Origin of the sequence: Kitasatospora sp. MAP5-34, from assembly GCF_029894335.1 — a bacterium.
GTDB lineage: Bacteria > Actinomycetota > Actinomycetes > Streptomycetales > Streptomycetaceae > Kitasatospora.
Map to the genome: position 1 here is coordinate 113,467 of NZ_JARXZC010000010.1, position 49,074 is coordinate 162,540.

The 49,074-nt window shown below is 71.7% G+C and carries 51 protein-coding genes and 2 pseudogenes (1 of these 53 only partly in view); 34 read left to right on the forward strand and 19 right to left on the reverse strand.

Features of this window, described 5'->3' with window-relative positions; all coding sequences use genetic code 11:
* On the forward strand, positions 1–406 hold the 3' portion of the coding sequence (locus tag P3T29_RS11870) for an SUKH-4 family immunity protein (RefSeq protein WP_280716320.1). 914 nt of this gene lie to the left of the window's left edge; 406 of the gene's 1,320 nt are visible here — the last part of the coding sequence; its start codon lies off the left edge, out of view; it ends in the stop codon at positions 404–406.
* A 184-nt stretch (positions 407–590) separates the two neighbouring features.
* Positions 591–1,601, forward strand: a complete 1,011-nt coding sequence (locus P3T29_RS11875; RefSeq protein ID WP_280716321.1) for a cytochrome c oxidase assembly protein — start codon at positions 591–593, stop codon at positions 1,599–1,601.
* Positions 1,602–1,626: 25 nt separating this feature from the next.
* Here the strand turns inward: P3T29_RS11875 and P3T29_RS11880 are convergent, their stop codons facing one another.
* The 3 genes from P3T29_RS11880 to P3T29_RS11890 all read right to left on the reverse strand — a co-directional run bounded on the left by P3T29_RS11880 (position 1,627) and on the right by P3T29_RS11890 (position 4,907).
* Entirely contained in the window at positions 1,627–3,207 is a 1,581-nt protein-coding gene (locus tag P3T29_RS11880; protein ID WP_280716322.1) for an LCP family protein, read from the reverse strand.
* Positions 3,200–3,820 carry a DUF6542 domain-containing protein gene (locus P3T29_RS11885; RefSeq protein WP_280716323.1) on the reverse strand — a complete coding sequence of 207 codons (621 nt, stop codon included), beginning with the start codon at positions 3,818–3,820 and terminating at the stop codon, positions 3,200–3,202. Before P3T29_RS11885 ends, P3T29_RS11880 begins: the two co-directional genes overlap by 8 nt.
* A gap of 334 nt (positions 3,821–4,154) precedes the next feature.
* Positions 4,155–4,907 carry an alpha/beta hydrolase gene (locus tag P3T29_RS11890; RefSeq protein WP_280716324.1) on the reverse strand — a complete coding sequence of 251 codons (753 nt, stop codon included), beginning with the start codon at positions 4,905–4,907 and terminating at the stop codon, positions 4,155–4,157.
* Between the two features lie 192 nt (positions 4,908–5,099).
* Here P3T29_RS11890 and P3T29_RS11895 point away from each other — a divergent pair, with 192 nt between their 5' ends.
* The 5 genes from P3T29_RS11895 (at position 5,100) to P3T29_RS11915 (ending at position 10,831) form a co-directional block, all read left to right on the forward strand.
* Positions 5,100–6,056 (forward strand): Ppx/GppA phosphatase family protein, encoded by a 957-nt coding sequence (locus tag P3T29_RS11895; protein WP_280716325.1) that lies wholly within the window; start codon positions 5,100–5,102, stop codon positions 6,054–6,056.
* A gap of 378 nt (positions 6,057–6,434) precedes the next feature.
* Positions 6,435–7,238 (forward strand): sugar phosphate isomerase/epimerase, encoded by an 804-nt coding sequence (locus P3T29_RS11900; RefSeq protein WP_280716370.1) that lies wholly within the window; start codon positions 6,435–6,437, stop codon positions 7,236–7,238.
* 27 nt (positions 7,239–7,265) lie between these two features.
* Positions 7,266–8,018, forward strand: a complete 753-nt coding sequence (locus P3T29_RS11905) for a class I SAM-dependent methyltransferase (RefSeq protein WP_280716326.1) — start codon at positions 7,266–7,268, stop codon at positions 8,016–8,018.
* A 221-nt stretch (positions 8,019–8,239) separates the two neighbouring features.
* Positions 8,240–10,084, forward strand: coding sequence for a dihydroxy-acid dehydratase (ilvD, locus tag P3T29_RS11910; protein ID WP_280716327.1), 1,845 nt, complete (start codon positions 8,240–8,242; stop codon positions 10,082–10,084).
* Positions 10,085–10,315: 231 nt separating this feature from the next.
* Positions 10,316–10,831 (forward strand): hypothetical protein, encoded by a 516-nt coding sequence (locus P3T29_RS11915; RefSeq protein WP_280716328.1) that lies wholly within the window; start codon positions 10,316–10,318, stop codon positions 10,829–10,831.
* A gap of 58 nt (positions 10,832–10,889) precedes the next feature.
* Here P3T29_RS11915 and P3T29_RS11920 read toward each other — a convergent pair whose 3' ends face one another.
* The 3 genes and pseudogenes from P3T29_RS11920 to P3T29_RS11930 all read right to left on the reverse strand — a co-directional run.
* Positions 10,890–11,387 (reverse strand): hypothetical protein, encoded by a 498-nt coding sequence (locus tag P3T29_RS11920; protein ID WP_280716375.1) that lies wholly within the window; start codon positions 11,385–11,387, stop codon positions 10,890–10,892.
* A gap of 100 nt (positions 11,388–11,487) precedes the next feature.
* A complete protein-coding gene (locus P3T29_RS11925; protein ID WP_280716329.1) occupies positions 11,488–11,922 on the reverse strand; it encodes a hypothetical protein in 435 nt (144 codons plus the stop codon).
* Positions 11,923–12,071: 149 nt separating this feature from the next.
* Positions 12,072–12,233 (reverse strand): annotated as a pseudogene (locus P3T29_RS11930) (VapC toxin family PIN domain ribonuclease); the annotation flags it as partial.
* A gap of 70 nt (positions 12,234–12,303) precedes the next feature.
* On the opposite strand from P3T29_RS11930, the gene proC reads away from it, so the two are divergent.
* From proC to P3T29_RS11980, 10 genes are all read left to right on the forward strand, one after another.
* On the forward strand, positions 12,304–13,131 hold the full coding sequence (gene proC / locus P3T29_RS11935; protein WP_280716330.1) for a pyrroline-5-carboxylate reductase: 828 nt from the start codon (positions 12,304–12,306) through the stop codon (positions 13,129–13,131).
* A 33-nt stretch (positions 13,132–13,164) separates the two neighbouring features.
* A complete protein-coding gene (locus tag P3T29_RS11940; protein ID WP_280716331.1) occupies positions 13,165–13,818 on the forward strand; it encodes an HAD family hydrolase in 654 nt (217 codons plus the stop codon).
* Between the two features lie 112 nt (positions 13,819–13,930).
* A complete protein-coding gene (locus P3T29_RS11945; protein WP_280716332.1) occupies positions 13,931–15,124 on the forward strand; it encodes an MFS transporter in 1,194 nt (397 codons plus the stop codon).
* A 22-nt stretch (positions 15,125–15,146) separates the two neighbouring features.
* Positions 15,147–16,352, forward strand: a complete 1,206-nt coding sequence (locus P3T29_RS11950; RefSeq protein ID WP_280716333.1) for an acetoin utilization protein AcuC — start codon at positions 15,147–15,149, stop codon at positions 16,350–16,352.
* Positions 16,349–17,188: a phosphatase gene (locus tag P3T29_RS11955; RefSeq protein WP_280716334.1), complete on the forward strand. Its 840-nt coding sequence runs from the start codon at positions 16,349–16,351 to the stop codon at positions 17,186–17,188. Before P3T29_RS11950 ends, P3T29_RS11955 begins: the two co-directional genes overlap by 4 nt.
* A gap of 116 nt (positions 17,189–17,304) precedes the next feature.
* On the forward strand, positions 17,305–17,514 hold the full coding sequence (locus P3T29_RS11960) for a helix-turn-helix domain-containing protein (RefSeq protein WP_280696416.1): 210 nt from the start codon (positions 17,305–17,307) through the stop codon (positions 17,512–17,514).
* 156 nt (positions 17,515–17,670) lie between these two features.
* The gene (locus P3T29_RS11965; protein ID WP_003948845.1) at positions 17,671–17,769 is read left to right on the forward strand and encodes an AURKAIP1/COX24 domain-containing protein; all 99 of its coding nucleotides are present in this window, start codon (positions 17,671–17,673) and stop codon (positions 17,767–17,769) included.
* Between the two features lie 341 nt (positions 17,770–18,110).
* Positions 18,111–19,193, forward strand: coding sequence for an NAD-dependent epimerase/dehydratase family protein (locus P3T29_RS11970; RefSeq protein ID WP_280716335.1), 1,083 nt, complete (start codon positions 18,111–18,113; stop codon positions 19,191–19,193).
* Between the two features lie 7 nt (positions 19,194–19,200).
* The gene (locus P3T29_RS11975; RefSeq protein ID WP_280716336.1) at positions 19,201–20,262 is read left to right on the forward strand and encodes a lysophospholipid acyltransferase family protein; all 1,062 of its coding nucleotides are present in this window, start codon (positions 19,201–19,203) and stop codon (positions 20,260–20,262) included.
* Between the two features lie 106 nt (positions 20,263–20,368).
* Positions 20,369–21,028, forward strand: a complete 660-nt coding sequence (locus tag P3T29_RS11980) for a zinc ribbon domain-containing protein (protein ID WP_280716337.1) — start codon at positions 20,369–20,371, stop codon at positions 21,026–21,028.
* 131 nt (positions 21,029–21,159) lie between these two features.
* Here P3T29_RS11980 and P3T29_RS11985 read toward each other — a convergent pair whose 3' ends face one another.
* The 3 genes from P3T29_RS11985 to P3T29_RS11995 form a co-directional block, all read right to left on the reverse strand.
* Positions 21,160–22,389: a DUF5667 domain-containing protein gene (locus tag P3T29_RS11985; RefSeq protein WP_280716338.1), complete on the reverse strand. Its 1,230-nt coding sequence runs from the start codon at positions 22,387–22,389 to the stop codon at positions 21,160–21,162.
* A gap of 250 nt (positions 22,390–22,639) precedes the next feature.
* Positions 22,640–23,500 (reverse strand): ECF subfamily RNA polymerase sigma factor, BldN family, encoded by an 861-nt coding sequence (locus tag P3T29_RS11990; RefSeq protein WP_280716339.1) that lies wholly within the window; start codon positions 23,498–23,500, stop codon positions 22,640–22,642.
* Between the two features lie 434 nt (positions 23,501–23,934).
* Positions 23,935–24,969, reverse strand: a complete 1,035-nt coding sequence (locus P3T29_RS11995; protein WP_280716340.1) for an HAD-IB family hydrolase — start codon at positions 24,967–24,969, stop codon at positions 23,935–23,937.
* Between the two features lie 89 nt (positions 24,970–25,058).
* Here P3T29_RS11995 and P3T29_RS12000 point away from each other — a divergent pair, with 89 nt between their 5' ends.
* The 7 genes and pseudogenes from P3T29_RS12000 to hemB all read left to right on the forward strand — a co-directional run bounded on the left by P3T29_RS12000 (position 25,059) and on the right by hemB (position 32,558).
* The gene (locus P3T29_RS12000) at positions 25,059–25,343 is read left to right on the forward strand and encodes a glutaredoxin family protein (RefSeq protein WP_280716341.1); all 285 of its coding nucleotides are present in this window, start codon (positions 25,059–25,061) and stop codon (positions 25,341–25,343) included.
* 148 nt (positions 25,344–25,491) lie between these two features.
* A pseudogene (locus P3T29_RS12005) lies at positions 25,492–25,920 on the forward strand (3'-5' exonuclease); the annotation flags it as partial.
* A 462-nt stretch (positions 25,921–26,382) separates the two neighbouring features.
* Positions 26,383–27,267, forward strand: a complete 885-nt coding sequence (locus P3T29_RS12010; RefSeq protein WP_280716371.1) for a redox-sensing transcriptional repressor Rex — start codon at positions 26,383–26,385, stop codon at positions 27,265–27,267.
* 34 nt (positions 27,268–27,301) lie between these two features.
* Positions 27,302–28,690 carry a glutamyl-tRNA reductase gene (locus tag P3T29_RS12015; RefSeq protein ID WP_280716342.1) on the forward strand — a complete coding sequence of 463 codons (1,389 nt, stop codon included), beginning with the start codon at positions 27,302–27,304 and terminating at the stop codon, positions 28,688–28,690.
* 41 nt (positions 28,691–28,731) lie between these two features.
* On the forward strand, positions 28,732–29,703 hold the full coding sequence (gene hemC, locus P3T29_RS12020; RefSeq protein ID WP_280716343.1) for a hydroxymethylbilane synthase: 972 nt from the start codon (positions 28,732–28,734) through the stop codon (positions 29,701–29,703).
* Positions 29,703–31,340, forward strand: coding sequence for a bifunctional uroporphyrinogen-III C-methyltransferase/uroporphyrinogen-III synthase (locus tag P3T29_RS12025; RefSeq protein WP_280716344.1), 1,638 nt, complete (start codon positions 29,703–29,705; stop codon positions 31,338–31,340). Before hemC ends, P3T29_RS12025 begins: the two co-directional genes overlap by 1 nt.
* 237 nt (positions 31,341–31,577) lie before the next feature.
* Positions 31,578–32,558 carry a porphobilinogen synthase gene (gene hemB / locus P3T29_RS12030; protein WP_280716345.1) on the forward strand — a complete coding sequence of 327 codons (981 nt, stop codon included), beginning with the start codon at positions 31,578–31,580 and terminating at the stop codon, positions 32,556–32,558.
* A 110-nt stretch (positions 32,559–32,668) separates the two neighbouring features.
* On the opposite strand, the gene P3T29_RS12035 is transcribed toward hemB, so the two are convergent.
* The 3 genes from P3T29_RS12035 to P3T29_RS12045 all read right to left on the reverse strand — a co-directional run bounded on the left by P3T29_RS12035 (position 32,669) and on the right by P3T29_RS12045 (position 34,026).
* Positions 32,669–32,926 (reverse strand): hypothetical protein, encoded by a 258-nt coding sequence (locus tag P3T29_RS12035; protein ID WP_280716346.1) that lies wholly within the window; start codon positions 32,924–32,926, stop codon positions 32,669–32,671.
* Positions 32,927–33,190: 264 nt separating this feature from the next.
* The gene (locus P3T29_RS12040; RefSeq protein WP_280716347.1) at positions 33,191–33,538 is read right to left on the reverse strand and encodes a rodlet layer protein; all 348 of its coding nucleotides are present in this window, start codon (positions 33,536–33,538) and stop codon (positions 33,191–33,193) included.
* Positions 33,539–33,681: 143 nt separating this feature from the next.
* Positions 33,682–34,026, reverse strand: a complete 345-nt coding sequence (locus tag P3T29_RS12045; RefSeq protein WP_280716348.1) for a rodlet layer protein — start codon at positions 34,024–34,026, stop codon at positions 33,682–33,684.
* A 441-nt stretch (positions 34,027–34,467) separates the two neighbouring features.
* Here P3T29_RS12045 and P3T29_RS12050 point away from each other — a divergent pair, with 441 nt between their 5' ends.
* Positions 34,468–35,130, forward strand: a complete 663-nt coding sequence (locus P3T29_RS12050; RefSeq protein ID WP_280716349.1) for a hypothetical protein — start codon at positions 34,468–34,470, stop codon at positions 35,128–35,130.
* 125 nt (positions 35,131–35,255) lie between these two features.
* Here the strand turns inward: P3T29_RS12050 and P3T29_RS12055 are convergent, their stop codons facing one another.
* The 4 genes from P3T29_RS12055 to P3T29_RS12070 form a co-directional block, all read right to left on the reverse strand.
* Positions 35,256–35,642, reverse strand: a complete 387-nt coding sequence (locus P3T29_RS12055; RefSeq protein WP_280716350.1) for a hypothetical protein — start codon at positions 35,640–35,642, stop codon at positions 35,256–35,258.
* A 265-nt stretch (positions 35,643–35,907) separates the two neighbouring features.
* A complete protein-coding gene (locus tag P3T29_RS12060; protein WP_280716351.1) occupies positions 35,908–36,174 on the reverse strand; it encodes a chaplin in 267 nt (88 codons plus the stop codon).
* 96 nt (positions 36,175–36,270) lie between these two features.
* Positions 36,271–36,513, reverse strand: coding sequence for a chaplin (locus P3T29_RS12065; RefSeq protein ID WP_280716352.1), 243 nt, complete (start codon positions 36,511–36,513; stop codon positions 36,271–36,273).
* A 311-nt stretch (positions 36,514–36,824) separates the two neighbouring features.
* The gene (locus tag P3T29_RS12070; protein WP_280716353.1) at positions 36,825–37,076 is read right to left on the reverse strand and encodes a chaplin; all 252 of its coding nucleotides are present in this window, start codon (positions 37,074–37,076) and stop codon (positions 36,825–36,827) included.
* A 275-nt stretch (positions 37,077–37,351) separates the two neighbouring features.
* Here P3T29_RS12070 and P3T29_RS12075 point away from each other — a divergent pair, with 275 nt between their 5' ends.
* Positions 37,352–37,591 (forward strand): chaplin, encoded by a 240-nt coding sequence (locus P3T29_RS12075; protein ID WP_280716354.1) that lies wholly within the window; start codon positions 37,352–37,354, stop codon positions 37,589–37,591.
* 299 nt (positions 37,592–37,890) lie between these two features.
* Positions 37,891–39,579, forward strand: coding sequence for an RICIN domain-containing protein (locus P3T29_RS12080; RefSeq protein WP_280716355.1), 1,689 nt, complete (start codon positions 37,891–37,893; stop codon positions 39,577–39,579).
* A gap of 96 nt (positions 39,580–39,675) precedes the next feature.
* Here P3T29_RS12080 and P3T29_RS12085 read toward each other — a convergent pair whose 3' ends face one another.
* Both P3T29_RS12085 and P3T29_RS12090 read right to left on the reverse strand, forming a co-directional pair.
* A complete protein-coding gene (locus P3T29_RS12085) occupies positions 39,676–40,257 on the reverse strand; it encodes a DUF4291 domain-containing protein (protein WP_280716356.1) in 582 nt (193 codons plus the stop codon).
* A gap of 361 nt (positions 40,258–40,618) precedes the next feature.
* A complete protein-coding gene (locus P3T29_RS12090; RefSeq protein WP_280716357.1) occupies positions 40,619–41,107 on the reverse strand; it encodes a hypothetical protein in 489 nt (162 codons plus the stop codon).
* Between the two features lie 529 nt (positions 41,108–41,636).
* On the opposite strand from P3T29_RS12090, the gene hemL reads away from it, so the two are divergent.
* The 7 genes from hemL (at position 41,637) to P3T29_RS12125 (ending at position 48,642) form a co-directional block, all read left to right on the forward strand.
* Positions 41,637–42,971 carry a glutamate-1-semialdehyde 2,1-aminomutase gene (gene hemL, locus P3T29_RS12095; protein WP_280716372.1) on the forward strand — a complete coding sequence of 445 codons (1,335 nt, stop codon included), beginning with the start codon at positions 41,637–41,639 and terminating at the stop codon, positions 42,969–42,971.
* A 68-nt stretch (positions 42,972–43,039) separates the two neighbouring features.
* Entirely contained in the window at positions 43,040–43,690 is a 651-nt protein-coding gene (locus tag P3T29_RS12100; RefSeq protein ID WP_280716373.1) for a histidine phosphatase family protein, read from the forward strand.
* 162 nt (positions 43,691–43,852) lie between these two features.
* Positions 43,853–44,452, forward strand: coding sequence for a TlpA disulfide reductase family protein (locus P3T29_RS12105; RefSeq protein ID WP_280716358.1), 600 nt, complete (start codon positions 43,853–43,855; stop codon positions 44,450–44,452).
* Positions 44,449–45,219, forward strand: a complete 771-nt coding sequence (locus P3T29_RS12110; protein WP_280716359.1) for a cytochrome c biogenesis protein CcdA — start codon at positions 44,449–44,451, stop codon at positions 45,217–45,219. Before P3T29_RS12105 ends, P3T29_RS12110 begins: the two co-directional genes overlap by 4 nt.
* Positions 45,220–45,221: 2 nt before the next feature.
* Positions 45,222–46,910 (forward strand): cytochrome c biogenesis protein ResB, encoded by a 1,689-nt coding sequence (locus P3T29_RS12115; RefSeq protein WP_280716360.1) that lies wholly within the window; start codon positions 45,222–45,224, stop codon positions 46,908–46,910.
* 3 nt (positions 46,911–46,913) lie between these two features.
* Positions 46,914–48,050: a c-type cytochrome biogenesis protein CcsB gene (gene ccsB / locus P3T29_RS12120; RefSeq protein ID WP_280716361.1), complete on the forward strand. Its 1,137-nt coding sequence runs from the start codon at positions 46,914–46,916 to the stop codon at positions 48,048–48,050.
* A gap of 187 nt (positions 48,051–48,237) precedes the next feature.
* A complete protein-coding gene (locus P3T29_RS12125) occupies positions 48,238–48,642 on the forward strand; it encodes a hypothetical protein (protein ID WP_280716362.1) in 405 nt (134 codons plus the stop codon).
* Positions 48,643–48,674: 32 nt separating this feature from the next.
* Here P3T29_RS12125 and P3T29_RS12130 read toward each other — a convergent pair whose 3' ends face one another.
* Entirely contained in the window at positions 48,675–48,884 is a 210-nt protein-coding gene (locus P3T29_RS12130) for an acyl-CoA carboxylase subunit epsilon (protein ID WP_280716363.1), read from the reverse strand.
* Positions 48,885–49,074: the final 190 nt, after the last annotated feature.

A 49,074-nucleotide genomic window follows, 5' to 3' on the forward strand; every position in this document is an offset into this window, starting at 1 on the left:
CACCAGGACGGCAGCCGCCCTGCCGGACGTGGTCTCCCACCTGGCCGGGGACGACGGCCCCTGGCGGGCCACCGAGCACGCCCGGCAGAGCCTGCTCGGCCAGCACGTGATCGGCACCGACGGCTGGGCGCTGATCACCGTCGACGCCGCCCGGGGCCAGGTCCGCGCGATCGACCCGTACGACGCCACCGCCCGCTACTGCAACGCCGACGTCACCGCCTTCACCCGCTGCCTCGCCCTCCTCGCCGACCGGCTCCCGCGCCTGCGGGACCTGCACCCGTACGCCGCAGGCCCCGCCGTGGCCGAGCTGCAGTGGGCCCTGGCCGGGCTGGACCGTACGGTCTTCGGCGACCCGGAGAACTGGTGGGCCGTGATCGTCGAGCAGCTCTGGCACGGGTTGCTCTAGCGAGCGGCGGGGGTGGGGCTCGCGCAAGTGCGCGAGGCGGGAGGGTGCGGGTCGTTGCCTTCCGTTTCGCGCAGTTCCCCGCGCCCCTGGGGTACCCCTTGGGCGGGGGTGAGGGGTAAAGGGGGGCACAATCGTGGGCGGGTGCGGCTGGTGCCGTGCCGTTGATCGCGAGGGTGTGGTGGGTGTGAAGCTGGCCGGTGGGTACGGGATGCCGCCGGAGTGGACCTTGGGCCGGGTCTTCACCGAGTGGACGTTGGAACCGGTGGTGGCCGCCGTGGCGGTGCTCGCCCTGGCGGGGTACCTGCTCGGGGTGGCGCGGCTGCGGCGGAGTGGTGAACCGTGGGCGCGCGGGCGGACGGTGGCCTTCGGGTCCGGTGTCGCGCTCTGGGTGTTCACCACCTGCTCGGGGATCGGGGTCTACGAGCGGGTGCTGTTCACGGACCGGGCCGTGCAGGCGGTGGTGCTGCTGATGGTGGTGCCGCTGCTGCTGGCGATGGGCGCGCCGGTCACCGTCCTGGCCGAGGGCTTCGGCGGGCGGCACCGGGACCGGCTGCTGGCGGCGCTGCGCGGGCGGGTCTCGAAGGTGCTGATGTTCCCGCTGGTGTCGACGGTGCTGCTGGTCGTGCCGCCGTGGCTGCTGTACTTCACGTCCTGGTACCGGCTCTCGCTCACCACGGACCTCTACAACGTCCTGTTCCACGTGGGGTTCGTGGCGTTCGGGCTGGCGTACTTCTGGCCGAGGCTGCAGATCGACCCGGTGGGGCGGCACTACCACCCGATGATCGGTGTGGTGATCACCGTCGCCGAGGTGATCTTCGACGCGGCGCTCGGCTTCATCCTGGTCTTCGGCTCGCACCTGCTGGTACCGGACTACTGGGCCGCGCTCGCCCGCCCCTGGGGCATGTCCGCGCAGCAGGACCAGTCCTGGGGCGGAGCCGTCCTGTGGGGGCTCGGGGACATCGCCGGTATCCCGTTCATGGTCGCGCTGATCGTCCGGGTGATCCGCGAGGAGCGGGTGCGGACCGTCCAGGTGGACCGGGAGCTGGACGCCCAGGAGGCGGCCGAGGCGGCGGCGGAGGTCGTGGTCGCTGCGGCAGGCGTAACCGAGAAGACCGACGCGGCCGAGGCGCCTGCCGAGCAGGAGCGACCCTGGTGGGAGACCGACCCCCGGTTCGCCGGCCGCTACGGGAAGTAGCGGCCCGTAGGCCGGTCTCCGCTCGTCAGTTGACGCAGGGGATGCCGCCGGCCTTCACGGCCGGCCCCTGCATCGGGAGGGCGCTGTCCGGCTCGGGGGAGCCGCTGCCGCTCGCCGGGCCGCCGGGGGGCGGTGGAGCGGCGTAGTTCGCGCCGAGGACGACCACGATGTGCCCGGCGGGTGTGCCGCCGGACGCCGTCGCCGACACGCCGTACCGGGCGGCGACCTGCTCGGCCGAGGCCCTGGCACCGCTGCCGTAGCTGACCGTGGTGCTCCTGGGGTGGCTGCTCGCCGTCCCGATCCGGCCCTCGGTGAGGCCCAGCGCGACCAGCGCCCGGGACTCCGTCCCGGCGGCGTGGCCGACTGCGGAGGCGTTGAACACGTCGACCGTCCCGGTGAGCTTCTCGCTGCTCGGCGCGGCTGCCGCCGGCGTGCTGGGCGCGTCGGTGGCGGCGTCGGCCGTGGGGGGCGGCGGCGCCGGGTCGTGCCCGGTCAGCTGCATGACGATGCGCTTGATCAGGACCGGGTCGACGGTGTTGACGTCCTCGCCGCCGATGGTCTTGAACCCGGAGATCGGCAGCGTGTTGAACTCGACGTTCCCGCCCGTCAGGTTGGGCGCCTGCTGCGCGAAGTCCAGGATGTTCCACGAACTGTCTATCACCACGTCCTTCTTGACCACGTCGAACAGCGACTGCATCTTGCCCAGGTCGCCGAAGATGCCCTGCTGCTTGAGCTTGTACTCCACGGAGGAGATGAACGCCTGCTGCCGGTGGGTCCGGTCGAGGTCGCCGCCGGGGAGGTTGTGCCGCTGGCGGACGAACGAGAGCGCGTCCGAGGCGTTCAGGGAGTTGATCCCGGCGGGCAGCTTGAGCCCGGTGCCGCCGCCCTCGTGGGTGGCGGTGCGGGCGACGATCGGGTCGCTGACGGCGTTGTTCAGGCAGACCTGGATCGGCTCCAGCGCCTTGGCGATGTCGTAGAAGCCGATCAGGTTGACCTCGGCGAAGTGGTCGATCGGGATGCCCAGGAACTGCTGCACGGTGGCCAGGGTGGACTTGCGGCCGGCCTCCCGGGTCTGCCGCTCGAAGTCGGACTTGGACAGTTTCCGGCCGGCGAGCTTCTGCTCGGCCGCGTCCTTGGCGATCGCGTACGCCTCCTTGATCTTGTGCATCCGGCCGTCGGCGCCGACGGTCTGCACGTAGTCGTCGCGCGGGATGGAGAGCGCGGTGACTTTCCCGCCGTTCGCCGGGATGTGCATCACGATCAGGGTGTTGGTGTTGTAGCCGCCGATGTCGCTGCTGCTGCCCGCGTGCAGCTCGTCCGAGACGACGTTGTCGGGCAGCGGGTTGCCGTCCATGTCGAACCGGCTGTCGAGGCCGATCAGCAGCAGGTTGACCGAGTTGTCCAGGTGCGGCGGTGCGCCCTTCCGGATGTCGTCCACCGCCTGCGAGGTGGACATGCCGTCGGTCAGCGAGTGGTAGGCGTACCAGACGAAGCCGCTGGTGCCGAGCACAACGAACGAGGCCGCGCAGGCGGCGGCCCGCCCGGCGACGAGCAGCGGGGAGACGCGGCGCCTGCTCCGGTTGCCCGGCTGCTGCTGCTCACCCATGACGGTGCCTCCTGCCACGCCCGATCCGCACCAGCACCACGGTCAGTGCCGCCGCGAGCGCCACGATCATCACCGGGAAGCCGGTGATCGTCCAATGCGCCGCGCCGGTCGCCAGGGATCGGACGTTCCGGTACTTGCCGGGGTTCGCGAGCAGCTCGGCGACGGCGGTCACGGCCAGTACGACCGGCGGCCCCGCCGGTACCACCCACCACCAGCCGCCCCGCCCGACCAGGGCGGCGGAGCCGCCGCAGCCGAGGACGGCACAGACCGCGAAGAACAGCCCGACCCCCGGGCCGAACGCCTCGTCGGCACCGGCTCCGAGCAGTGGCAGCCCGATCAGCAGCACGGTCGCGCACCGACCCCGGCCGCCGGACGGACTCCGTCTGCAATGCGACCGGCGCACCGGACGGGCCGTTGTATCCGCCCGGTCGGTCGCGGCCGCCCGGTCCGTGGTGCCCGTCCGGTCCGCCGTGCCGGCCCGGTTCGCCGCGTTCACGCGGCACGCCACGTCCGCCCGGGGCCCGTTGTCCGCGCCCCGGGACGGTGGGGGCACCTGCTCGTTCCGCCGGAGATCCCTGTCCCCGACGGTCACGCCCGTCGCCTGCTCTGCCATGCGCCTCACCCTTGTCCGGTCGTCCTGTCCGGTCCTCCGCCTGCGCCGCCCGGGTCGCGGCGGCCCGGCGGTCAGGACCGGGAGTGCGCCGGTCCCCGCGTCGGGCGTCTCACGACCCGCCGTCGGTTACGGCGGCCACGTGATTAACGACCCCGGGCACGGTTGGTATCAGCACGGGTCGTCCGGCCCGGTTCTCCGGTACGTCCGCGTCCGGGGGTGGGGCCCGCGACGCCGCCGTCACCTGGTCGAAGGGGAGCGGGCAGGGGTTCGCCGTCGAAATCCTGCCCGCCGACGGTGCGGGCGTTCGAGTGCGGCAGGGGCGGGCGGCTCGGCGTCAGGCGCGCAGGAAGGCCTCCAGCGCGGTCGCGAAGGCCACCGGGATCTCGTGCATCGGGTAGTGGCCGGAGTTGGGCATGATCTCCAGCTCGGCCTCCGGGTAGTGGGTGAGCCAGGTGGCGCGCATCAGCTCGGCGGAGAGGGCCGGGTCGTACTCGCCGACGAAGACCTTGACCGGGAGACGGGACCCGCTGATCTTGGCCGCGAAGTCCAGGGTGGTCCACTCGTCCAGGTAGGCGGCGACGGCCTCCGGGCGGGAGCCGGCGACCGACCGGGCGGTCATCCGGTCCAGCCAGACGCCCGTAGCCCGGCTGCCGGTGGCCATGTCGAGGATGGCGCGGCGGTTGGCCGGCCGGCCGGGGGCGCCATGGAACAGGTCGTACGCGTCCGCCTCCAGCGGGAAGGCGGCGGCGGGCACCGGGGTGACCCCGACCAGTTTGCGCACCCGGTGCGGCGCCTCGGCGAGCACCCGCTGCGCCGCCTTGCCCCCCATCGAATGCCCGACCAGCGAGAAGCGCTCCCAGCCCAGCTGGTCGGCGAGGTCCAGGGCGTCCCGGGCGATCTCGGCGAGGGTGAACTCCCCAGCCACGTCGGCCCGTTCGCCGTAACCCCGGTAGTCCAGGAAGGCGTAGGTGAAGGTGTCGCCGTCCAGGTGGTCGAGGAACGGCCCCCAGCCGGTGCTGGTGCCGAACCAGTCGTGCAGCACGATGACCGCGTGCTCGCCGGTGCCGATCGTGCGGTGGCTGATCATGTGCAACTCCCGGTGAGTGGTTTGGGGGCAGCCTGCCCACTCGTCACGGACGGCGAACCAGCCAGGAGCGCGCGGGCCCCTGGGACGCAGGGGATATGACCGACTGTCAGTCGATCCGGCCGGAATCCCCGGTCGCGGAGCTGTGTGCAAGGGGGACGGGCGAGCGGGCCGGATCGCGTAGCGTGGAGAGTTATGCGACTCGGTGTGCTCGACGTAGGTTCCAACACCGTCCACTTCCTGGTGGTGGACGCCCACCCCGGTGCTGCCCCGCTGCCCGCCTACTCCCACAAGGCCGAGCTGCGGTTGGCGGAGCTGCTCGACGCCGACGGCGCGATCACTGACGACGGGGTCGACAAGCTGGTCGGCATGGTGGCGTCCTCGATAAAGGTCGCCGAGGACAAGGGCGTGGTGGACCTGCTGCCGTTCGCGACCTCCGCCGTCCGGGAGGCCGTCAACGGCGAGGCCGTGCTGCGCAAGGTGGCGGAGGAGACCGGGGTGGAGCTGCGGGTGCTCTCCGGCCAGGACGAGGCCCGGCTGACCTTCCTCGCGGTGCGCCGCTGGTTCGGCTGGTCCTCCGGGCGGCTGTTCAACCTCGACATCGGCGGCGGCTCGCTGGAGATCGCCTGCGGCATCGACGAGCAGCCCGACATCGCCTGCTCCCTGCCACTCGGCGCCGGACGCCTCACCGCCCGGCTGCCCGGTGACATCGCCGACCCCGAGGACGTCCGCGAGCTGCGGCGGCACATCCGGGCGGAGATCGCCCGGGCGGCGGGTGAGTTCGCCCGGCTCGGCCCGCCCGACCACGCCGTCGCCACCTCCAAGACCTTCAAGCAGCTGGCCAGGATGACCGGCGCGGCCGGAGCGGACGCGGGCCCGCTGGCGGCCCGGCGCCTCACCAAGGCCGGCCTCGCCGCCTGGGTGCCCCGGCTCGCCGCGATGACCGTCGCCGAGCGGGCCCGGATCCCCGGCGTGTCGGAGGGGCGGGCGAGACAGCTGCTGGCCGGCGCGCTGGTGGCGGACGCCGCGATGGACCTGTTCCGCCTCGAAGAGCTGGACATCTGCCCCTGGGCGCTGCGCGAGGGCATCATCCTGCGCCGCCTCGACGCCCTGGACGGCTCCTCCGAGCGGCGGCCCGCGCTCGCCGGCTGAGGCCAGGCACCCGCCGGGTGAGCATGCTCACGGTCGGCCGAGGCGCGGCCCCATTCCGCCGTCCGGCCGCATACGCTGTGTCCCGTGGCGGAACCAGCGGACGAGGACGGAACGCAGGCGGGCCGCGCTGCCAGTACCGGTGCCGGGCAGCCGCGGGCGGCCGGGACGCGCCGGGCCAGGGCGAAGGCCGCCGAGCCGGTTAAGGCCGGGCCGGCCGCCAGGACGACCGGTAGACCCCCGAAGGTCGCCAAGCCCACGAAGGTCGCCAAGGCCGTCAAGGCCGTGAAGTCCGCGAAGGCCGTGAAGCAGGCCAAGTCCGCGAAGGCCGCCCCGCTGCTGCGCACCACCGACCGGCTGGTGCTGCCCCCGCACCCGGAGCTGCACGTCCCGGACACCAAGGTGCTGCTCTCCACCGCCTCCGTCTACCCCGAGACCACCGCCACCGCCTTCGAGCTCGCCGCCAAGCTCGGCTACGACGGGGTCGAGGTGATGGTCTGGAACGACCCGATCAGCCAGGACATCGAGGCGCTCCGCCGGCTCTCCGACGCCCACCGGATGCCGATCCACGCCGTGCACGCGCCCTGTCTGCTGATCACTCAGCGGGTGTGGACCACCGACCCGTGGACCAAGCTGGTCCGGGCCCGGGCGGCCGCCGAGAAGCTGGGCGCGGACACCGTGGTCGTCCACCCGCCGTTCCGCTGGCAGCGGCAGTACGCCCGGGACTTCGTCGAGGGGATCGGCCGGATGGCGGGCGAGACGGACGTCCGGTTCGCGGTCGAGAACATGTACCCCTGGCGGTACCGCGACCGCGAGGTGCTCGCGTACGCCCCCGGCTGGGACGTCACCGAGGAGGAGTACCGGCACTTCACCATCGACCTCTCGCACGCCTCGACCTCGCGGATCGACGCCTTCGAGATGGCCGACCGGATGGGGGAGCGGCTGGCCCACATCCACCTCGCGGACGGCTCCGGCTCCGGCAAGGACGAGCACCTCATCCCGGGACGCGGCGACCAGCCGTGCGCCGAGCTGCTGGAGCGGCTCGCCCGCACCGGTTTCGGCGGGCACGTGGTGCTGGAGGTCAACACCAGGCGCTCGGTCTCCCCCGCCGAACGCGAGGCCGATCTGGCCGAGGCGCTGGCCTTCACCCGTCTGCATCTGGCCACGCCGGCCCGCGTACGCTGACGGCAACAGTCGTTCTGAGGGGGAGACATGACGGACCTGCAGGAGCTGGCTTCATCCTTCGGATCGGTCGCGGCGGAGTACGACCGGGCCCGGCCCTCGTACCCGGGGGAGCTCTTCGACGAGCTGGAGCGCCTGGCCGGGCGCTCGCTCAAGGGCGCGAACGTGTTGGACGTCGGCGCGGGCACCGGCATCGCCACCCGCCTGCTCGCCGGGCGCGGAGCCCGCGTCACCGCAGTGGAACCCACCCCCGGCATGGCCGCACAGTTCCACGCGATCACCCCGGAGCTGCCGCTCGTCCGGGGCAACGGCAACGACCTGCCGTTCCACGACGGCACCGCCGACCTGATCACCTACGCCCAGGCCTTCCACTGGACCGACCCGGCCCGTTCGATCCCCGAGGCGATCCGGGTGCTCCGCCCCGGCGGCTCGCTCGCCCTCTGGTGGAACGTCAAGGACCGCGACGTCGACTGGGTGCAGGCCCAGGAGGACCGCCTCGCGGCCGCGCTGTCCAGGTACCACGCGTACGGCGCGGTGAACGCGGTCGCCGACCAGTTGGAGCCGTACGGCCTGCGGGTCGGTACCGCCGTGCTGCGCTGGGAGCGCCGGGTCACCGTCGACAACGTGATCACCGACCTCGTCTCCCGCTCCTACCTGGCCTCCCTCACCCCGGAGCAGCGGGAGCCCGTACTCACCGCCGAGCGGGCGGCCCTGCTCGCCGAGTTCCCCGACGGGCAGATCACCGAGCCGTACGTCCTCGACCTCACCGTCGCGACCAAGTAGGGCGGCGAGTTTTTCAGGGGCGCGGGGAACTCCGCGAAACCGGAAGGCTCCCGGCCCGCAGCTTCCTGCCTCGCTCAGTCTCGCGGCGCCCCCAGGTCTGCCCGAATCGCGGACGGAACGTCCATCGGCTGGACCGGAGGCGTAGGCTCGAGAGCCTCAGCGGCCCCGCATCTTCCAGCACCGCAGGCGGCCGCGAACAGCCTCCGAAGGAGTGGAGCACAGTGCCCGAGCTGAAGTCCCGTACGGTCACCCACGGTCGCAACATGGCAGGCGCCCGGGCGCTTCTCCGGGCGGCCGGCGTAGCCCGCGAGGACTTCGGCAAGCCGATCATCGCGGTGGCGAACTCCTTCACCGAGTTCGTGCCGGGCCACACCCACCTCCAGCCGGTCGGCCGGATCGTCTCCGAGGCGATCCAGGCCGCAGGAGGCATCCCGCGCGAGTTCAACACCATCGCGGTGGACGACGGCATCGCGATGGGCCACGCCGGGATGCTGTACTCGCTGCCTTCGCGCGACCTGATCGCCGACTCGGTCGAGTACATGGTCAACGCGCACTGCGCGGACGCGCTGGTCTGCATCTCCAACTGCGACAAGATCACCCCGGGCATGCTGATGGCCGCGCTGCGGCTCAACATCCCGGTGGTGTTCGTCTCCGGTGGCCCGATGGAGGCCGGTCAGGCCGTGCTGGTGGACGGTACGGTCCGCAAGCTCGACCTGATCAACGCGATCTCCGACGCCGTGAACGAGAACGTCTCGGACGAGGACATCGCGATCATCGAGGAGAACGCCTGTCCGACCTGTGGGTCGTGTTCCGGGATGTTCACCGCGAACTCGATGAACTGCCTGGCCGAGGCGATCGGCCTCGCGCTGCCCGGCAACGGCTCGGTGCTCGCCACCCACACGGCCCGCAAGGACCTCTACCAGGCGGCCGGCCGGAACATCGTCGAGATCACCAAGCGGCACTACCACGAGGACGACTACTCCGTCCTGCCGCGCAACATCGCCACCCGCGCCGCGTTCGAGAACGCGATGGCGCTGGACATCGCGATGGGCGGCTCGACCAACACCATCCTGCACCTGCTGGCCGCCGCGCAGGAGGCCGAGCTGGACTTCGACATGCGGGCCATCGACGCGATCTCGCGCCGCGTCCCGTGCCTCAGCAAGGTCGCGCCGAACGGCAAGTACTACATGGAGGACGTCCACCGGGCTGGTGGCATCCCGGCGATCCTGGGCGAGCTGTACCGGGGCGGCATGCTCAACGAGGACGTGCACACCGTGCACTCGCCCTCGCTCGCCGACTGGCTGAAGACCTGGGACATCCGGGGCGGCTCGCCGTCCCCCGAGGCCGTCGAGATGTTCCACGCCGCCCCCGGCTGCGTCCGCTCCGCCACCGCGTTCTCGCAGTCCGAGCGCTGGGACACCCTGGACACCGACGCGGCGGGCGGCTGCATCCGCAGCGTCGAGCACGCGTACTCCACCGAGGGCGGCCTCGCCGTGCTGTACGGCAACCTCGCCGAGGACGGCTGCATCGTGAAGACGGCCGGTGTGGACGAGTCGATCTGGACCTTCAGCGGCCCGGCGGTGGTGGTCGAGTCGCAGGAGGACGCGGTGGACGCGATCCTCACCAAGCGGATCAAGGAGGGCGACGTCGTCGTCATCCGCTACGAGGGCCCCAAGGGCGGCCCCGGCATGCAGGAGATGCTCTACCCGACCTCGTTCCTCAAGGGCCGGGGCCTCGGCAAGGCCTGCGCGCTGATCACCGACGGCCGGTTCTCCGGCGGCACCTCCGGCCTCTCGATCGGCCACGCCTCGCCCGAGGCGGCCTCCGGCGGCACCATCGCGCTGGTCGAGGACGGTGACGTCATCTCGATCGACATCCCGGGCCGCTCGGTCAACCTGGAGGTCTCGTTCGAGGAGCTGCACGAGCGCCGGCTGAAGCTGGAGGCGGAGACCGGCTACCGCCCGAAGAACCGCGACCGCCAGGTCAGCCAGGCCCTCAAGGCGTACGCCGCGATGGCCACCTCCGCCGACAAGGGCGCCGTCCGCGACGTGAGCAAGCTCGGCTGACGCACACTGGTGTTGGAGGGAGCCGCCCCGGCGAGGGGGCGGCTCCCTTCTGTGACTCGCCCGCTCGCCTCCGGGCGCTTTGACCCGCTGCCGACACTCCTCGCTCCGGCACTCTCCCCCAGCCTCCGGCCGGGGGTGCCCCCACCGCTCGCTTGTCGGTCGTACCTTTCGGCAGCGGCGTGCCCTTCGGCTCGGGGCGGGAGGATCGCGGGCCGGGTCATAATCGGACCCGTGACCGAGCAGAGCACCCCCAAGCCTCAGCCCAAGCCCGCCGGAGCCCCCGAACCGGAGGCCATCCGCTGGTTCGGTACCAGCTGGGTCGATCGCGGGTCCGGCTACTGGCTGCGGCGCGTCCTCGTCGCGGTCGGCGCGCTGGCCGCCGCCGTCGCGGTGGCCCTCGTGCTGCGCTTCGGCGTCGGCGGGGTGAAGGTGTCCAACTCGGGCGGCTTCGTCTACGGGCTGCTGCTCGCCGCCATCGCGGTCTGCTCCTGCCTCGCCGCCGTACGCACCTGGCGGCTGCTCGGTGAGGGCCGCGACGCCCTCACCGGCTGGATGGCCGAGGACAGGTCGCTCGGCGCGGTCTGGCTGATCGGCTGCGTCGGCGCGTTGATCGCGTACTTCGTCCGCAGCCTCATCGAGGCCCCCGGCGAGTCCGTCGCGCGGGCCCGGTACGAGCAGGCCACCGAGAGGTACGAGAGCCGCCGCCCCGGCCGCCCAGGCCGTCAGGGCCGGAAGCGGAAGGGCTGAGCTCACCGCCGCGAGGCCGTTCTGCGGTCCCGCACGCGCACGCGCCGCGAGTCGGCGGTTACTTGGTCCGTCCGCTCGGCCAGGCGAGCGCGGGGGAGACGGGCCAGGGGCTGTCGGGGGCCGGTGTGCCGGCGGTGGTGGCCGGCGACGCGGTGGGGGAGGGGGTGAGGGACGTGGTGGGCGACGCCGTCCCGGTCGGCCGGACGACCGGCCGCTGCGGCGCCTCGGCCTTGCCGCCCAGTTGCAGGCCGAGCAGGGCCAAGCCGCAGACGCAGAGCACGATCAGCGCGGTCTGCCGGCTCCGCCCCAGCCCGGCGCCGATCCGCCGGAGGGCGCGGGCACGGCGTCGGCCGCTCAGCTTCACCACTTGGGCGTCGGCCCGGTGGGGGACGGGCTCCGGGGGTTCGCGCTGCCACTTGGCGGCGAGCATCCGGGCGCGGCCGGACTGCTCCTTCACGGTGGCGGCCCGGACGAAGTCCTCGTCCAGGACCAGCCCGTCGAACGGGTCGTCCTGCGGCCCGTCGGAGGGGTGTTCCGGATCTTCGGCAATCGGCACGCGGTCAGTATGCAGATCCGCGCCGACAGCCCCTCAGTCGGGTGGCCGAACTGCGGGGCTTCGGTGCTCACTCTGTGGCGATAGCACCTGTTTCGTACCGTCAGCCCTCGCGCCGCGCCCGCTTCACCGAGCCGACCACCCCGGCCACCACCAGCAGGAGTCCGGCCGGCAGCAGTGAGGTGAAGAGTGCGCCGAACAGGCCCCAGCTGCCCAGGATCGTCAGGGCCAGCGTGTTCAGCACCAGCAGCGCACCCGCCGCCGGCAGCGCCGACTGCCAGGGGTGCTCGTCCACCCAGCGGCGCAGTCGGCGATCGCCGGTGTCCCGCCGGAGCCGGCCGCCGACGGTGCCCACCAGGAAGAAGAAGAACAGTGCCAGCCCGACCGGCCCGGCCAGGATGTCCAACGACCAGTGCCCGGTGACGAGGTCGACCCCGAGCGCCGCAGCGCCCACCACGGTGCCGACGGCCGCAGCCGTCCGCCAGGGCCCGAGCGTCGCCGACGCGACGGCGAGCTGCCTGCTATCACTTCGCGACAAATCTCCGTGTCCCATGCCTCCACGGTGCTCCGCCGCAGGCCCGGACGCCATAGGGGTGACCCCTGAGTTTCCCCTTAGGCCGGTCGGTCCAAGGAGCATGATCGCCGCAGCTGGGAGCACGACGAAGCAGCAGGGGGCTTCGCGCCGGGTCAGGTCAGCGGGCTGCGGATGTCCTGCTCGCGAAGCCCTGTGATGACCCGCGTGACCGTGGGGTAGTCGTCGGCAACGTGGAGGACGGTCAATCCGTGGTGGACAGCGGTCGCGCACACGAGCAGGTCGATCGGACCGGGCGCGCGGTGTTGACCGCAGCGTGGACATCCCCGCTCCGGGGACCTTGCTGGTGCGAGGATGACGGCACAGCGGACCGACGAAGGAGTGGCCATGAGCGGCAGCGGCGCAACCGGACAGAAGATCGCCTTCCTCGGCACCGGCAAGATCGGGGAGGCCCTGCTCTCCGGCCTGCTGCGCTCGGGCAAGGACCCGGCCGACGTACTGGTCACCACCCGCCGCCCCGACCGGGCCGCCGAACTCACCGCCAGGTACGGCGTCGCCGTCGTCGGCAACGCCGAGGCCGCCAAGCTCGCCGACACCCTCATCCTGGCCGTGAAGCCGCAGGACATGGGCACGCTGCTGGACGAGCTGGCCCCGCACATCAGCCCCGACCGGCTGGTCATCTCGGCCGCCGCCGGAATCCCGACCGCCTGGTTCGAGGAGCGCCTCGCCGCCGGTACGCCGGTGGTCCGGGTGATGCCCAACACCCCCGTCCTGGTGGACGAGGGCATGAGCGTGATCTCCGGCGGCTCGCACGCCGGTGAGGCGCACCTGGAGCGCGCGGAGGAGATCTTCCGCTCGGTCGGCAAGGCGCTCCGGCTGCCCGAGTCGCAGCAGGACGCGGCCACCGCGCTCTCCGGCTCCGGCCCGGCGTACTTCTACTTCCTGGTCGAGGCGATGACTGACGCGGGCATCCTGCTCGGCCTGCCCCGGCACGTGGCGCACGACCTGATCGTCCAGTCGGCGATCGGCGCCTCGGTCATGCTGCGGGACTCCGGCGAGCACCCCGTCAAACTGCGCGAGGCCGTCACCTCCCCGGCGGGCACCACCATCGCGGCCATCCGCGAGTTGGAGAACCACGGCGTCCGCGCGGCCCTGCTCAGCGCCCTGGAGGCGGCCCGCGACCGGTCCCGGGAGCTGGCCACCGGCGGGAGGTAAGCGGGAAGCAGGTCGGCAAGTAGCCTGGGGCGGGTGACCTATGACCTGGTGATATTCGACAACGACGGTGTGCTCGTGGACAGCGAGCCGATCTCGAACCGGGTGCTCGCCGAGTACCTGACCGAACTCGGCTACCCGACCACGGTCGAGGACTCGTACCGGGACTACATGGGCTGCGCCGCGCACACCGTGCACGACGTGATCGGCGAGCGCCACGGTGCCCGGCTGCCCGAGGGCTTCGACGGGCTGTTCCACGCCCGGGTGTTCGCCGCCTTCGGGCGCGAACTGACGCCCGTACCGGGGGCGGAGGAGGTGCTGAAGACCCTGCAGCAGCGCGGTGTCCCGTACTGCCTGGCCTCCTCCGCACACCACGCCTGGATCCGCACCGCGCTCGACCTGACCGGCCTGCGCGGGTACCACCCGGAGGGGCGGATCTTCAGCGCCCAGGACGTCGGCATCGGCAAACCCGCCCCGGATCTCTTCCTGCACGCCGCCCGCACCCTGGGCGTCGACCCGGCCCGCTGCCTGGTGGTCGAGGACAGCCGCAACGGCGTCCTGGCGGCCCGCGCCGCCGGCATGGACGTGTACGGCTACGCGGCGCTCACCGACCCCGCCAAGCTGACCGGAGCCGGGGCCACCGGGCTGCTCACCGAACTGCCGGAGCTGCTCCGGTTGGTAGCAGCCTGAGCCGGCCGGTCCGAGATCGGTTCGGTCGCACCCCTCCCGCAAAGCCGTCCCAGCACCTACGCTCTCGCCAACATCCACGTACCGGCGAGTAGCGAGGGCGTCCATGCGGGACATGCCGGACCAGAGCACGGCACGACTGCGGCAGGCCCGAGCGGCCCTGGCGGTCAGCTTCCTGCTGCAGGGCACCACTTTCGCCCTGCTGGTCACCTGTATCCCCGAGATCCAGCAGCAGTACGGGCTCAGCGACGGGCTGCTGCCGGTCTTCCTGGCCGCCGTGCCGATCCTGGCCGGGGTCGGCTCGATCACCTCCGAGCGGCTGGTCCGGCGGACCAGCGCCCGGACGGTGCTGCGGGTAGTCCAGCCCGCCGTCTGCCTGGCCCTCGCGGGGGCCGGTCTCGGCGGTACGCTCTGGCAACTCGCCATCGCGCTGGGGGTGTTCGGGCTACTGGTCGGCGCGCTGGACGCCAGTATGAATATGCTCGGCGTCGGCCTGCAGCGCCGGTACGGGCGCAGCATCATGCTCGGCTTCCACGCCGCGTTCAGCCTCGGCGGCATCGCCGGCGCTGCGATCGCGGGCCTCGGCTCGCACTACCACCTCGGCCTGCGGACCCTCTTCGGCGGCGCGGCGGCCGTGCTGATCCCGCTCGCGCTGCTGGCCGGCACCCGGTTCGCCGGGCGGGCCGAACTCGGCGACGCCGTACGGGAGGCCGCCGAGGCCGCCGCCCGCTCCATCCCGTGGAAGCCGCTGCTGCCGCTCTGCCTGGCGATGGCCTTCGCCTACATCGCGGACGCCTCGGTCTCCAACTACAGCGTCAAGTACCTCACCGACGGGCTCGGCAGCCGGGCGGACCTCGCCAAGCTCTCCTACCTCGGCTACATGGTCGCGCTGCTGCTCGGCCGTACGGTCGGCGACCGGGCCGTGCAGCGCTGGGGCGCCGTCCCGGTGGTCCGGACGGGCGCCGGGGTGGCCGCGCTCGGCTTCGTACTGGCCGCCGCCGCGCCGGGGCCGTGGGCCGGGATCGCCGGGTTCGCGGTGCTCGGCCTGGGCATCTGCGCGATCATCCCGCAGGTCTTCGCGGCGGGCGGCCGGCTCTTCCCCGACGACTCCGACGCCGCCGTGGCCCGCCTCAACCTGTTCAACTACGTCGGCTTCCTGGTCGGCTCGCCCCTGGTCGGCGCCATCGCGGACGCCAGCTCGTACCGGCTCGCGATGCTGGCCCCGGCGGCCCTCGTCCTCGCGGTCCTCCCGCTCGCCGGTCACTTCGCCCCCACCCGCACCCCGGAGCTCGCGTACACGACCGGCTGACCCCGGGGGCTACGGTTGGACCATGTCCGAAGCCCTGCGCGCCGCCCCCTGCGGCCTCGACCTGTACTGGGACGAGGGCGTCACCGCGTACGACTTCGGCCCGGGCCACCCGATGGACCCGGCCCGGCTGGCGCTCACCATGCGCCTGGTCGAGTCCTTCGGCCTGACCGAAGCCCCCGGCGTGACCGTGCGGGCCGCGCCACCCGCCGGGGAGTCCACGCTGCGACTGGTGCACACCGGTGAGTACGTCGCGGCGGTCAAGCGGGTCGCCGCCGATCCCGCCCTGACCGACCGGCGGCACGGGCTCGGGACGGACGACAACTGGGCCTTCACCGCCCAGCACAGCGCCTCCGCCCTGATCGCCGGGCAGTCCGTGGCGGCCGCCGAGGCGGTCTGGCAGGGCGGGCACGGCCACGGGCACGCCGTGAACTTCGCGGGCGGGCTGCACCACGCGATGCCCGACCGGGCGGCCGGGTTCTGCGTCTACAACGACGCCGCGCTGGCCGTCGCCCGGCTGCTGGAGCTGGGCGCCGAGCGGGTCGCGTACGTGGACCTGGACGTGCACCACGGCGACGGCGTGCAGCGGGCGTTCTGGGACGACCCCCGGGTGCTCACGGTCTCGATACACGAGCACCCCGCCACCCTCTTCCCCGAGACCGGCTGGGCCACCGAGAGCGGCGGCCCGGACGCGCCGGGCTCGGCCGTCAACCTCCCGCTGCCCGCCGGTACCGGCGACGCCGGGTGGCTGCGGGCCGTCCACGCGATCGTCCCGGAGCTGCTCTCGGCCTTCCGGCCGCAGGTGCTGGTCAGCCAGCACGGCGCCGACACCCACGCGGACGACCCGCTCGCGCACCTCGCGGTGAGCCTGGACGCGCAGCGGCTGGCGGCGGAGACCGTGCACGAGTTGGCGCACCGGTACGCCGACGGCCGCTGGGTGGCGCTCGGCGGCGGTGGGTACGCCGTGGTAGACGTCGTCCCCCGGTCCTGGACCCACCTGGTCGCGACCGCCGCCGGGCAGCCGGTCGACCCGGCCGCCGAGACCCCCGAGGAGTGGCGCACCGAGGTCCGCCGGCTGACCGGCCAGCGTGCGCCGCTGCGGATGACGGACGGCGCCGAGCCGGGCTGGCGGGACTTCCACGACCACGGCTACGACCCGGGCGACCGCCTCGACCAGGCGATCCTGGCCACCCGCCGTGCGGTCTTCCCGCAGCACGGCCTGCTGCCGTGAGCCGTGCCGCCCTCCGGGAGCACCTGATCCGCCGTCGGCTGGCGGGCCCGGACGTCCCGACGCCGCGTCAGAAGAACCTGCGCAGTTACCGCCTGTTCGGCCAGGGCGACCCGGCCGCGCTGATGGGCCTGGACCCGGAGCGCCGCTGGGGCGCCGGCGCGGTGCTCGAGCTGATGGCCGAACGCTGCGGTGTCCGGCCCGAGTTCGGGTACGGCAGCGGGCCGGACACCATCGACCCCGAACGCACCCTGGACGCCCTGGACCGGCTCGCCGACCTGGTCCGCCGGACCGCCCGCAGCCGGGGCACGGTCCTGGCGGGCACCGGCCACCCCACCCAGCTCACCGCCTTCCACACCTCGCTCGCCCGGGCGCTCGAAGCAGCGGGCTGCACCCTGCGCACCCCCGCGCGGGGCGCGCGCTTCCGCGAGCCCACCCCCGACGGGAACCGGGCCTGCACCCTCGACTACGTCGGCCCGGTGGCGGTCGTGCGCTCGCTTGACGGCGGCCCCGCGAAGGCGGGCAGAATCTCCTCCGGCACCCTGCTGCACACCCACTCGGCGCAGCCCGTACGGCTCGCGCTGGCCGCGCTGGCCCAGGCAGGCGAACCCCTGCCCGACCTGGTGCTGGGCGACCACGGGTGGCTCTGCGGCGCGGGGCGCCTCGGCGTCCCGGCGGGCGGGCTCGCGGACTCCAACGACCCGGCGCCGTTCGTCGGCGAGGCGGAGGGCACCGTCTCGGTGGTGGTGCCGGTGGACGACGGTGCGTACCAGGAGTGCTACAAGCCGCTGAGTGATTACGTACTGCAACGGGCGGATCTCGCACCGTACAAGGACTGAGCTTCTCCCCCTTCCCACTGGTACCACCCTTAACTACTCTGGGGATACACGTGTGCCGGTGGAGTCACCGGAGGGGAAGCCGGTGCCTTGCACACGGGTAAGGGTCGGGTGAGGTCATGAGTTCCGGCGAACGCCCCCTGCAGGAGGTCGTCTTCCTGACCGTGGCAGAAGTTGCCTCGGTCATGCGGGTGTCCAAGATGACGGTGTACCGCTTGGTGCACAGTGGAGAGCTTCCGGCCATCCGGGTCGGCCGCTCCTTCCGGGTCCCCGAACAGGCGGTCCACGAGTACCTCAAGGAGTCCTACGTGCGGCTCGAGAGCGCGTAGTCGGCCACCGAGTCCACCGCCGGTTTCCCGCCTGTTGGGGGGCTCGTGGGGACACGATTACGGTGCTGGGCGCACGGAAGGTAGGCTAGGCCCTCCGTCAGTCGTATGGACTCCCGTCTCTCACGGGCGTGAGTCTCAGTGAGCGAGGGTTGTTCCGTGGGCTCTGTCATCAAGAAGCGTCGCAAGCGTATGGCCAAGAAGAAGCACCGCAAGCTTCTGAAGCGGACTCGCGTTCAGCGTCGCAACAAGAAGTAACACTGCGGTAGGCGCTTCTCCCCGCTCCGGCGGGGGTCGGCCGACCCACGGACGCGCCCAGTGCGCGCCAGGTGTGCACACCGCCCGCTCCGGCTTCGGCCGGGGCGGGCGGTGCGTTTTCCGGGGACCTCAGCCACAGCCATGGGCGCGAAGGCGGTAGGGCGCGGGTCGTTGCCTTCCGGTTTTCGCGCAGTTCCCCGCGCCCCTTGCTGTGGTTGATCGGGTGCCTCGTTGCCTCGCGGTACCGAGAATCGGGCACCGCCTCAGCGTCACTGAAACGGGTGCGCGGTACGGTGCTGGCAGGGCTTCAGCCCGATCCCGGCCGAGGAGGGTGCAGCAGCGTGGGCAAGGTCGTGCTCGTCACCGGGGTGGCCCGCCGACTCGGCGCCCGCTTCGCCGCCGGGATCAGCAACCGTCCGGGCATCGACCGGGTGATCGGCGTGGACACCCGGTCGGCGGCCGGCGCCGAACGGGCCGGGTACCGGTTCGTCCAGGTCGACCTGCGCCGCCCCGCCATCGCCCGGGTGATCGCCGAGCACGAGGTCGACACGGTGGTGCACCTCGACGTCAGCGCCAGCGGGCCGGGCGGCCGGGCCGCCGTCAAGGAACGCAATGTCATAGGGACGATGCAGCTGCTCGGCGCCTGCCAGAAGGCCCCGGGCCTGCGCCGCGTGGTGGTGAAGTCGACCACCGGCGTGTACGGCTCCGCGCCCCGCGACCCCGCCGTGTTCGGCGAGCGGATGCAGCCCAAGAACCTGCCGGACGGCGGCTTCGCCAAGGACGCCACCGAGGTCGAGGGCTACCTGCGCGGCTTCGCCCGCCGCCGCCCCGACGTCGCCGTCACCGTGCTGCGCTTCGCCAACATCATCGGCTCGGCCGGCGACACTCCGCTCGCCGAGTACTTCGCGCTGCCGGTGCTGCCGACCGTGCTCGGGCACGACCCGCGCCTGCAGTTCGTCCACGAGGACGACGCGGTCGAGGTGCTCCGGCTGGCGGCGCTGGAGCCGCGCGAGGGCACCACCAACACGGGGACGTTCAACGTCGCCGGCGACGGCGTGCTGCTGCTCTCGCAGTGCGCCCGCCGGCTCGGCCGCCCGACCGTCCCGCTGCTGCGGCCCGCGCTCGGCCTGGTCGCCGCACTGGTCCGGCAGACCCGTCTGGTGGACATCTCCCCCGAACAGATCGGGCTGCTCACCCACGGCCGGGTGGTGGACACCAGCAGGCTGCGCGAGACCTTCGGCTACCTGCCGAGGTTCACCACGGCCGAGGCGTTCGCCGACTTCGCCGCCGCCCAACCCACCGGCCTGCTGCCGACCGACCGGCTGACCGCCGTCACCGACGGGCTGGCCCGGCTGCTCGGCCCGGAGCCGAACCACCGTCCGGTACCGGCCGACCCGGCCCCCAACCACCCGTCGAGGAGCTGAGGCTGCGATGACCGCCGCGCGAGAGTACGCGTCCGAGGCCCGGGTCATCCCGATCGAGTCCGCGCCCAGCTGGCACGGCGAGCCGGAGCCGGGCGAGCCGCAGCCGGATCGGACGCTGCCGGGCGAGCCGCAGCCGGGCGGCTCGGTGGGGATCGCCGACCGGATCGCCGACGCCGTCGGCGGGGCACTGGCGGGCCGGCTCGGCTCCGCCGCCGACCGGGCCCTCGGCAAGGGCTGGGAGGACCGGGCCGCCAACGGCCTGGCCTTCCTGCGCCGCCGGATCACCGGCGACTACGAGGTGGACGAGTTCGGCTTCGACAAGGAGCTCACCGAGGAGGTCTTCCTCTCGCTGCTGCGTCCGCTGGCGGAGAAGTACTTCCGGGTCGAGGTGCGCGGCGTCGAGAACATCCCCGCCGAGGGCGGGGTGCTGATCGTCTCCAACCACTCGGGGACGATCCCGCTGGACGCCCTGATGACCCAGGTCGCCATCCACGACCACCACCCGCAGCGTCGGCACCTGCGGATGCTCGCGGCCGACCTGGTCTTCGTGCTGCCCGTCGCGGGCGAGGTCGCCCGGAAGGCCGGGCACACGCTCGCCTGCAACGAGGACGCCCAGGCGCTGCTGGAACGCGGCGAGGTGGTCGGGGTCTGGCCGGAGGGCTTCAAGGGGATCGGCAAGCCGTTCGCCGAGCGGTACAAGCTGCAGCGGTTCGGGCGTGGCGGGTTCGTGGCGTCCGCGCTCCGGGCGCAGGTGCCGATCGTGCCGTGCTCGATCGTCGGGGCCGAGGAGACCTACCCGATGATCGGCAATCTCAAGCCGCTGGCCCGCCTCCTCGGGCTGCCGTACCTGCCGATCACCCCGACCTTCCCCTGGCTCGGCCCGCTCGGCGCGCTGCCGCTGCCGACCAAGTGGACCATCCAGTTCGGCGAGCCGATCCCGACCGACAGCCACCCGAAGGAGGCCGCGGACGACCCGATGCTCGTCTTCGACCTCACCGACCAGGTGCGGGAGACGATCCAGCACACGCTGTACAAGCTGCTCATGCAGCGGAGGTCGGTGTTCTTCTGATTTTCCGCTTATGGCACCCTGTGCTCCCTGTGCACCAATTCACCAGAACCGCTCACGCGTACCACGCGTCGTACGGCTGGGCAGGCAGCGGAACCGTGGGGGCGTCATGAGCAACGAGATCTACTTCAGCAACAACCACCGCGACATGTGCGAGCAGTACGGCACCGGCGCGGGTTTCCAGTTCGAGTTCTACTGCTCGCACTGCTCGGACACCTGGCGCTCGCCGTTCGAGGTGTTCACCGCCGGGCGGGCGGCCGGCTGGGTCAACAAGGGCGTGTCGGCGGCCTGGTCCATGCTGAGCGGCAACGGAAGCACCATCACCAACGCCGCCGACGGCCTGGCCGGGGCGACCTGGGGCAAGTCCCGCGACGCGGCGTTCGAGCGCGCGATCGGCAACGCCCAGGGGCACTTCAAGCGCTGCGCCCGCTGCACCTCGTACGTCTGCGCCAAGTGCTGGAACGGCGGCCTCGGCCTCTGCCTCAGCTGCGCCCCCGACACCGCCGCCGAGGCGGAGGCCGCCCGCCAGCGCGGGGTCAACGAGATGGTCGGCCAGCGCGCCTTCGAGGCCGGGCAGAAGACCGGGAAGAGCTACGACGTCTCCGCGCCGCGCCAGTTGGTCTGCCCGCAGTGCGACCACGAGACGCACGGCGCGGCGTTCTGCGGCTCCTGCGGCTACAAGCTCGCCTCGCCCTCGGCCTGCACCTCGTGCCAGGCCGACGTGCCGGACGGGTCGGCGTTCTGCCCCAGTTGCGGGACGCGGCGCTGAGCTTTCGCGCCTCGGCAACCACCTCGGCAACCACAGCAGGGCGCGGGGAACCGCGCGCGCGACAGTGCACGTAGGTGCATGGTTGCGCGCGCAGTTCCCCGCGCCCCTCGGGTTGCCCCTTGTGGGACCACTCAGTTGAGCGTCAGCCCCGGTAGCAGGCCCGGGATCAGCGGCGGGATGGTGAAGCCCTGGCCGCCGTCCGGGGTGCTGCCCGCAGGTGCCGTCGACGGGGCCGGGGTGGCCGCCGACTTGCCGCCCGGCTGACCGGCCGCCGGGCTGGTGGACGGGCCGGTGCCGTTGCCGGTGAGCCCGTCCGTGAGGCCGTGGACGAGGCTGCCCACCCCACCGCCGTTGGCGCTGTCCGGCGCCGAACCACCCTGCCCCGTACCGGCGGTGGAGCCGCCGGTGGCGGGGGAGTCGGTCGAGCCCTGCGGCTCGCCCTGGGCCGACCCGGTACCGGTGTCGGGCGTCTGAGCCCCGGTACCCGTACCGCCGTTCGCCGCGCCGCCGTTCCTGGCGGGCGGCTGCTCCAGGTGGAGCGGGGCGACGTCCTCGCTCATGTCGCCGAAGAGCTGGTCGACCTTGCTGGCCTGGGTGGTCAGCTGCGGGGGCAGGTGCTCCTGCAGGGCGGCCCAGCGGCCGTCCTCGCCGTCGGCGAAGGTGGCCAGCTTGCGCATCGGCGTGAGCGAGCCGTTGCTGCGGTAGACCGAACGCAGCAGGTCGCGGCCCTTGATGGCCTCGGCGTGCATGTCGTCCAGCGCCTGGCGGACCTGCTCCACCGTGTCGGCGCTGAGCCCGGAGGCCGCACCGGGACCGGACCGCCCGAGCAGGCTCTGGGCCTCCTCCAGCCGGGTGGACGCCTGGTCGAGCAGCAGGGCACCACGTTCGGTGTCGTTGCCCGCCCAGTCCAGCCGGAGGCCCTCCAGGCCGCGCTTCATTCCGTAGAGAGCGTCCCCGGGCAGCGCGTTGGTGCTCGCCGCCGCCACGCCGGCGAAGCTGCCGACGGCAACTCCGGCGACCAGGCCGCCGATTGCCAACCGGCGGCCCCAACGCCTGCGCGAACCGGCCCTGGTCGCCCGGTGGCCGCGCTGCAGCGGCACCCGCGCCGCCGGGCCACCCGCCCACTCCTGCTCGAACGCGGCCATCAGCTGGGCGCGTTGAACCGTCCGGGCCTCCAAGCTCAGCTCCGGCTCGGGCAGCGCGCCGAGCGCGCCCGCCATGCTGAGCAGCTCCGCCATCGCGGCCGAACCGCTCGGTGGGCCGCTCGACGGACCGCTTTCGGGTCCGCCATCCGTCCGGTGGGCCTCCAGCGCCTCGGCGAAGGCCCTCGCCCGCCGGTGCTCCAGCACGTTTGCCGTCACGGGCCACACCTCCCTTCGTCGTTGTCGACACCCTGGCCCGCCGGACGGTTGCCTCGGTGAGCCAAAACCACACCATCGGGTGACATGGCCTGGTCCCGCTTGACCGTTGGACCGGTGGGGGTTTGCACGCTGGCCAACGAGTGGAGCCGGGCGTGGGTTACGCACGAGTGATCATGTGACCGCCCATTCACCCGCACGTGTCGGCCGGGGAAAGCCGGTGACCTGCGGTGGGACAGGTCGGATAGTGGGATCACCGTGAGTCCGGCGGCAGCAGCCGGGCGAGGGTGCGAACCGCGCGGTACTGGAGGGTCTTGATCGCGCCCTCGTTCTTGCCCATGATGCGGGCGGTCTCCGCGACCGACAGGCCCTGCAGGAAGCGGAGCGTGACGCACTCCTGCTGCTGGGGGTTGAGCCGCCGGACGGCGTCCAGCAGCGCGGCGTTGGAGAGCGACTCGAGCACCGAGTCCTCCGGGCTGCGCTCGCACTCGTTGGAGTCCAGCATCTCGCCGGTGGTGACCTCCAGCCGGAACCGGCTGGACTTGAAGTGGTCGGCCACCAGGTTGCGGGCGATCGTCACCAGCCAGGCGCCGAAGTCCCGGCCCTGCCAGGTGAAGGTGCCGATCCGGCGCAGCGCGCGCAGGAAGGTCTCGCTGGTGAGGTCCTCGGCGGTGGCCCGGCTGCCGACCCGGTAGTAGATGTACCGGTAGACGGTGTCCGAGTAGTGGTCGTAGAGCCGCCCGAACGCCTCGCTCTCGCCGTTCTGGGCCTTCTCGACCAGCTCCATGATCGGGTTGTGCTCGGTCTCGAAGCCCGGGCTCGGGGTCGTCCGGCTGCGGCTGCGGCTGCCGATCGTCCGGCTGCGGGTGCCCGGGCCGGTGGCGGCACCGGTGCCGGTGGCTGTGCCGGCGCCCGCGCTGGTGCCGCTGGTCGCGGTGGAGCGCAGGATGGCGCCACCGGCCAGCACCGGTCCGGCCAGGGCTGGTTGGGGGAGGTAGAGCTCGAACTCGCGGATCGCGGCCCACAGGCGGTCGACGCGCGTTCCGGAGCGCAGAGATGCGGGCGACGGGCGGCGGGAGGTGGCAGGCGCGTCGTTCCGGACGGGTGGGTACACGGGACTCCCAGAGGCAGAACTGTGGACGGATCACCTCCGCCTGCGCGGAGAGCACACTTCCTGACCCCCCGTCACAGGGGACGTGTGGGTGGCGTGCATCCAGGAGAGAATAACGCTTTGTGCAATGACAGCTACACCCTGTGGCCGAAGTGGTCGTTTGAGATCCGCTTGGCGTGCATATTCAGCTGGAACCGACCGGATGTGACGTCACCTGCTCCACCCAATGTGACCAGCGATGCGCACCCAGTGACAGATTTGGCAGGTGGGGCCGGGGTTTCCCGGCTCGGGTGCCTCGTAACCCCAGACTTTGCCAAGTTGTCGAACGATCGGATCCGGTCACTCGGGAACAGGTCCGTAACCACCCGCTTGCGGGTGGCCAGGATCGCCCGTACGAGGGACCGGGCCGCCGGGTGACCAGGCGGTCCGGGACGGGCTCAGGCCCGCCGGCGGCGGCGGACGGCGATCGCCGCCGCCGTGCCTCCCGCCAGCACGCCGAGCCCGGCGGCGGCCGGCAGGCCGACCTTGGCGGCCCGCCGTCCGGTCCGGAAGTCCCGTACCCGCCAGCCCATCCGCCGGGCGTGCCGCCGCAGCGCCGCGTCCGGGTTGACCACGTACGGGTGGCCGACCAGGGCGAGCATCGGGATGTCGTTCGCGGAGTCGCTGAACGCCGCGCAGTGGCTCAGCTCCAGCTGCTCGCGGCGGGCCAGCGCGCGGACCGCCGCCGCCTTGGCGTCGCCGTGCAGCAGGCCGCCGACCAGGCGGCCGGTGTAGACGCCGTCCACCGCCTCGGCGACGGTGCCGAGCGCGCCCGTCATCCCGAGCCGGCGCGCGATGATCCGGGCCGCCTCCAGCGGGGCGGCGGTGACCAGCCAGACCTGCTGGCCGGCGTCCAGGTGCAGCTGTACCAGCGCGCGGGTGCCGGGCCAGATCTTCTCCGCGATGACCTGCTCGAAGACCTCCTCGCAGATCTGCTCCACCTCGGCCGTCCGCTTGCCCGCCACCAGGCTGAGCGCCTTGTCCTTGGCGTCCGCGATGTGCGCCGGGTCCTCGGCGCCCAGCCGGAACCAGGCCTGCTGCCAGGCGAAGCGGGCGACGTCGCGCCGGGTGAAGAACTTCCGGCGGTAGAGGCCCACGCCGAGGTAGAAGATCGCGGCGCCGCGCAGGATGGTGTTGTCGCAGTCGAAGAACGCGGCGGCCTGGTGGTCCCCGGGCGTCGGGGTGTGGTCCCCGGCCGGCGCCTTCGGCACCCGGCCCGGCTTCTTCGGGGCTTCGGCGCGGGCGGGCTCGGTGCGGGGGCTCTCGGCGGGGGCGGGCTCGGCGGGGGTCTGCTCGGCGTGGGTGACCTCGGCCCGTTCCAGCTCCGCCTGCTGGAGGTCGGCCTCCGCCGCCTCGGCGGCGGCCTCGCCTGCCAAGGCGGTCCGCTCGGTGGGGGAACGCCTTGCCTGGGTGAGCCTTCTCAGCGCGGCCATGGCACCGAGCATAGCCAGCCATGGCGGTTCTCCCCATGACTGCGGCATGCAGTAGGAGTTAACAACCCGCGTCCGGGCCGTACCCCACAATGGATCGGGTGAGCCCACTGTTGCGACGTGACAAGAAGAACCCCGCCGACCGCACGGTCACCCTGGTCAGCAAGCCCGGGTGCCACCTGTGCGACGACGCCCGCGAGGTGATCGTCCGGGTGACCGGAGAGCTCGGGGCGGCGTTCGAGGAGCGGGACATCACGCAGGACGAGGAGCTGTACCGCAAGTACTGGGAGCAGATCCCGGTGACGCTGATCGACGGTAAGCAGCACGACTTCTGGCGCGTGGACGAACGCCGCCTGCGTACCGCTCTCGGCAGCTGACCCCCGCCGATCGGCGGGGGTCGTACGCCAAATCGTTGTCGCAGAACTGAAGACCGGCTCATCTGGAACCCCTTTCGTCGGCTTACGATCTAATCGCTTTGCATCCGTCGGGGGACTGGCCGGGGGCTGAAGACGTAGGAGAGCAGTCATGCTCCCGCCCAAGCGCGGCTACGCCGTGGTCGATGTCGAGGCCACCGGTCGCAGCCCCTGGCGCCACCGCGTGGTGGAGGTCGCCGTCGTGCTGCTCGACAGCCGGCTGCGGACCGAGGGTGAGTTCGCCACCCTGATAGACCCGCTCGGCCCGGTCGGGCCGACCCACGTGCACCGGATCGAGCAGCACGACGTGGTCGGCGCCCCCCGCTTCCGCGAGGTGGCGCCGCAGCTGCTGGAGCGGCTGGCGGGCCGGGTCCTGGTCGGCCACCACGTGAGCTGCGACCAGGCGTTCCTGGAGCGCGAGTTCGCCCGGATCGGCGTGCCGCTGCCGCCCGTCCCGCTGATCTGCACCATGCGCCTGGCGCGCGGCCACCTCCCGGAGGCCGGCGGCTACGGCCTGGCGGCCTGCGTGGCGGCGGCCGGTCTCGGCCGGTATCCGGCGCACACCGCGCTCGGCGACGCCCGGGCCACCGCCGACCTGTTGCGGCACTGCGTCCGGATCTGCTCCCGCCCGCCCGCCCGCCCACTGGGCCGGTCCGTTGCGCGAGGCGGCGGGTGTGCCGTGGCCGAGGGTCGGGCGGGCCATGGCGCGCCGCCCGGTGGCGCCAGTGCCGCTGATCCGCCGCGAGGCGCTGTCCGGGCCGTGGCCGCCGGGCGACGCCGCAGGTCCCGCGTCGACTCCCGTACCGACTCCCGCACCGGGCCTCGCGGTGGGTCTCCTGCCCGGTCTCCGGCCCGGCCTCCCGCCGGGGTGCATACCCGGTCCCGCACTGGAGAGCGAGTGATGCGCATCACTGTGCGGGGACAAATCGGACACCATCTTTGTGCACACGTTCACAAACGCATAGCCTGGCTGCCAAAGCCCAGCTTCACCCACAGGAGCACCGTGGCAATCGGCCGATCACCACAGAGCAGTTCGCAGACGCCCGACCAGGGCGCCGCGCGCCGACCCTCGCGCGCCCGGGGCATCCCGGAGGCGACTGTCGCCCGCCTCCCGCTGTACCTGCGGGCGCTCACCGCTCTCTCCGAGCGCTCGGTACCCACGGTCTCCTCCGAGGAGCTCGCGGCCGCCGCCGGGGTCAACTCGGCGAAGCTGCGCAAGGACTTCTCGTACCTCGGCTCGTACGGCACCCGTGGTGTCGGTTACGACGTCGAGTACCTCGTCTACCAGATCTCCCGCGAGCTCGGCCTCACCCAGGACTGGCCGGTCGTCATCGTCGGCATCGGGAACCTGGGTCACGCCCTGGCCAACTACGGTGGGTTCGCCTCCCGCGGCTTCCGGGTCGCCGCCCTGCTGGACGCCGACCCGAGCGTGGTCGGCAGCAGCGCGGCCGGACTGCCCGTCCGGCACATGGACGAGCTGGAGACGATCGTGGAGACCCAGCACGTCTCCATCGGCGTCATCACCACCCCGCCCGGCGCCGCCCAGCAGGTCTGCGACCGCCTGGTGGAGGCCGGTGTGACCAGCATCCTGAACTTCGCGCCGACCGTGCTGACCGTCCCGGACGGCGTGGACGTGCGCAAGGTCGACCTCTCCATAGAGCTGCAGATCCTGGCCTTCCACGAGCAGCGCAAGGCGGGCGAGGAGCCCGACCGGGGCGACTCCGTGCTCGACCGGGCCCCGGGCCCGGTGCGCGCGGCCGCCGCCAAGCTCCGCCGGGCGGCCGGCGCCGCGACGGCCGCCAAGGCCGAGCCGGTGGCGAAGGGCGGCAAGGGCGGCAAGCCGCCCAAGGGCCCGGACGGCGAACTCTCCGCGGTGGTGCCGGCGTGAGCAGCGATCTGACCTGTACGAACAAGGGGCGGGCATGAGTTTTCTCGTCGTTGGGCTGAGCCACCGGACCGCCCCCGTGGGCGTGCTGGAGCGCGCCGCGCTGACCGGTGACGTCCCGACCAGGCTGCTGCACGACGCCGCCGCCTCGGCGACGGTCGGCGAGGCGGCGCTCGTCAACACCTGCAACCGCATCGAGCTGTACGCGGACGTGGACAAGTTCCACGCCGGGGTCGCCGAACTCTCCCTGCTGCTCGCCCACCACAGCGGCGTGGACCTGGAGGAGCTCACCTCCCACCTGTACGTCCACTACGAGGACCGGGCCGTCCACCACCTCTTCTCGGTGGCCTGCGGCCTGGACTCGATGGTCGTCGGCGAGGGCCAGATCCTCGGCCAGCTGCGCGACGCGCTGGCCATGGCGCAGGAGGAGCACACCGCCGGGCGCGGCCTCAACGAGCTGTTCCAGCAGGCCCTGCGGGTCGGCAAGCGGGCGCACAGCGAGACCGGCATCGACAAGGCCGGGCAGTCGCTGGTCACCTTCGGCCTGGAGCAGATCGCGCTGGGCGCGGGCGAGATCGTGGGCAAGCGGGCCCTGGTGGTCGGCGCGGGCTCGATGAGCTCGCTGGCCGCCGCCACGCTGGTCCGCGCCGGTGTCACCGACCTGCTGATCGCCAACCGCACCGCCGAGCGCGCCGAGCGGCTGGCGGCCAACCTGGGCGCCCGTACGGTCGACTTCGCCGAGGTGCCGCAGGCGCTCGCCGAGGTCGACCTGGTGATCTCCTGCACCGGTGCCGCCGGGGTGGTGATCCCGGCCGACGTGGTCGCGGCTGCGGTGGCCGCTCGTACAGCGGAAACGCCGCTCGCCTTCCTCGACCTGGCCATGCCGCGCGACGTGGACCACGACGTGCACGAGCTGCCCGGCGCCCTGCTGGTCGACCTGGAGAGCCTCTCGCAGGCGCACGCCGCCACGCCCGGCGCCGGGGACGTGGACGCCGTCACCGGCATCGTCGCCGACGAGGTCACCGCCTTCGGCGCGGCCCAGCGGGCCGCCCGGATCGCGCCCACCGTGGTCGCCCTGCGCGCGATGGCCTCCGAGGTGGTCCTCGGCGAACTCGGCCGGCTGAACACCAGGCTGCCCGACCTGGACGAGCGCACCCGCGCCGAGGTCTCGCAGACCGTCCGCCGGGTCGTCGACAAACTGCTGCACGCGCCCACCGTCCGGGTGAAGCAGCTCGCCGCCGAGCCCGGCGGTGCCTCCTACGCCGACGCGCTGCGCGAGCTGTTCGACCTGGATCCGGCGGCGGTGCAGGCTGTCTCCGGCACTCCCGTCGGCAGCACCCCCGCAGCCGGCGCACCGGTCGGCAGTACGCCGATCGGGGCGCAGGCCGGCGCCGGCGGCACCCTCGCCGGCGGAGGCCCCAGATGAACCACCAGCCACCCCACGAGCACGACCGGGACGATCACCTCATGAATGGTCAAGAGTCAGCGGCACCGCTCCGACTCGGCACCCGCCGCAGCGCCCTCGCCATGGCCCAGTCGGGCATGGTGGCCAGGGACGTCACCCGGGTCACCGGACGGGCCGTCGAGCTGGTGGAGATCACCACCTACGGCGACACCTCCCGCGAGGCCCTCGCCCAGATCGGCGGCACCGGAGTCTTCGTCTCGGCGCTGCGCGACGCGCTGCTGGACGGCCGGATCGACTTCGCCGTGCACTCGCTCAAGGACCTCCCCACCGCCACACCCGAGGGCCTGCTGCTCGCGGCCGTCCCGGAGCGCGAGGACCCGCGCGACGCGCTGGTCGCCCGCGACGGGCTCGGCCTCGGCGAACTGGTCGAGAAGCTGGCCGGGCGCACCGCCCGGATCGGCACCGGCTCCCCGCGCCGGATGGCCCAGCTCAACGCCTGGGCGCGCGCCCGGGGCGCGGCGCTGGAGACCGTGGCGATCCGGGGCAACGTCGACACCCGGATCGGGTTCGTCCACTCGGGCGAGCTGGACGCCGTGGTGCTGGCCACCGCCGGGCTCAACCGGCTCGGCCGCAGCGCCGAGATCACCGAGCACCTCGACGCCGAGCTGATGCTCCCGGCCCCCGGCCAGGGCGCGCTCGCCATCGAGTGTGTCGACCCCGTCCTCGCCGCCGCCCTCGGCGCCCTGGACCACGCCCCGACCCGCGCCGCCGTCGTCGCGGAACGGGCCCTGCTGGCCACCCTGGAGGCCGGCTGCTCGGCCCCCGTCGCCGCCCTCGCCAAGTGGGCCGGCGCCGAAATGTGGCTGGAAGGCGTGGTCGGCACCGTCGACGGCGCCACACTGCTGAAGATGACCGCCAACGGTCCGCTCGTACTCGACGAGACGGTCGAACGGCAGGCGACGGCTCTCGGCCGCGCCCTCGCCGTCCGGCTGCTCGACGGTGGAGCGGCCACTCTGATGGGGGAGCGAGCCTGATGAGCGCCGCCGCCGCCTTGTCCACCGGTCCGGCCTCCCCGGTCGGCCGCTGCACCTTCCTGGGCGCGGGCCCGGGTGACCCCGGGCTGCTCACCCTGCGCGCGGTCGACGTGCTGGCCTCGGCCGACGTCCTGATCGCCGACCCGCTGACCGCCGCCGCCGTGCGCACCCACTGCCCGGTGGGCGTCCAGGTGCACCACCCGGCCGACGACTGCGACCTCGACGTGGCCAAGGTCGTCGCCGAGGCCGTCCGGGCGGGCAAGCACGTGGTCCGTACCGTCGACGGCGACCCGGGCCTCGACGGCTGCGCCGCCGAGGAGATGCTGGTCTGCGCGCAGTCCGCGATCTCGTTCGAGGTCATCCCCGGCGTCGCCCAGTCCGTCGGCGTCCCGGCGTACGCGGGTGTGCCGCTGCGCGGCCGCCGGGGCGCGGACGTCCGCTTCGTCGACGGCGCCGCCCTGCTGGCCGGTGTCCTGGTCGACCTCGGCGCCCCCGAGACCACCCTGGTGGTCCGGACCACGCTCGGTCAGCTGCCCGCGACCGTCAACGCGCTGGTCGCCCACGGCCGCAAGCCCGACGCCGCGCTCTGCGCGACGCTCTCCGGCACCACCACCCGCCAGCGCACCTTCACGGCCACGCTGGCGACCATAGCGGCCGACCTGAAGGCGGCCCGCGTGCTGCCCTCGCCGGTCTCGGCCCCCGTCGACCCGGCGACCTCGGTCATAGCCGTCGTCGGGGAGCAGGTCGCGCACCGTTCCTCGCACTCCTGGTTCGAGACCAAGCCGCTGTTCGGCTGGAACGTCCTGGTGCCGCGCACCAAGGAGCAGGCGCACGGCCTCTCCGACCAGCTGCGCTCGTACGGCGCGGTGCCGCAGGAGGTGCCCACCATCGCCGTGGAGCCGCCGCGCACCCCGCAGCAGATGGAGCGCGCCATCAAGGGCCTGGTCACGGGCCGCTACGAGTGGATCGCCTTCACCTCGGTGAACGCGGTGCGCGCCGTCCGCGAGAAGTTCGAGGAGTACGGGCTCGACGCCCGCGCCTTCGCCGGCATCAAGGTCGCGGCGGTCGGCGAGACCACCGCGCAGGCGCTGGTCGACTTCGGCGTGAAGCCCGACCTGGTGCCCTCGGGCGAGCAGTCCGCCGCCGGTCTGCTGGAGGACTGGCCGCCGTACGACCCGGTCTTCGACCCGATCGACCGCGTCCTGCTGCCGCGCGCCGACATCGCCACCGAGACCCTGGTGGCGGGCCTGGTCGACCTCGGCTGGGAGGTGGACGACGTGACGGCCTACCGCACCGTCCGCGCCTCGCCGCCGCCGGCCGAGACCCGCGAGGCGATCAAGGGCGGCGGCTTCGACGCCGTGCTCTTCACCTCCTCGTCCACCGTGCGGAACCTGGTCGGCATCGCCGGCAAGCCGCACAACGTGACGATCATCGCCTGCATCGGCCCGGCCACCGCCAAGACCGCCGAGGAACACGGCCTGCGGGTCGACGTGATGGCCCCGGCGCCGTCGGCGGCCGCGCTGGCGCAGGCCCTGGCAGAATTCGGCGGGTGCCGCCGCGATGCCGCCGTTGCGGCGGGCGAGCCGGTCTACCGCCCCAGCGAACGCCGGCCCGGCTCCCGCCGCAAGGCTCGCTGAGAGTTCTGTGGGTAACCAGTCAGGACCGGGTACCCACAGGGGCGCGGGGAACTGCGCGACCAGGGCACGACGTACGTGCACGGTTGCGCGCGCAGTTCCCCGCGCCCCTGAGGTGGTTGCCCAAGTGCGTACAGTTCGGCTGCGCCCCTGAGGTGGTTGCCCTGAGCGGTCACATTCGGGCCCCTGTTTTGGTTGGCCAAGTGCATACAGTTCCCCCTTCGTTCGGAGAGAGAAGCCGTGTCCGCTGAATTCCCGTACGTGCGCCCGCGCCGCCTGCGCTCGACCCCGGCGATGCGCCGGCTGGTCGCGGAGACCAGGCTGCACCCGGCCGAGTTGATCCTGCCAGCGTTCATCCGCGAGGGCATCGCCGAGCCGCGCCCGATCACCTCGATGCCGGGCGTTGTCCAGCACACTCGCGACACCCTGCGGAAGGCCGCCGTGGAGGCCGCCGAGGCGGGTCTGGGCGGCATCATGCTGTTCGGCGTCCCCGAGGTGCAGGACGCGATCGGCAGCGAGGGCACCAACCCGGACGGCATCCTGCAGGTGGCGATCCGCGACGTGGTCTCCGAGGTGGGTGACGCGCTGGTGGTGATGTCCGACCTCTGCCTGGACGAGTACACCGACCACGGCCACTGCGGCGTGCTCGCCGAGGACGGCAGTGTCGACAACGACGCGACCCTGGAGCGGTACCGGGAGATGGCCGTCGTCCAGGCCGAGGCGGGTGTCCACCTGGTCGGCCCGTCCGGGATGATGGACGGTCAGATCGGCGTGATCCGGCGGGCGTTGGACGAGGCCGGCTACCAGGACACCGGCATCCTCGCCTATACCGCGAAGTACGCCTCCGCCTTCTTCGGCCCGTTCCGCGAGGCGGTCGGCTCCTCGCTGAAGGGCGACCGCAAGTCGTACCAGCAGGACCCGGCCAACGCCCGCGAGTCGCTGCGCGAGCTGGAGCAGGACCTCGCGGAGGGTGCCGACCTGGTGATGGTCAAGCCCGCGATGGCGTACCTGGACATCCTGCGGCAGGTCGCCGACGCCTCGCCGGTGCCGGTCGCCGCGTACCAGGTCTCCGGCGAGTACTCGATGGTCGAGGCCGCCGCCGCCAACGGCTGGGTGGACCGCGAGCGGCTCATCATGGAGACGCTCACCTCGATCCGCCGGGCCGGCGCCGACCAGATCCTCACCTACTGGGCGGTCGAGGCCGCGCGGCTCCTCAAGTAACGCCGCCGCCGGGGAAGTTCCTCGTATCAGCTGGTTACCCGTACGGCCGAGGCCGGACCGCTGCTCGCGCAGGGGTCCGGCCTCGACTGCTGTCCGCGTCCGCGTCCGCGTCAGCGGATGTGGATGACGCCCTCCTCGCCGCCGCCGATCGCGGTGCTGCTCGCCCAGCCCCCCTGCGCGGCGGCGACGAAGATGTCGTCGGTCTTCGCCCAGCCGTGCTGCCCGCCCGCCACGAAGGGGTCCTCGGCGGTGGCGAAGAAGCCGCCGCCGCCGCCCGCGTCGACGTGCGCGTAGGCGGGGGCCGAGACGCCGGCCACCGCGAGTGCGCCGGCCGTGACCAGCAGGGCCTTGCCCAGCTTGCTCTTCATGAGTTCTGTCCTCTCTGGGGCAGTGGGCCGTCGGCGCCCTGCGGACAGCGCCGACGGACTGCGTGTCAGGTTGTCACTGAACGTGATCACATGGTGTCGTTCCGCGAGACCCAGCGCGCGTCGCGCTGACCGTCTGTCACCCGGACGCACCGCAGTCGAACGGGTTCCCTCGGTGCGGCCGATCCGCTGAACTCGCAGAAAAAACCGCCGGGTTCGGGGGAACGAGCTCCCCCCGAACCCGGCGGCCCAGGCACTGCGGGCTGATCAGCCGATCAGGTGGCTGACGCCACCGTCGCCCGAGCCCACGGTGTTCTGGCCGACGACGCAGGTCTGCTCCGGGTTGTTGTTGAGGACCTTGGCCTCGACCGGCACCACGACACCGATGAGCGCGCCGACCCCGATGTTGTGGATCTCCGGCAGGCAGAGGTTCGGGTTGTCGAGGGTGTGGAAGTTCGGGCTGTGGGCGCCCTGGGTGCCGGTGGCGTTGGTGCCGCCGTTGCCCTGGAGGGAGGTGGCCGACCCGTCCGAGTCGCCGATCGCCATCGCGGGGGCAGCGGCCATGGCCAGGCCGACAGCGGCGACGCCCAGGGCGGAGAAAGCCTTCTTGATCATTGTTCTGGTTCCTTTTCGGATCTGATGTGAGTGAGTGGAGCGGGAATGGCCGGCGGAATCAGCTGAACTGGCGGTCCAGTCGACTCGGGCGGAGCTGTTGGTACGGAAACCGCCGGGAACAGCGGTGGTTCGGTGGCGGGAGATCAGCCGACCAGGTGGGACACGCCGCCGTCGCCACTGGAGCTGGTGCTCTGGCCGACGACGCACGTCTGCTTCGGCTGGTTGTTGAGCGCCTGGACCTCGACCGGCACCGCGACACCGAGCACGGCCACCCCGATGTTGTGGATCTCGGGGAAGCAGATGTTCGGGTTGTCGAGGAAGTGGAAGTTCGGGCTGTGGTTGCCCCAGGTGCCGGTCGCGTTGGTGCCGCCGTTGCCCTGGATCGAGCCCGCCGTGCCGTCCGCGTTGCCGATCGCGGCGGCCGGAGTCGCTGCGGCGGCCACCGCGGCGGCAACCAGACCGACGGTCGCGAAAGTCTTCTTGAGCATGGGGGAGAAACCTCTCTGAAATTCCGGCGGAAGCCGTCTCGTCGGGTCCGGACTGTGTTTCGTTACAACGCGTTCAACGAGATGACCAGGTCTGCGGTTGCTAGCCCGTCGGGGCGGATTTCCGAATGCGGCCGAAGCTTGAAGATCAAGGGCACCAGTCGATCCTTCATCCGATCCTGCCGCCGTCGTGGCTGCGACATTTAGATCAAAGAACGACGGCCGGGAAAGTTACGCGGATTCTTCGAGAATTCGTCGCGGATCACCGCAGACCCGGCGTGCCGATCGGATTATTAGGCCGAACTGGTTAATGGGTGCCATCCGGGCCGGTCTGGATCGTTTAGGCAGATTGATTTCCGCTGCACAGAACGCTGCACAGGACGTTGCAGAGAACCCTGCTGCACAACGCTGCACAGAACGCTCACAGACAGAACGGTGAATAGCATGAAGCTTTCCAAGCGGGCCGGCGCCCTCCTGCTCGTGGCCGGTGCCGGTGTCCTCGCGGGCCAGGGTGCGGCCGCCGCGACGCCGATGACGCCGGGCCAGGTCGCCGCCGTCGAGAACGACCTGGCGACCAAGCAGGTGCCGTTCGAGATCCCGCTCGGGTCGGCGACCGACCCCCTCGGCCTGCTGCCGGAGGGCGGCAAGATCTCCGGTGGGGTGCCGACCTCGCTCGTCATGCCGCCGGTGCCGGACGCCAACGCGAGGCACCAGCTGATCCCGGACCACGTCGTGCCCGCCCTCAACGCCGGCCGGGTCGGCCCGGCCCTGCAGGCCGCCGTGCCGCTCCCCACCGCCGACCGCAGCACCAACCTCGGCGACCTGCGGCTGGACGCGCCGGGCGCCCCCCTGCACACCGCCGGGCCCGCCTTGGGCCTGGGACAGCCGGTCGCCATGATCGAGGGCAGCAGCGGTCACCCGGCGGACGGGGACGTCGCGTTCGGTGACATCGACCCCCGGCTGATCACCGGCCCGGTGCAGGCCATCCCGGGGGCCAAGGCCAGCCTCGGGGGCAACGACAAGCACCTCTCGGTCGACGACTCGCTGAAGAACCTGGCGGGCAGCACGACCGGTACCGTCTCCGAGGTCCTCGGCAGCGAAGGCTGACCCAGGCACCGCTGGGCAGCCCGGTACCCACCCACGGCGCCCACCTACCGGCAGAGCCCGGCACCGCCCCCCGAGGGAGGCAGCGCCGGGCTCTGCCGCACCCACCGGCCGGTGGGTGGGCCCGGTCAGCCGGGCAGTACGCCGAGCACCGGCCCGATGCCCGCCAGGTCCTTCACCCCGCCGCCGCCGCTCAGCGGGCCGGTCACGGCGGTCGTACTCACGTGCGGCACGCCGGAGTCCGGCTCCACCGAGAGGCCGTTGTTCAGCACATCCGCCGAGGACTGGGCGAACGGGTCGAGCCGGAGCGTCTTCAGCGGTGCCACGGCGTAGCCGAGCGCTCCGGTCGCGGCGCCGACATCGGTGTTCTGCAGGTGGGCCGACGGCTGGGGCAGCGAGGCGTCGGACGCGGTACGGGCGGCTTCGGTGGCGGAGGCGGCCGGGGCGGTGGCGCCCAGCAGCATCGTCGCGCCCAGCACGGCCAGCAGGCCGGCTCCGCTCGTCTTTCGGAGCATGGGAACTACCCTTCGCTTCAAGGTCGGAGGGATCGGTCGCCGGGCCCTGCCCGGCCGCCCTGCGCGTCCCGTCCGGCCGGTCCCGCCGGGTTCGCGAGGCCGGGCAGGCGTTTCGGCTGTGGGGTCGGGCATCGGGTTCGGCAGCGGGTTCGGCGGTGGGTTCGGCAGTGGGGGTGCGGGCAGGGGGTCGGACCGATGCGAACTGCCCCCCGGCCGACGGGCCGAGGGGCAGTTCGCACGAGGCAGGGTGCCGATCAGCGGGTGATCAGCAGTCGTCGTCGTGGTCGCCGGCGTCGATGTTGGCGCAGGAGTTGCCGAACGCCGGGTTGAGCAGGCCGATCACGTTGATGCTGTTGCCGCAGAGGTTGACCGGGACGTGGACCGGCACCTGGATGGCGTTGCCGGAGGCCACGCCGGGGGAGTTGGCGGCGACGCCCTCGGCCTCGGCGCTCGCGCTGGCGACACCGGCACCGGCCATCAGCAGGCTGGCGGCGGCGGCGGTGAGGACAGCGGCCTTCTTCACGTTCTGCATGGGGGTTGATCTCCTAGATCACACACGGGGAGGGTGCGGCGCACCCCACCGAGGGCGGGGTGCGCCGCAGGTACGGCAGAGTCAGCTTCCGCTGATTCAGCCGACGTTGGCGCAGGAGTTGCCGAACGCCGGGTTGAGCAGGCCGATCACGCTGACGGTGTTGCCGCAGACGTTGACCGGGATGTGAACCGGAACCTGGATCAGGTTGCCGGAGAGCACGCCGGGGGAGCCGGCCGCGACGCCCTCGGCCTCGGAGCTCGCGGCGGCGACGCCGGCGGAACCCAGCAGCAGACCGGCAGCGGCGATCGAGAGGACAGCGGTCTTCTTGAAGTTGCGCATTTTTCTTCCTCCGTTTTCTGCCCGACTTATCTCAGGTCGGGGGCCGGGCGAAGCAGAATCATCGCCCGATGGTTCATGGATGGGCCGTGATTGTCACTCACGCGGACCAATGCATGTGTGTCGCCGCTGGATTGGGCGTCACACGGCCGCTCTTTTCGTGCGCCCCGCGATCGATATCCCGCACGGCCGGGCAATCGTCGTACTCTGGCGCGTCCAGGAAAGACCTCCGAATGAACGCTGATTCGAAGCGGAGTCGTACTTTCCTGGGAGTCATGGCCGAGCCGGCCTGCTTATGCAGGCCCGTCGGAGATTCAGGCGTTGACGCAGGCGTTGCCGAACGCCGGGTTCAGCAGGCCGATCACGTCGATCGTGTTGCCGCAGACGTTGACCGGGATGTGCACGGGAACCTGGATCAGGTTGCCGGACAGCACGCCCGGGGAGCCGGCGGCGACGCCCTCGGCCGACGCGCCGTGGACGCCGTGGGCCGAGGCGGAGGCGGCGCCGCCGAGAAGCAGGGCCGCGGCTGCCGCGGAGCCGAACGCGCCGTAGGCGAGCTTGCGCATGATGCGGTCTCATTTCTTGCGTGCTTGAGGGGACTTGGCTTGAGGGGGCCTGAGTGAAGCTTGTTCCGCCAGCAAGAACGACGCAGCGCGCGGAGGGAAACGGGTGTCGTTGTTGATCACCCGAATGCCGCGACTGCTCCAAGTGGGTGAATGTGCAGACCAGGGCACAACTGGACGGTGCCGACGCCGTTGTGGATGACGCACGTCCGTGCGCTTCCTTGCTGAGCCTCTAGCGGCCGCGGCAACCGGAAGACCTGATGAACGAGGAGACTCATATGAGCATCAAGAAGGCCGCCGCTGTCGGTGTCGCCGTCGCTGGGATCGTCGCGGCCGGTGCGGGTTCCGCCATGGCGAGCTCCGAGGCCGAGGGCGTCGCCGCCGGCTCCCCGGGCGTCATCTCCGGCAACGCCATCCAGGTTCCCGTGCACATCCCGGTCAACGTGTGCGGCAACAGCGTCAACGTGATCGGCGCGCTGAACCCGGCCTTCGGCAACTCCTGCGCGAACGTCGGCTGACTCCCGGCGGGTCCTCCAGTCGATTCCGTGGTGCCGGGCCGCCGCCCTCGTCTCCCCTCCTGAGACGCGGGACGGCGGCCCTTCCGCGTACTGAGTCCCCGATCTTGAGCTTTCCAGAGCCTGAGTCGTCAGATCTTGAACTCCCGTTGTCACGACCCTTGTTGCGTTACTTGTCAGTACCTAGCATGTGAGCCGGGCTCATCTTTCTGCCTCATGCCCCCCACGCTCCTCCCCCACGCTCCGCAGCTCCGCGCCGCCCGGCGCATGCCGGGTGGCCCCCACCCCCCAAGGAGTCATGCGTGATCAGATCCCAACTCCCGGGCGCGCGCAGATACCGCCCGGGTGCCCTGCTCACCACGGTCGGGCTGATAGCCGCCATCGCCCTCTCCGGTGCGCCGAACGCCCTTGCAGCAGGCGGGACTTCGGCGGCGAGTACGGCCGCCAGGACCGCGAAGGCCGTTACCACCGACAAGCCCGCCGCGATCGTCTCCCTCGGGGACAGTGCGATCTCGGGCGAGGGTGCGGGCACGGACACCGCCGACGCCTACATGCCCGGCACCGACACCCCCACCAACTACTGCCACCGGCACACCAAGTCGGAGATCTTCGACACCGCGATCAGCGGGGTGACCCCGATCGACCTCGCCTGCTCCGGCGCGCAGACCGGCGACCTGGTCAGCGATCCCACGCTGGCGAAGGTCACCGGTGGCGGCAGTGGTGACTTCGGCGAACCCAAGCAGGACGTCCAACTCGCCCAGACCGCAGCCCAGTACAACGTCAAGATGGTCGTCGTCACGATCGGCGCCAACGACGACTTCGACTTCAGCGGCATCATGCTGAGCTGCCTCGCCCAGTACTTCCCGATCCCCAAGTCGCAGGGCTGCCGGGACACCATCGGCAGCGACGCCATCAGGCAGCGTGCGGTGCGGACCATCCCCAAGGTCGAGGCCGCGCTGACCGACGTCCGCAACACCATGCGAACGGCGGGCTACGCGGACTCCTCGTACCAGCTGGTCTTCCAGTCGTACTTCACGCCGATCACCCCCGACATCCGGCGCAACGACTACATCGGCAAGATCGCGGACGGTTGCCCGGCCTTCCCCGAGGACCTCGCCTGGGGCCACAACTGGGTCGTCCCCCAGCTCAGTGACGCGCTGCGGACGGCGGCCTCCCAGGTACCCGGCGTGCGGTACCTGGACGAGCGCCGGGTCAGCTACGGGCACGAGGTCTGCGCGGAGTGGACCAGCTCGCCGTACGAGTACACCAACGGCGATGTCATCGACACCTCGGAGAAGACCCGGAACGGCTGTGACTCGCAGATCAGCATCCCGGGCGTCTGCATGAACATGATCCGGCAGTCGTACCACCTGCGGGTGGCCGGCTACCAGGGCGAGGGCAACTGCCTGACCCAGTTCTACCAGCAGCCCGACCGGCAGCAGGCGTTCTGCACGCTCAACCAGCAGGACGGCACCTCGATCGAACCACTGACGCCAGGTCAGCCCTTCCCGGACAAGCCCGAGGACGGCGCCTGGTACCAGCTCACCAACGCCGCCAACGGCCAGGCACTCGACCTCTCGGGCGGTGGCACGTACGGCGACAGCACCAACGGCCGTAGCGCCATCACCTACCCGGCCACCGGCGGACTCAACCAGTCCTTCGTCCTGGAGGCCAGGACCGGCGGCAGCTACGAGCTCGACTTCAGCGGCAACCGGAACATGTGCGTCGACGCCACCGGCGCCTCGACCGCACCCGGCACCGGCCTGGAGCAGTGGGGCTGCAACGGCGGCGGCAACCAGCACTGGGTCTTCGAGGCGGCCGGCAACGGCACCTACAAGCTGGCCGACTCCCAGGACCTGACCAAGGTCGCGACGGCGTCCGGCCAACTGGACGCCCAGGGCAACCCGCTGGTCCAGCTCGCCACCGACACCGGCGCGGCCGACCAGCTCTGGCAGCTGACCAAGCTCGGCATCGTCTACCTGCACAGCTAGCGACTCGGCAGGCCGCAGCGACAACAGGGGCGCGGGGAACTGCGCGAAACCGGAAGACAACGACCCGCACCTTCCGCACCGCGCAGTCCCTCGCGCCTACCCGGCCGTACAGCCGATCCGCTCCGCGAGCTCCGGCCGCAGTACGTACGGCTGCTCCACCGGCAGCGCCGCCGCGTCCCGCTCGCGGCGGACGTGCTCGGCGAGGGCGGTCACGTCCTCGATGCCGGTGATCCACTCGTCGAGGTAACGCCGCACCGCCTCACCACGCAGTCCCACCTGCAGCGACCGCCGGGGCAACGGCTGCAGCGCGAGGTTCCGCTCCGGATCCCACTGGATCCGGACGGGACGCTCGCGGACCTCCTGCCGCCAGTGCTCACGCGAGCGGTGCTGCTGCGCGTCGTAGGAGCTCAACGCGGAGTTGGCCAGCGCCCATTCGAAGCCGTCGCGGCGGATGGTGACCGCCAGCACCCGCTCCTGCCCGGCACTGCGGGACCAGTCGCTGCGGTGCATCATCCACAGGAACGACGGCTTGATCCACGTCATCCGCTCCCGCTTGAACGCCTCCGGGAACCGCCCGGTAGCGGCCGCCGGTTCGGCGATGTGCGGGGAGAAGGCCTGATAGACCGTGATCGTGGTGGCCGTGTGAGCAGCCCGGATCTGCCGGGCGGGAAAAGGCATGCCCTGATCCTGCCTCACCCGGCCCGGCCGTCCCCACCTGCTTTTCCAACCCGTTCGCCGGAGGCCGGTCCCCGTAGTCCGGAACTGCCTGAGGACCAGGTCGCTGGATGGTTCCAGGACCTGGTCCTTGGGCGGTGCGGGTGGGCGTTCAGCAGATCCAGGGGCCGGTCTGTGCCAGGCCGGCGGCCTGCCTGGGGAAACGAAGTGGCGGTCGGCCCCAGCGTTAGTGGGGCCGACCGCCTTCGCCATCAGTCCAGACGGCGGCTGCCGGGCCAGGACCCAAAGTCCGAAGGACTCCAGCAGCCCGAAACCCCGGCCAGACAGCAGCTGACCATCCCTCAGGGCCGAACCGGCCCCCGGCTCAGGGCCAGACCAGGCAGTACAGCTGGTGCCCCGCGTCGTGCAGGCGGTTCGCGAAGTCCTGCCACTCGTGGAGCATGGTGTAGATCACGAAGGCGTCGCGCGGGCCTCGGCGGTCGGGAACGGTGGACCAGATGAAGGCGGCGGCGCCGAGTTCGGTCTCGTCGGCCTTGCGGAGGGGTTCGACGACGGTGTGGGGGAGCTGGACGACGGCGTAGTCGGGGTGCAGGACGACCAGTTCCAGGGGTGGGACCTGGTGCAGCGGGACGCCTTTTATGCCCGTGAGGACCATGGCGCTCATGGTCTCGGGTTTGATCTTGGTGGAGAGATGGCCGGTGGGGGAGCCGCTGGTCTCCATCAGGTCGCCGAGGCGGCCCAGGGCGCCCAGTTCGCCGGCTTCCAGGCCGAGGCCGCCCGGGCCCAGGGCGGTGGGCACTCTGGCGGCGGTGGCTCGGTCGGGCGCGCCGAAGTACTTGTAGGTGACCCCCACTCGACCTTCACCCCGCTTTCCCCTGCCCGCACCCGTTCCCCCGCCCGCAGCCCGAGCGGGCCGCCGGGAAGTACCCGCGGTCTCCTCGAAGCCGTCCTGCGCCTCGGACACTCGGACCATCCTCACCGGAATTCGCCGGAATCGACAGACCCCCGCACGCTCGGTGTCCCCGAACGTGCCCTTTACCCGCCTTGTGCCGCCGTAACACAGTCCAACACAGTTCCGGTCGGCACAGTCCGGCCGCACGGCTCTGCTGCCCGCAGTCCGACCGGTCCGTCAAGCAGATGTATCGACGTTACAGACCGTACAGCCTGCTGGGCCTTCGAGCTGCTCACCTTGTCGGGACATCGACAGAATAGGCAGCCGGAGATAGCCCGGTCAGCACTGGACAGCACTGGACAGCGCCGGGCAGTACTGGGCAGCACTGCGACGCCGCCATGACGGCACACGGATCATCGTTCCAGATGATCGGGCCCGACATGCGTAGGCCAAGGACACGATTTGAGACCATGTCCGGGTGACCAACCCGATGACGAACCCGAAGAGCTACCCGTACGAGGCTCCCCAGTCCCAGTCGCTGTTCGACCGAGCCTCGGTCGTGACCCCCGGCGGCGTGAACTCCCCGGTGCGTGCCTTCCGCGCGGTCGGCGGCACCCCGCGCTTCATGGTGTCCGGTACCGGCCCCTACCTGACCGACGCCGACGGCCGGGAGTACGTCGACCTGGTGTGCTCGTGGGGTCCGATGATCCTCGGGCACGCGCACCCGGCGGTGATCGACGCCGTCCAGCAGGCGGTGACCCGAGGCACCTCCTTCGGCACGCCCGGCCAGGGCGAGGTGGAGCTCGGCGAGGAGATCGTCGCCCGGATCGCCCCGGTCGAGCAGGTCCGTCTGGTGTCGAGCGGCACCGAGGCGACGATGTCCGCGATCCGGCTGGCCCGTGGCTTCACCGGCCGCGCGAAGATCGTCAAGTTCGCCGGCTGCTACCACGGGCACGTGGACGCGCTGCTGGCCGCCGCCGGCTCCGGCGTCGCCACCTTCGGCCTGCCCGACACGCCCGGCGTGACGGGCGCGCAGGCGGGCGACACGATCGTGCTCCCGTACAACGACCTCGAGGCCGTCCGGCAGGCGTTCGCCAAGCACGCGGGCGAGATCGCTTGTGTGATCACCGAGGCCTCGCCCGGCAACATGGGTGTCGTCCCGCCGCTCCCCGGCTTCAACAAGGGGCTCGCCGAGCTCTGCCAGGCCAACGGCGCGCTGTTCATCTCCGACGAGGTGATGACCGGCTTCCGCGTCTCCAAGGCCGGCTGGTACGGCCTGGAGGCCGCGCACGAGGGCTGGGCGCCCGACCTGCTCACCTTCGGCAAGGTGATGGGTGGCGGCTTCCCCGCCGCCGCGTTCGGCGGCCGCGCCGACGTGATGGGCCACCTCGCCCCGGCCGGTCCGGTCTACCAGGCGGGCACCCTCTCCGGTAACCCGATCGCCACCGCCGCCGGCCTCGCCCAGCTGCGGAACTGCACCGACGAGGTCTACGCGACCGTGGACCGGGTGTCGGCCGAGATCTCCGGCCTGGTGAGCGACGCGCTGACCAAGGAGGGCGTGGCCCACCGCCTGCAGACGGCGGGCAACATGTTCTCGGTCTTCTTCACCGACCAGCAGGTCACCAACTACGACGAGGCCCGGACCCAGCAGGCGTACCGCTTCAACGGCTTCTTCCACAGCATGCTGTCCCAGGGCGTCTACCTGCCGCCGTCCGCCTTCGAGTCCTGGTTCGTCTCGGCGTCCCACGACGAGCGGGCGATCGAGCGGATCGCCGTGGCACTGCCTGCGGCAGCCCGCGCGGCAGCGGCAGCCCAGCCCGCGTGACGCGAGCGACGAAGCGAGAGGAACAGAGGAGCGAAGTGAGCGCCAAGGACACCACCGTCGTCCACCTGATGCGGCACGGCGAGGTGCACAACCCGGAGGGCATCCTCTACGGACGGCTCCCGGGCTACCGCCTCTCCGAGCTCGGCCGGCAGATGGCCGACCGGGTCGCCGAGCACCTGGCCGACCGCGACATCACGTACGTGGTCGCGTCGCCGCTCGAACGGGCGCAGGAGACGGCCGCGCCGATCGGGAAGACGCACGGGCTGGAGGTGGCCGTCGACGAGGGACTGATCGAGGCGGACAACATCTTCCAGGGCAAGACCTTCGGGGTCGGCGACGGTTCGCTGCGCAACCCGTCGTACTGGAAGTACCTGACCAACCCGTTCAAGCCCTCCTGGGGCGAGCCGTACATCGACCAGGTGGTCCGGATGATGGGCGCGCTGGCCAAGGCCCGGGACGCCGCGCGGGGCCACGAGGCGGTCTGCGTCAGCCACCAGCTGCCGATCTGGACGGTCCGCTCGTTCGCCGAGCGCCGCCGGCTCTGGCACGACCCGCGCAACCGCCAGTGCTCGCTGGCCTCGCTGACCAGCTTCACGTACGAGGGCGACCGGATCGTCTCGATCGGCTACAGCGAGCCCGCCCGCGACCTGCTGCCGGCGCACCTGGTCGGCAAGGGCAAGAAGGGCGACAAGCCGGTGGGCAAGAGCTTCGGCGCCTGAGTCGCAGCTCTGTGGCCGCCCCGGCAGGCCCGGCCGGAGCCGTATTCCGGGCATGCCCGGAATAAGTGGATCATAAGTATAAGAACCGCAGGTCAGGTGGGGTCCGGCAGTCAATGCCGGACCCCCCTGAAGCCGTCCGAAGTCCCATGCGAAACTTTTCACATGTCTGGGACGACCCGCCGCCGTATCCGCCTCGCCGCCGTGCTCACCGCAGCCGCCACGCTGGCTCTCGCCGGCTGCTCCGCAAGCTCCTCCAACAGTGGCGGCCAGACCGGCTTCGTCACGGGTGACGGCGGGCTGGACACCGCCGCAGTGGGCCACCGCGAGGACGCGCCCGCCATCTCCGGTCTCACGCTGGACGGTGGCAAGGCCGCGCTCGCGGACTACAAGGGCAAGGTCGTGGTCCTCAACATCTGGGGCTCCTGGTGCGGCCCGTGCCGCGCCGAGGCCAAGGGCCTGCAGGCGGTCTCGGAGAAGTACAAGGGCCAGGACGTCCAGTTCCTGGGGATCAACACCCGTGACAGCACCCCGGCCAACGCGCTGGCCTTCGAGCAGAACTTCGGGATCACCTACCCGAGCCTGTACGACCCGGACGGCACCCAGATCCTCAAGTTCCCCAAGGGCAGCCTCAACCCGCAGAGCATCCCGACCACCATCGTGGTCGACCGCGAGGGCAAGCTCGCCGCCCGCTCGATGCGGGGGCTGTCGGCGGACGACCTGGAGAGCCTGCTGAAGCCGATCCTGGCCGAGAAGTCCCAGTGAGTGCGGCCCTGCTGGCCGACGGCGGTCAGACGGTTGCGAACGGCGCAATCCTGCTGGCCGTTCCGATCGCCCTGGCGGCCGGGCTGGTGTCGTTCTTCTCCCCGTGCGTGCTGCCGCTCGTCCCCGGCTACCTCTCGTACGTCACCGGCTTCTCCGCCGCCGACCTCGCCGACGCCAAGGGCGCCAGGCGCGGGCGGATGCTGCTCGGCTCGGTGCTGTTCATCCTCGGCTTCACCGCCGTCTTCGTCTCCGGCGGCGCGCTGTTCGGCTACTTCGGGCAGACGCTGCTCCAGTACCGGCACACCATCAACATCGTGATGGGCGCGGTGACCGTGCTGATGGGCCTGGCCTTCATGGGTCTGCTGCCCGGCTTCACGATGCGGGAGGTGCGTACGCACCGGCGCCCGGCCGTCGGGCTGGCGGGAGCGCCCCTGCTGGGGATCGTCTTCGGGCTCGGCTGGACGCCCTGTCTGGGGCCGACCTTCTCCACGATCAACTCGCTGGCCATGAACCAGGCCGATCCCGGGCGTGGCGCGTTTCTCACTGCCGTCTACTGCCTCGGCCTCGGCGTACCGTTCGTCGTGGCCGCGCTCGCCTTCCGCCGGGCGCTCAGCGCGTTCGGCTGGATCAAGCGGCACTACCAACTGGTGATGCGGCTCGGCGGCGGCATGCTCATCGTGGTCGGCCTGCTACTGGCTACCGGAACCTGGGACTCGCTGGTGCAACAGTTGCAGTCCACCACCGCCGACTTCTCGATCGGAATCTGACCGTGAGCGACACCACAACCCGTCAGCCGGACGACGACGAGCTGACGGCGGAGCGTCTCACCAGTGCCCCGCTCGAGCAGGACAACCCGTCAGGCATAGGGGTCATCGGCTGGCTGCGCTGGACGTGGCGTCAGCTGACGTCCATGCGGGTCGCGCTGATCCTGCTGTTCATGCTCTCGCTGGCGGCCATCCCGGGCTCGCTGATCCCGCAGAACAGCCAGAACGCCTTCAAGGTGGCGAACTGGAAGCTGGCCCACACCACGGTCGCGCCGATCTACCAGAAGCTCCAGCTGTTCGACGTCTACAGCTCGGTCTGGTTCTCGGCGATCTACCTGCTGCTCTTCATCTCGCTCGCGGGCTGCATCATCCCGCGTACCTGGCAGTTCGTCGGCGTGTTGCGCGCGCAGCCCCCGGCCGCGCCGGCCAACCTGACCCGGATGCCGGTGTACGCGGCCTGGCACACCGAGGCGGGTGCCAAGGCGGTGAACGCCGCCGCGTACCAGCGCCTCAAGCGCCGGGGCTTCCGGGCGAACCTCGCCGGTGGCTCGGTCGCCTCCGAGAAGGGGTACCTGCGCGAGGTCGGCAACCTGCTCTTCCACCTGTCGCTGTTCGCGCTGCTGGCCGGCTTCGGCTGGGCGAGCCTGGCCAGCGGGCAGGGCGGCAAGCTGGTGATCGAGGGCCAGGGCTACTCGAACACCATGACGCAGCTGGACGACTTCACCGGCTCGGCCCTCTACGGGCCGGAGGACCTGGACCCGTTCGGCTTCAAGCTGGACAACTTCACCTCCAGCTACCAGACCACCGGTGACCATGTCGGCGAAGCCCGCGAGTTCACGGCGCACATCCGGTACTGGACGGGCGAGGACAGCACCAAGCTGACCAAGGGCGACATCCAGGTCAACCAGCCGCTGGAGATCGGCGGCAGCAAGGTCTTCCTGATCGGCCACGGGTACGCGCCGGTGGTCACCGTCAGGAACGCCAAGGGCGAGCAGGTCTACTCGGGCCCGACCGCCTTCCTGCCGCAGGACAGCAACCTCACCTCGACGGGTGTCATCAAGGTCAGCGACTACGGGGAGAAGGACGGAAAGAAGACCCAGCTGGGTTTCACCGGCTTCTTCCTGCCGACCGCCGCGCCCGACTTCACCAAGACCGGCCCGGTCTCGCTCTTCCCCGGCGCGGCCGACCCGAAGCTGGTGCTCAACGCCTTCGCGGGTGACCTGGGCACCGACTCCGGGCTGCCGCAGAACGTGTACCAGCTGGACACCAAGCACATGACCCAGCTGCAGCAGGACGGCCAGATCGCCAAGGTCCTGCTGAAGCCGGGCCAGGGCTGGACACTGCCGAACGGCTACGGCACCGTCACCTTCGACGGTGTGCAGCAGTGGGCCAGCTTCAACGTCTCGCACCGCCCGGGCAACGCGGTCGCGCTGACCGGTGCGATCTGCGCCATCCTCGGCCTGGTCGGCTCGCTGAACGTCAGGCGCCGCCGGATCTGGGTCCGGGCCACCGAGGCCCCGGACGGCCGGACGCTGGTCGAGGTCGCCGGGCTGGCCCGCAGCGAGTCCGCGAAGATCGCCGAGGAACTCGCCGAGCTGGCGGTCGACCTGCAGGACGACGCCCCGGCGGTCGACGAGGACCCGTCGACCGCTCCAGAAGACACTGTCCCCGCTGACCTGAACTCCAAGGAGTAGACGGTGCCAAACGTCTCCGGGGTCGACCTACAGCTGGCCGACCTCTCCAACAAGTTGATCTACGCGGCGATGGCCGTGTACCTGCTCGCGATGTTCTCGCACATCTTCGAGTGGACGTTCGGCAGCAAGGGTGCCGTCGCCGTCCGCTCGGCCGAGCAGGCGACCCTCGCCGAGACCGTGGCCGCGAGCGGGCCCGCCAAGGCGGTCAAGAAGGTCACCGTCACCGTGGCCTCGGCCGGCGGCGGTACCACCACGCTGACCCGGACCGCGCTCGCGGACGCCGGTGCCACCGTGGTCACCAGCGGCCGTGGCGACAACGACGACGTGGACGGCCCGGGCGCGGCCGGCACCAGCGAGAAGGGTGACCTGGCCGGGCGGATCGCGATCTCGCTCACCGTCCTCGCCGCCCTGCTGCACATCGGCGGCGTGGTCGCGCGTGGCCTCTCGGTGTCCCGCTGGCCGTGGGGCAACATGTACGAGTTCTCCTGCGCCTTCGCGCTGACCACGGTGCTCGCGTACCTGGGCCTGCTGGTCGCCAAGAAGAACGTCCGCTGGCTCGGCCTGCCGGTCACGGTCGCCGTGGTGCTGACGCTCGGCCTCGCGGTCAGCGTGCTGTACACCGAGTCCGAGCAGCTCGTCCCGGCCCTGCACTCGTACTGGCTGGCCATCCACGTGTCGGCCGCGATCATCTGTGGTGGCGCCTTCTACGCGGGCTTCGCGGCCACCGCGCTCTACCTGGGCAAGGACTCGTACGACCGGCGGATGGCCGCCGGTCTGACCACCGGCCCGTTCGGCACCTCCGCCTCGATCTGGCAGCGGCTCCCCGCCGCCGCCACACTCGACAAGCTCTCGTACCGGATCAACGCGCTGGTCTTCCCGCTCTGGACCTTCACCATCATCGCGGGCGCGATCTGGGCCGAGGCCGCCTGGGGCAAGTACTGGGAGTGGGATCCGAAGGAGACCTGGTCGTTCATCACCTGGGTCATCTACGCCTGCTACCTGCACGCCCGCGCCACGGCCGGCTGGAAGGGCCGCAAGGCCGCCTACCTGGCGCTGCTGGCCTTCGCCTGCTTCCTGTTCAACTACTACGGCGTGAACATCTTCGTGACGGGTAAGCACTCGTACGCGGGCGTCGGCTGACAGTCCCACAGACGGCGGGCCCACCGACCGAGTCCGGTCGGCGGGCCCGCCGTCAGAGGTTTAGTGCGTACAGGCACCGACTGATACGTTTCAAGATCTGTCCGAGAGATCCGTCTTAGAGATCTGTCCGAGATCCGCCCGGGTCCGGGCCGGGATCTGTTCGAGAAGCCGCGAGGAGGGCCGCGCCATGGAGTGCGACGAGGTCATGCTGACCGTCCGAATCACCGCCGCCGAGAGAGCGCTGCTCCGCCGGTTGGCACAGGGGCACCGGAGCGACGTGTCGGAGGTGGTCGCGGACGGCCTGCTGGACGTCCTGCCGACCCTGCAGAGTACGGCGGACGCCTATCGGCTGCTCGCCGCCCTGACCCCACCCGCACCGTGCGCCCAGACGGTCTGGCTCCCGGGGGCGTTGACGGACCTGCTGGTGCTCGCGGCGGCCCGGGTCGCCCAGGCCACCGGCGTCCGGCTCGGGTCGGCCAGCGCGATCCTCGGCGCGGCCGTCCGCCTCTGGCTCAGTCAGGACCCGGGACGGCTCGCGGCCAACCTCCAGGTGATGCACGAGGGGCGCAACGCCGCGTTGGCAGTGGCCTGAAGCTTCGCGAACAGGCCGGACATCAGCCCGAGTCAGGCTGCCTGCTGCCAGCTGACGGGGGAGTAGTAGGCCGGGCGGCGCTCCAGGCGCGACCAGCGGGCGATCGGCTCGACCACGGGGGCGGCCGCCGCGAGCCGCGCGGAGGCGGCGCGTGCCATCAGCACGGCGGTGAGGGCGGCGAGTTCCTCGTCGTTCAGCGAGCCGCGGACGATGCGTACCAGTGACTCGGCAGATGCGCTCATGGTGTGGATTTCTCCCCCGGTGAGAAGACTGGATGTCTGAGAAGTCTGGGTTTGAGAAGCCTGGGTGGCCCTGATCGGTGGGAAGCGTTGCCGCTCGGCTACATCGGCGGGTTGCCGTGCTTGCGGCTCGGCAGGTCGGCGTGCTTGGTGCGGAGCATCGCGAGCGAGGAGGCGAGGACCGCGCGGGTCT

Bases quoted from the DNA above. Each gene is read 5' to 3' on its own strand.
- P3T29_RS11960 (WP_280696416.1), top strand. From the start codon at position 17,305: ATGAGTTCCGGCGAACGCCCCCTGCAGGAGGTCGTCTTCCTGACCGTG.
- P3T29_RS11895 (WP_280716325.1), top strand. From the start codon at position 5,100: ATGCGACTCGGTGTGCTCGACGTAGGTTCCAACACCGTCCACTTCCTG.
- P3T29_RS12015 (WP_280716342.1), top strand. From the start codon at position 27,302: ATGAGTTTTCTCGTCGTTGGGCTGAGCCACCGGACCGCCCCCGTGGGC.
- P3T29_RS11905 (WP_280716326.1), top strand. From the start codon at position 7,266: ATGACGGACCTGCAGGAGCTGGCTTCATCCTTCGGATCGGTCGCGGCG.
- P3T29_RS11945 (WP_280716332.1), top strand. From the start codon at position 13,931: ATGCCGGACCAGAGCACGGCACGACTGCGGCAGGCCCGAGCGGCCCTG.
- P3T29_RS12050 (WP_280716349.1), top strand. From the start codon at position 34,468: ATGAAGCTTTCCAAGCGGGCCGGCGCCCTCCTGCTCGTGGCCGGTGCC.
- P3T29_RS12130 (WP_280716363.1), bottom strand. From the start codon at position 48,884: ATGAGCGCATCTGCCGAGTCACTGGTACGCATCGTCCGCGGCTCGCTG.
- P3T29_RS12105 (WP_280716358.1), top strand. From the start codon at position 43,853: ATGTCTGGGACGACCCGCCGCCGTATCCGCCTCGCCGCCGTGCTCACC.
- P3T29_RS12075 (WP_280716354.1), top strand. From the start codon at position 37,352: ATGAGCATCAAGAAGGCCGCCGCTGTCGGTGTCGCCGTCGCTGGGATC.
- P3T29_RS11995 (WP_280716340.1), bottom strand. From the start codon at position 24,969: ATGGCCGCGCTGAGAAGGCTCACCCAGGCAAGGCGTTCCCCCACCGAG.
- P3T29_RS11885 (WP_280716323.1), bottom strand. From the start codon at position 3,820: ATGGCAGAGCAGGCGACGGGCGTGACCGTCGGGGACAGGGATCTCCGG.
- P3T29_RS12085 (WP_280716356.1), bottom strand. From the start codon at position 40,257: ATGCCTTTTCCCGCCCGGCAGATCCGGGCTGCTCACACGGCCACCACG.
- P3T29_RS12045 (WP_280716348.1), bottom strand. From the start codon at position 34,026: ATGCTCAAGAAGACTTTCGCGACCGTCGGTCTGGTTGCCGCCGCGGTG.
- hemC (WP_280716343.1), top strand. From the start codon at position 28,732: ATGAATGGTCAAGAGTCAGCGGCACCGCTCCGACTCGGCACCCGCCGC.
- hemL (WP_280716372.1), top strand. From the start codon at position 41,637: ATGACGAACCCGAAGAGCTACCCGTACGAGGCTCCCCAGTCCCAGTCG.
- P3T29_RS12035 (WP_280716346.1), bottom strand. From the start codon at position 32,926: ATGAAGAGCAAGCTGGGCAAGGCCCTGCTGGTCACGGCCGGCGCACTC.
- P3T29_RS12000 (WP_280716341.1), top strand. From the start codon at position 25,059: ATGGATCGGGTGAGCCCACTGTTGCGACGTGACAAGAAGAACCCCGCC.
- P3T29_RS11950 (WP_280716333.1), top strand. From the start codon at position 15,147: ATGTCCGAAGCCCTGCGCGCCGCCCCCTGCGGCCTCGACCTGTACTGG.
- P3T29_RS12025 (WP_280716344.1), top strand. From the start codon at position 29,703: ATGAGCGCCGCCGCCGCCTTGTCCACCGGTCCGGCCTCCCCGGTCGGC.
- P3T29_RS12060 (WP_280716351.1), bottom strand. From the start codon at position 36,174: ATGCAGAACGTGAAGAAGGCCGCTGTCCTCACCGCCGCCGCCGCCAGC.
- P3T29_RS11890 (WP_280716324.1), bottom strand. From the start codon at position 4,907: ATGATCAGCCACCGCACGATCGGCACCGGCGAGCACGCGGTCATCGTG.
- P3T29_RS12055 (WP_280716350.1), bottom strand. From the start codon at position 35,642: ATGCTCCGAAAGACGAGCGGAGCCGGCCTGCTGGCCGTGCTGGGCGCG.
- P3T29_RS11880 (WP_280716322.1), bottom strand. From the start codon at position 3,207: ATGGGTGAGCAGCAGCAGCCGGGCAACCGGAGCAGGCGCCGCGTCTCC.
- P3T29_RS11980 (WP_280716337.1), top strand. From the start codon at position 20,369: ATGAGCAACGAGATCTACTTCAGCAACAACCACCGCGACATGTGCGAG.
- P3T29_RS12040 (WP_280716347.1), bottom strand. From the start codon at position 33,538: ATGATCAAGAAGGCTTTCTCCGCCCTGGGCGTCGCCGCTGTCGGCCTG.
- P3T29_RS12100 (WP_280716373.1), top strand. From the start codon at position 43,040: ATGCGGCACGGCGAGGTGCACAACCCGGAGGGCATCCTCTACGGACGG.
- P3T29_RS12125 (WP_280716362.1), top strand. From the start codon at position 48,238: ATGGAGTGCGACGAGGTCATGCTGACCGTCCGAATCACCGCCGCCGAG.
- P3T29_RS11975 (WP_280716336.1), top strand. From the start codon at position 19,201: ATGACCGCCGCGCGAGAGTACGCGTCCGAGGCCCGGGTCATCCCGATC.
- P3T29_RS12070 (WP_280716353.1), bottom strand. From the start codon at position 37,076: ATGCGCAAGCTCGCCTACGGCGCGTTCGGCTCCGCGGCAGCCGCGGCC.
- P3T29_RS12065 (WP_280716352.1), bottom strand. From the start codon at position 36,513: ATGCGCAACTTCAAGAAGACCGCTGTCCTCTCGATCGCCGCTGCCGGT.
- proC (WP_280716330.1), top strand. From the start codon at position 12,304: ATGAGCGGCAGCGGCGCAACCGGACAGAAGATCGCCTTCCTCGGCACC.